Source organism: Rheinheimera riviphila (assembly GCF_004005945.1).
GTDB lineage: Bacteria > Pseudomonadota > Gammaproteobacteria > Enterobacterales > Alteromonadaceae > Pararheinheimera > Pararheinheimera riviphila.
The window spans coordinates 1-57,671 of the sequence record NZ_SACS01000002.1; the positions used below are offsets into that span (position 1 = coordinate 1).

Here is a 57,671-nt window from a genome sequence, read left to right on the forward strand (position 1 = left end):
TTTTTTAGCGGAATAAGCCAGTGACGGTTTTGGCCTTTAGCTTGCCATGCATTGAGCAGACCTAATGAATAAAAGCCACGGTCAAACAGTGTCAGGCTATTATCCGGCGTCGTTTCAATCAGTTGCTTAGCCAGTATCATTTCATTCGTACTGTATTTATCCATCGCGGCACCAATCAATAAATGACTGGTCAGTTCCATTTGGCAAACCATTCTGACCATCGGCCACGCTGATTCGCCTGCGGTAGTGATGGGTTTGGTAAAGGCTTTGGTATTTTCGGCTGTGTCAGGGGCGCGCCAGACAACACCATCAACCCCAAGCAGTTGCAGCCCACACCAGCGCGGATGTTCAGCATCCTGATGCCAGAGTCGTTGGGTTTGATGAAATACTTGCCGCATTGCTTCAGAGCCTAAGCGCTGCCTACCTTGTACGACGGCACTTGGTGCAACCAATTCCCGTCGTCCGGGTAACACAATTTGCATTTTATCGGCAATGCTCCAGACATCTTTGCCACGGTACAACGCCATTCCGAGTACCACCATCACAAGAGATTCTAAAGGCAAACGACGGCGCCGGACGGTTGCAACCCCTGCCTCCTGCAGACATTGGCTGATGAACTCTTCTGGCAACAATTGCTGAAGCGCACCGGCTTCGATGTTTGGGAAATAACGGTTAGCAAGGGTTAAAGCGGTAGCTAATTGCATAAAAAAGGCCTGCGACATTTCTGTTGCAGGCCTTTATACACCAGTCACTGGATCGGTCAACCGATCTGAAAAATGCTTATCTGATCGGCATTAGAGCATCAAGCTCCGTTTTTTATTTGTTAACTTCGGGGGCTGAGTCAATTGTTCACAGAATTCTGTTAACTACTAACTCAATTACCAATCAATCTTCGAAAAAAGTATCCCGCAGTGCAACAGTGCGGTTAAACACCAGTTTGTCGGCAGTAAAGTCCTGATTGTCAGCGCAATAATATCCTTCCCGTTCAAACTGATAAGCTTGCTCAGGCTTGGCTTGTGCCAGGCTTGGTTCGACAAAACCATGTTTGATGCTGAGTGAATTTGCGTTGATCACCGCAATAAAATCATCTTCCGCCGCCGGATTTGGCACCGTGAATAATTTATCGTAGACCCGGAATTCCGCAGCTTTCGCCTGTGTTGCTTCGACCCAGTGAATAACGCCCCGCACTTTACGGCCATCGGCTGGATTGACGCCTAAAGTGTCTGGATCGTAACTACAAATCAGCTCCACAATATTGCCGGCGTCATCTTTAATCACTTCATCGGCACGTACCACATAAGCGCCACGCAACCGCACTTCTCCGCCAGTCACCATCCGCTTGTACTTTTTGTTGGCTTCTTCACGGAAGTCAGCACGGTCGATATAAATCACTTTGCCAAAAGGCACCTGACGGCTACCCATGCTTTCTTCTTTTGGATGATTATGCACATCCAGCCATTCCACCGCATCGGCGGAGTAGTTACTGATAGTGATTTTAAGCGGGTCGATGACTGCCATCGCGCGTGGTGCATGGGCGTCTAAATCTTCGCGAATACACGAATCTAAAGCACTGGCTTCAATCACGTTGTCTTGTTTGGTAATACCAATCCGCTTGGCGAATTCACGCAAGGACGCCGGGGTATAACCACGACGGCGTAAACCGGCAATGGTTGGCATCCGTGGGTCGTCCCAACCAGACACATGACCACCTTCCACCAGCGTGTGCAGTTTACGTTTACTCATCACCTGAAATTCCAGGTTTAAGCGCGAAAACTCAATTTGCTGCGGATGACAAGCGATGGTGATATTGTCCAAAATCCAGTCATATAACCGGCGGTTATCCTGAAATTCCAAGGTACATAAAGAATGGGTAATGCCTTCTAACGCATCAGAAATACAGTGCGTAAAATCGTACATCGGGTAGATGCACCATTTGTCACCGGTCTGATGGTGATGGGCAAATTTCACCCGGTAAATCACCGGATCGCGCATACAGATAAAGGCTGATGTCATATCGATTTTCGCACGCAGCGAACACTCACCTTCTTTAAAACCACCGGCACGCATTTTTTCAAACAACGCCAGGTTTTCAGCAGGTGTGGTGTCGCGATACGGACTATTTTTACCAGGTTCGGTTAAGTTGCCACGGTACTGACGCATTTCTTCAGCATTTAAAAAACAAACATAGGCCAGGCCTTTGTTAATCAGTTCAACGGCATAACCATATAATGCGTCAAAATAATCAGATGAATAACGAACGGCGCCGTCCCATTCAAAACCCAGCCAGTTCACGTCTTTCTGGATTGAATTGACGAAGTCGATGTTTTCTTTTTCTGGATTGGTGTCATCAAACCGCAGGTTACATTTGCCTTGATAATCAACGGCGATACCGAAGTTCAGACAAATCGATTTGGCGTGACCGATATGCAGGTAGCCATTCGGCTCTGGCGGAAAACGGGTTTGCACGGCACTGTGTTTGCCGGAAGCTAAATCGGCATCAATGATCTGCCGGATAAAATTGGTTGGGCGTGTTTCGATGTCCGCCATAAAATTCTGATCCTTATGTGTATCGGCAAAAGTACCTGTCGACAGAAAGTGGGCGTCGACAACAGTAAAACGAAGAAAAACTCAGATGGCCGCATTATAACAGCAACCAAAGCGCTGACCAGTAGCGAATATGGCTTTGTTTGCCGCGACCAGAAAATGCAACAGGGCGACCACTGGCCGCCCTGTCGCAATCAAACTGAACCGAACGAAGCGAAACCGAAATTAGTATTTCGCCGGCTGATCTTCGGCCGGCAAGCTGGCCTTAATAAACTGGCGTAAATCGTCATTCGACTGTTTTAAATCTTCATAACGCAGATACATCATATGGCCGCTGCGGTAGCCTTTAAAGCTCAGGCGGTCTTTCATTTTGCCACTTGGATCCAGCTGCCACATACTGTATTTGGCATCAAAATAGTTGGTAGCGCCATCATAATAGCCGGATTGGATCATCACCTTCAGATAGGGGTTTTCCGCCATCGCCAAACGTAAATTTTCACCGGTGTTGTCGTCGCTGTTATCCCATGGCCGTACCGGGCCAAACATGTTGTATTTCACATCGGTTTTGTAATTCAGCTCAGTGCGTAAATAATGGTTAATCGCCGGAGTGAACGAATGTAACCAGGAAGTCAGCTCAGCATTAAAATCCGGGCTGTCTCCTGCTTCACGACGATCGATGCCAATGTAACGTGAGTCCAACCGACCAACAGTCTGACCCCGTTCACGCAGTAACTCTTTCCAAAAAAAGTCGTTTGGAATATCCATATTGTTCTGTAATACAGCTTTTACTGATAAACCAGAATATTGCGCGACCTGCTGCGCGATGCGGTCTTTTTCCTCGGCGCTAATAAAGGCACCTTTAGCCAAAGCCGGCAGATATTCGTTAATGGTGAACTGCTCTACTTTTGGCAGCAAATCATACAAATCAAGCTGTTGCAGCTCAGCTGGTAAAGCTTTGTGATACCAGGCAGTGGCCGCAAAATACGGCAGACGGTTCGCTACATCGACCGGGCCTTCACGTTTAATGCCAATTTCAGTCGGCGATACCAGCACTACACCGTTTAAATACATCCACTGCATATTTTGCAGCGCTAAAGCGAGGCCAGAAACCCTTGTAGTACCGTAGCTTTCGCCAATCAAAAACTTCGGTGACTGCCACCGCTCATTGCGGGTGACAAAGGTATTGATCCATTCGGCCAGATATTTCACATCAGCGTTGACGCCAAAAAACATCTTCGCCTGCTCATCACGGCTCATCATCTTGCCGTCTTTATCTGCTAATACCCGTGAATAAGCGGTGTTTACCGGATTTACAAACACAATATCGGCGGTATCCAACACTGAATATGGGTTTTGTTTGGTGCCATAAGGCTGTAGCGGATAACCTTCGCTATCAACTTTTAGTGCTTTTGGTCCGGTATAAGCGATTTGCATCCAAACCGAAGCTGAACCTGGGCCGCCGTTAAAGGAAATCAGTAATGGTCTTTTACTTTTATCTTTAATATCAGTGCGTTGGTAATATGTATAAAACACGGCTGCGACAGGCTTTCCGTCATCGTTCCATACTGGCTGCGTGCCGGTTGTTGCACTGTACGTAAAAGACTCGTCATTAACAGTGGTTTTATGTTGAGTGACAACCACCGAATCGGCTTCAATCTGACGTTCAGTCGCAACTGCGGCTGGCACGGACATCAAAGCCCCGGCACAGCATATGGTAGTTAGCAGGACTGCCCGGTGGAAAATGGCTTTTGTTTTCATAGTTTTAAGACCCGACTTCCGTAGTAATTATGGTTTATTATGGTTGAGTCGACATACCACTTGCAGCATGTCCTTTATAGTGAACATGGATTTTGTAACTTAATTTTCCGGCTGAGACAAAGACATTGCGATTAAAAGCATCAAAACAGGTTAGTTCGCAAAGCTTGCTGGCTAAGTCTTGTTTCAGCTTTCTAGAGCCAGGTACTTTATGCTCTGGTTTAGCCAACGACAGAGCCAACAACTAAGCGGACCGTGTTTGGCATGGATGCCAAACAACGAGCCTACAAGGACGTATTCACGGCGGGTCCGTGTGTTGTTTGCTTTGGCGTTGCTTGTTGACAATTTTCTTCATACAAATGGCGGACTAGCCTGCGGCTGAGTCGCGCCCTACTTCGGTCTATAGCGAAAATAGCTTAAAGTAGGAATACTTAGCAACAAACCACAGCCATAAAAAAACCCGCACCAGGCGGGTTTTTTACACACTCGAAACTAAGTAGCTATTACCAGCCAGTCAGTTCACGCAGTGCTTTACCGATGTCTGCCAGAGAACGGACGGTTTTCACGCCAGCGTCTTCCAGAGCACGGAATTTGTCATCAGCTGTACCTTTACCACCAGAGATGATGGCGCCAGCGTGGCCCATGCGCTTACCGGCAGGTGCAGTTACACCAGCGATATAAGACACAACAGGCTTAGTCACGTTTGCTTTGATATAAGCAGCTGCTTCTTCTTCAGCAGTACCACCGATTTCACCGATCATGATGATCGCTTCAGTCTGTGGATCTTCCTGGAATAATTTCAGGATGTCGATGAAGTTAGAACCTGGGATTGGGTCACCACCGATACCAACACAAGTTGATTGGCCGAAACCTTCATCTGTGGTTTGTTTCACAGCTTCATAGGTCAGAGTGCCTGAACGTGAAACGATACCCACTTTACCTGGCTTGTGGATATGGCCTGGCATGATACCGATTTTACATTCACCTGGCGTGATCACGCCTGGGCAGTTTGGACCAATCATCCGCACGCCTTTACGATCGATGTATTCTTTAACGAATAACATGTCGATCGTTGGGATACCTTCAGTGATACAAACAATCAGCTCTAAGCCAGCATCAGCAGCTTCGATGATCGCATCTTTACAGAAAGGTGCCGGTACGTAAATCACAGTCGCCGTTGCGCCAGTCGCAGCAACAGCTTCTTTGACGGTGTTGAACACTGGTAAACCAATGTGCGTCGTGCCGCCTTTACCTGGGCTTACGCCACCAACCATTTTAGTGCCGTATTCCAGCGCCTGAGTGGAGTGGAAAGTACCCTGGCTACCAGTGAAACCCTGACAGATGACCTTAGTGTCTTTGTTGATGATAATAGACATTATTTGCCCTCCGCGGCTTTCACAACAGCTTTTGCAGCTTCAGATAATGAGTTAGCAGCAATGATGTTCAGGCCAGAGTTTTGCAACTTCTGTGCGCCTAATTCAGCGTTGTTACCTTCTAAACGCACCACAACCGGTACGCTTACACCCACTTCTTCAACCGCACCAATGATACCTTCAGCGATCATGTCGCAACGAACGATACCACCGAAGATGTTGACGAATACTGCTTTCACAGCTGAGTCAGACAGGATGATTTTGAATGCTTCGGTCACGCGCTCTTTGGTCGCGCCGCCGCCAACGTCCAGGAAGTTTGCTGGTTGGCCACCGCTTAATTTCACGATGTCCATAGTACCCATCGCTAAACCGGCACCGTTCACCATACAACCGATGTTACCTTCTAAAGCAACATAGTTCAGTTCCCATTGAGCAGCACGGGCTTCACGCTCGTCTTCTTGTGATGGGTCATGGTAAGCGCGCAGTTTTGGCTGGCGGTATAATGCATTGCTATCAGCAACCAGTTTGGCGTCTAAGCAGTGCAGGTTACCAGCAGAAGTAATCACCAATGGGTTTACTTCGATCATCGCCAGGTCCAGGTCAACGAACATCTTGGCGAGGCCTAAGTAGATGTTAGTGAACTGCTTGATTTGCGTCGCATTTAAGCCAAGTTGGAACGCGATTTCACGGGCTTGGAACGCTTGCGCGCCAACCAGTGGATCGATAGCCATCTTGATGATTTTTTCCGGGCTTTCTTCGGCCACTTTCTCGATGTCAACGCCACCTTCAGTCGACGCCATGAAAATGATACGACGGCTTGAGCGATCGACCACGGCACCTAAGTACAGCTCTTTGTCGATATCGGTACAGGTTTCTACCAGGATCTTGGTGACAGGCTGACCTTTTTCGTCAGTTTGATACGTAACCAGATTTTTGCCCAGCCAATTTTGGGCAAAGTTACGGATCTCTTCTTTAGAAGTAACTAATTTCACACCGCCCGCTTTACCGCGACCACCAGCGTGAACCTGAGCTTTCACTACCCACTTGTTCCCACCAATGCGGTCTGCTGCTTCTGCTGCTGCTTGTGGAGTTTCTTCCGCATAGCCTTCAGATACAGGTAAACCGTATTCGCGAAACAGCTGTTTTGCCTGATACTCGTGCAAATTCATGGCTTATTTCCGTTTTTCTTTAGTTTGTGACCGGGTAACCGGCCTGACCCATTGAGCAAAGCCTTCGCAATACTCAGATGATTTGGAGGTTTCGGCAACAGCCTTCACCTCCGGTTTTTTTATCAGATATCCAACAGAATACGGGTTGGATCTTCTAACAATTCTTTGATCGTGACCAGGAAACCGACCGACTCTTTGCCGTCGATGATCCGGTGATCGTAAGACAGTGCCAGGTACATCATTGGCAGGATTTCCATCTTGCCATCAACCACCATCACCCGATCCTGGATCTTATGCATACCCAGAATAGCTGATTGTGGTGGGTTGATGATTGGCGTTGACATCAGAGAGCCAAACACACCACCGTTGGTGATAGTGAAGTTACCGCCGGTTAAATCATCCATTGATAATTTACCGTCACGGCCTTTCAGTGCTAACTCTTTGATGGCTTTTTCAATTTCAGCCAGATTCATTTTGTCGCAATCACGCAGTACCGGTGTGACCAGACCACGTGGCGTTGACACCGCAATGCTGACGTCAAAATAGTTGTGATACACGATATCATCGCCGTCAATCGCCGCATTCACTTCAGGGAAACGCTTCAGCGCTTCAGTGACAGCTTTGACATAAAACGACATAAAGCCTAACCGGATACCATGACGTTTTTCAAACACGTCTTGATATTGCTTACGCAGTTCCATAATTGGCTTCATGTTCACTTCGTTAAAAGTGGTCAGCATCGCTGTAGAATTTTTCGCTTCCAGCAGACGGTTAGCAATGGTTTTACGCAGACGTGTCATCGGTACACGTTTTTGTGAACGGTCGCCGACAACTGCCGCTGGCGCTGCAACTGCGGCCGGAGCTGCTTTTGCTGCTGGGGCTGCTGGTGCACCTGACAGGAATTTCTCCACGTCTTCTTTGGTCACGCGGCCATTTTTGCCAGAACCCTGGATTTTCGAAGCGTCCAGACCTTTTTCAGCAATCAAACGACGCACTGACGGTGTTAAAGCGTCATCGGCATCTGCGCTGGCAGCGGCTGGAGCTGCTGCGGCGGCAACTGGTGCAGCGGCAGCAGTAGCACCGGCATTCAGATGACCAATCACCTGCTCGGCGAGCACTGTAGCGCCTTCAGCGTGGACGATTTCGCCCATCACGCCATCAGCCTGAGCCACGACTTCTAACACAACTTTGTCAGTTTCGATGTCAACCAGAACCTGGTCACGGCTGACGGCTTCACCTGTTTTTACATGCCAGGTAGCAATAGTTGCATCAGCAACTGATTCGGGTAGTACTGGGACTTTAATTTCCACTTTGTCACCTTTTTACAGATTGGTCTGCGTTTGTGTTCAGTCTTACAAAGCCAAAGCCAGTATAGGAAAACCTATACTGACCAGAATTCATGCTGTGACCTGGCCACAGCGATAAAGTTTTAACCCAGCGTCAAGGCGGCATTCACCAGCGCTTGTTGCTGTTTATTGTGTACCGATAAATAACCTACCGCTGGGGATGACGATGCATCCCGTCCGGCATAACTTAAGCTTGCGCCTTTTGGAATGGCAGCCCAGAAGTTATGTTGACTGCAGTACCAGGCGCCCTGATTTTGCGGCTCTTCCTGACACCAGACAAAATCGGTCACTTGTGGGTATTGCGCCAGTACTGTGGTCATTTCGTCTTGCGGGAACGGGTACAGCTGTTCTACACGGACAATCACAACATTGGTCTGGTTACGTTTACGGCGCTCTTCCAGTAAGTCGAAATAGACTTTACCGCTACAGAACACCACACGTTTTACGTCGGCTGGTTTGATGTCATCAATCTCGCCAATCACGTTCTGGAACTGACCAGATGCGATCTCTTCCAGCGTTGATGTGGCCAGCGGATGACGTAATAAAGATTTTGGCGACATAACAATGAGCGGACGGCGCATTGGACGCACCATCTGCCGGCGGATCATCGCATACACCTGAGCAGGCGTGGTCGGAACCACCACTTGCATATTGTGATCAGCACAAAGTTGCAGGAACCGTTCTAACCGCGCAGAAGAGTGCTCCGGGCCCTGACCTTCGTAACCATGTGGCAATAACAACGTCAGACCACAGAGGCGGCCCCACTTTTGTTCGCCAGAACTTAAGAACTGGTCAATCACCACCTGGGCGCCGTTGGCGAAATCGCCAAATTGGCCTTCCCAAATCACTAACGCGCGTGGCTCAGCTGTGGCATAACCATATTCAAACGCCAGTACTGCTTCTTCCGATAAAGCTGAGTCATATACCTGGAACGGGCCTTGCGACTCGCTGATATGCTCAAGCGGCGTATAAGTAGAAGCATCACTTTGACTATGCAATACAGCGTGGCGGTGGAAGAAAGTACCACGACCTGAGTCCTGACCCACAATACGAATGCGTGAACCGTTACCAACGGTTGCGGCATAAGCCAGAATTTCGGCAAAACCCCAGTCGATTTTTTTCTCGCCTTTGAGCATCAAAGCGCGGTCTTCGTAAACCTTACCAACCTGACGCTGCAAGGTATGCTCGGCCGGAATGGCAATGGCTTTTTCACCCATAGCCACTAAATCGGCGACACTCATGCTGGCATCGTAAGTTGCAGTCCAGTCGTGACCTAAGAATGGCGTCCAATCGACTGCAACTTCAGTCATCGCTTTCCACTCATCAACCACGCAGTCGCCTTTATCCAGCGCGTTGCGGTAGTCATCAACCATCGCCTGTACTTCTTCTGCTGAGAACTGACCGGCTTTGATCAGCTTGTCCGCATACAGCTCACGTGGCGTTGGGTGTTTTTTGATTTTCTGATACATCAGCGGCTGCGTCGCATTCGGCTCGTCCGCTTCGTTGTGACCGTTACGACGGTAACAAACCAAGTCAATCACCACATCCCGTTTAAAGGTGTTGCGATAATCAACGGCGAGCTGAGCCACAAACACCACGGCTTCCGGATCATCACCGTTGACGTGGAAAATTGGCGCCTGCACCATCTTGGCGATATCAGTACAGTATTCAGTTGAACGGGTATCTTCCGGATTGGACGTGGTAAAACCGACCTGGTTGTTGATGACCAGACGAATAGTACCGCCAACTTTAAAGGCGCGGGTTTGTGAAATGTTAAAGGTTTCAGCCACCACACCCTGGCCAGCAAAGGCCGAGTCACCGTGAATAGTAATTGGCAGTGCTAAAGAACCATCGGTACAACCACGACGATCCAGACGTGCGCGCACTGAACCGATCACCACCGGGTTAACGATTTCTAAGTGCGACGGGTTAAACGCCAGAGCTAAATGCACGTCGCCGCCTTTGGTGGCGAAATCTGATGAGAAACCCATATGGTATTTCACATCACCGGCACCAACCACTTCATATTTACCAGCAAACTCGTCAAACAGTTTGCCTGGATTTTTACCCAAAACGTTGACTAAGGTATTCAAACGACCACGGTGCGCCATACCAATGACACAGTCTTTGGCACCTTGTTCGCCGGCACGGTGGATCATCGCTTTGAGCATCGGGATCATGGCATCGCCACCTTCCAGACCAAAGCGTTTAGCACCAGGGAATTTGTTCGACAAATAGCGCTCAAGACCGTCAGCAGCAACTAAACCTTTGAGGATGCCGGCTTTGGTGGCTTTGTCATAATTTGGGGTCGAACGGACTGATTCTAACCGTTGTTGGATCCAGCGTTTTTCATCCGTGGATACGATGTGCATATATTCTGCACCAATCGAACCGCAGTAGGTGGTTTCCAGTGCTGCAACCAGTTCACCCAGTTTCATCGTCTCGGTACCGGCGACAAAAGATCCGACGTTATATTCATCGTCAAAATCAGCAGGACCTAAGTCATGGAAAGATAATTCTAAATCACGGACTCGTTGGCGTTTCCACAGATCCAATGGATCGAGTTTCGCATGTTGGTGCCCCCGGAAACGGAAAGCATTAATGAGTTGCAGTACCTTCACCTGCCGACCATCACCACCACCAGAGGGTGCAACAATCACTTCGCGGTGTTTGTTTTTGGCAAGATCGATAAATTGCTGGCGAATATCAGAATGCCGGGATTCTAATTCTACACCTTCGATTTTTGGCAATTTGGCGAAGAATTCGCGCCATTCATCACCAACACTGGTAGGTTCAGCTAAGTAGGATTCATAGAGTTCATCTACATAGGCCATGTTGCCACCGCCAAGATGAGAAGACTCCAACCACGCCTTCATTACACCTTCGTGCATTTACTTTCCCTTATCTCGAAGCACCTGGAAAAAAGTAGCAAAAAAATAGCCATGGTACAGGTTTTGTGGCTATTTTTTCCTGGTTGAAACCCAACAAAATATGCTGGGTTCCGTCATGTGAAGCTGTTGTCTGTTATGAAAGGGGCGCTTTACAGCGCCCGGTTTAATAACATGGATTTGATCTGGCCAATGGCTTTGGTCGGGTTTAAACCCTTCGGACACACATTGACGCAGTTCATGATGCCGTGGCAGCGGAATACGCTGAACGCATCATCTAAATCGTTTAATCGTTGTTCAGTCGCGGTATCACGGCTATCCGCCAGGAAACGGTAAGCATGTAATAAACCAGCTGGACCAATAAATTTATCCGGGTTCCACCAGAACGACGGGCAAGAGGTTGAGCAACAAGCGCATAAAATACACTCGTACAGACCATCCAGCTTAGCGCGTTCTTCCGGCGATTGCAGATATTCACCTGCCGGCGGTAAGTCGTTATTGATTAAGTACGGTTTTACCTTCTCGTATTGAGTGTAAAACTGTGACATATCAACCACTAAATCACGTACAACCGGTAAACCTGGTAATGGACGAATGACAATTTTGCCGCCCTTGCCTTTACCCACGGCTGACAACGGCGTGATACAAGCCAAACCGTTTTTACCATTCATGTTGACGCCGTCTGAACCACAGACGCCTTCACGGCAACTGCGACGGAAGGATAAGGTTGGGTCTTGTTCTTTCAATTTCAACAGTGCATCAAGCACCATCATGTCCCGACCTTCCGGATTGTCCAGCGTATAGTCTTGCATCCGTGGCGCATTATCGACGTCAGGGTTGTAACGATAAACAGAGAATTCAAGCTTCTTCATCGTCTGTCCCTCTTAATAAGTACGAGCTTTAGGTTGGAAGGCTTCACGGAACTTCGGTTCCAGATTCACTTTACGCTTGAACATCGATTCAGTGTCCGGCGTATACACGCTGTGACATAACCAGTTCTCATCGTCGCGATCCGGGAAGTCAAACCGGGCGTGCGCGCCGCGGCTTTCAGTACGGAAGTTCGCGGCAACAGCGGTTGAAAATGCCGTTTCCATCAGGTTGTCCAGTTCCAGACATTCAATCCGTGCGGTATTAAAGTCTGAACTCTTGTCATCCAGACGGGCATATTTCAGCCGCTCACGAATGACTTTTAATTCAGCTAAACCTTCAGCCATGGCTGCGCCTTCACGGAACACCGAGAAGTTCAGTTGCATACAGGTTTGTAAATCTTTTTTGATTTGCGCCGGATCTTCACCCTGGCCAATTTTGGTATCTTCCCAGCGCTGGGTACGGGCAAGTGCGGCCTGAATATCAGAATCAGTAGCGCCGCGGCCTTCAGAAGTCGCCGCTAAAGCTTCACCTAAATGCAGACCGGTCGCACGGCCGAATACCACTAAGTCCAGCAACGAGTTACCACCTAAGCGGTTGGCACCGTGCACTGACACACAAGCGATTTCGCCACAAGCAAATAAACCGGCCACGATGGTTTCAGACCCATCAGCTTTTGGATGAATCACCTGACCATGCACGTTGGTTGGAATACCACCCATCATGTAATGGCAAGTTGGGATCACCGGAATTGGCTCTTTCACTGGATCGACGTGCGCGAAAGTTTTTGACAGTTCACAAACGCCAGGTAAGCGGCTTTCTAAAACTTCAGCACCTAAGTGGTCCAGTTTCAGTTTGATATGCGGGCCCCATGGACCATCACAACCACGGCCTTCACGGATTTCCGTCATCATTGAACGGGCAACCACGTCACGACCAGCTAAGTCTTTGGCGTTTGGCGCATAACGTTCCATGAAACGCTCGCCATTTTTATTCAGTAAATAACCACCTTCACCACGGCAACCTTCAGTTACCAGGGTACCGGCACCGGCGATGCCCGTTGGGTGAAATTGCCACATTTCCATGTCTTGCAGTGGTACACCAGCACGCAATGCCATACCAACACCGTCACCGGTATTGATGTGAGCGTTGGTGGTTGAGGCGAAAATACGACCGGCGCCGCCAGTCGCCAGCACAGTCGCGCGGGCTTTGAAATAAACGATTTCGCCACTTTCGATGTCAATGGCAGTACAACCGACCACAGCACCGTCCTGGTTTTTCACCAGATCAAGGGCATACCACTCAGAGAAAACCTGAGTTTTGTTCTTCACGTTTTGCTGGTACAGCAGGTGCAATAAGGCATGACCGGTCCGGTCAGCTGCAGCTGCGGTACGGGCGGCTTGTTCGCCACCAAAATTCTTCGACTGACCACCAAACGGACGTTGGTAAACACGGCCATTCTCAAAACGTGAGAATGGTAAGCCCATGTTTTCTAACTCAGTAATAGCTTCCGGGCCAGTTTTACACATGTATTCAATCGCGTCCTGGTCACCGATATAATCGGAACCTTTGACGGTATCAAACATGTGCCATTCCCAGTTATCCGGATGTGAGTTACCGAGCGCAACGGTAATACCGCCTTGCGCAGAAACAGTGTGAGAACGGGTTGGGAATACTTTGGATAATAAGGCACAGGTTAAACCTGATTCAGTGATTTGCAGTGCGGCACGCATACCGGCACCACCGGCGCCGATCACAACGGCGTCAAACTCGCGAACTGGAATATTCAATTAAGCACCCCACAACTGCGGTTGTAATAATACAAACAGGCCTACAGCCACATAGCCAAAAGCAATGGCATACAACACAAATTGCAGTACCGCGCGGGTCGCTGCAGATTTGACGTAGTCAGTCAGTACTTGCCACAGACCAATTTTGGTGTGAACGGCAATACAAACCAGCGCCAATAAAGTGAAAGCTTTGACCAGAATGTTAGAAAACAACGCTTTCCAACCTTCGTAGGTAATTTCAGGAGTACAAAGGAAATAACCGAGGATAAACAGGGTATACAGCGTTAAAATAATCGCTGTGGTGCGTAATGAAACGTAATCTTGTACGCCATCACGTTTTAAAGATGCTTGATTCAGAACCATAACCAGACTCCAGCTAATACGGCCAGAACAATCCAGAGTGCGATGGTGATTTTAGCGCTCAGTTTGCCCGACTCTAACTCTTCCCAATGGCCCATATCCATGATCAGGTGGCGAATGCCGCCCAACAGATGATACAGCAACATGGTGATGGTGCCCCAGGCGATGAACTTGGCAACAAAAGAAGTCATCACTTCTTTGACCAGTGCAAAACCTTCAGCAGAAGACAGGGACACTGCCCAGGCCCAGATCACGAAAATCAGCGCGAAAAACATTGCGACGCCGGTCACACGATGCAGGATTGAAGCAGTTGCCGTTACCGGCATGGATATAGTGGTAAGGTCTAGATTTACAGGTCTTTGCTTTTTCACAGTTTCTTGCCTATCGACGCCCTATTCTGAGCTTTGTTGTCATTATACGTTGCTGCATAAACAGTCAACACCCAATGGATATACAGGCTACAGCGTGGTGTGGTTCAGCCCAATTTTTTTATCTATCGGTCGGTGAACTGATTTCGAACCCGCAACAGTATATATTTCACCAGTCTGGAATACAATTTATGTTTAATTTTGTTGAAGAAAATCCATAGCTGACACGGTAACTGATTTACTCCGAGTGGCAATACGACTAGAGTCGAATACTTATTATCCAGCTATTATCCGACAATTATCTATCTGAGCATTAAAATTGACTTTTAGGTCCCAGTTGCGGGTAGAATAAGAATTTCTACCGGTTAAACCAATAACAACACAGGAGAAATCCAATGGCTGATAAAAAAGCTGTCGTGCATATCGATGGCCTGGCGCCAATCGAGTTGCCAATTTATTCGGGCACGGCAGGCACAGATGTCATCGATGTACGCGCCTTGGGTCAACATGGCTACTTCACCTTCGATCCGGGCTTTATGTCGACAGGCTCTTGTGAATCAAAAATCACTTACATCGACGGCGACAACGGTATTTTATTACACCGTGGCTATCCGATTGAGCAGTTAGCCGTTGAGTCGGATTATCTGGAAACCTGTTATCTGTTACTGGAAGGTGAGCTGCCAACCAAAGCGCAATACGACAATTTCACCCACGTCATTACCCGTCACACCATGGTGCATGAGAAACTGGCGTCGTTTTTCCAGGGTTTCCGCGTTGATGCCCACCCAATGGCGATGCTTTGTGGTGTGGTTGGCGCGATGTCTTCGTTCTACCATTCTGACTTAAACGTCAACGATCCTGAGCAACGCAAACGCTCAGCACATCGCTTAATCGCTAAGCTGCCAACCATTGCGGCGATGGCGTATAAATACACTGTGGGTCAGCCATTTGTGTATCCGCGCAACGAATTAAGCTACGCCGAAAACTTCATGCATATGATGTTTTCGGTACCAGCCGAGCACTACGATGTGAGTCCGATTGTGGCCAAAGCCATGGACCGGATTTTCATGTTGCATGCCGATCACGAACAAAATGCTTCGACTTCAACCGTACGTTTAGCCGGTTCTTCTGGCGCCAATCCATACGCTTGTATCGCAGCCGGTATTGCCTCGTTATGGGGCCCGGCGCACGGCGGTGCTAACGAAGCTTGTTTAGTGATGTTGCAGGAAATCGGCACTGTTGATCGCATTCCGGAATTTGTCCGTCGTGCCAAAGATAAAAACGATTCTTTCCGCTTAATGGGCTTTGGTCACCGCGTGTATAAAAACTTTGACCCACGGGCCAAAGTGATGCGCGATACCTGTCATGAAGTGTTAAAAGAGCTGAATATCAAAGATCCACTGCTGGATGTGGCGATGGAGCTTGAGCGTATTGCGCTGGAAGACCCGTACTTCATCGAGAAAAAACTGTACCCGAACGTCGATTTCTACTCAGGAATTATCCTCAAAGCCATCGGCATTCCAACCAGCATGTTCACAGTAATTTTCGCGATGAGCCGTACTGTCGGCTGGATCTCGCACTGGGACGAAATGCTGTCGGACAAAGGCCACAAAATCGGCCGTCCACGTCAGCTGTACACGGGCTACAACACCCGCGACTTTATCAAAGTCGAAAACCGTTAATTCCGGTTTTATTTAAAAAGCGACTTCGGTCGCTTTTTTTACGTCCATGTTTTACGTCTATGGATTAGGCGCTTGCTGCGCCTGTTAAAAAAAGGCAAAATCGCGCCTTTATCGCTGCCCGGCAGGACCTTCTTTGAACTTTGATCTCGCGGCTTTTCGCGCCGAATTTGCTTTTTTTAACCAGCAGCCGGATTGGGTTTATCTGGATAACGCCGCGACGATGCACAAACCAGCAGCGGTTATTGCCGCTGAAACTGAGTTCTATCAGACATTTAACGCCAATGTTCATCGCGGAGCCCATCAACTTAGTCAACAAGCCACCCAATTGTTTGAACAAGCACGTGATACGGTCGCGGTATACCTGAACGCCAGCGGCAGAGAAGAAATTATCTGGTGTAGCGGCGCAACTAGCGCCTTGAATCAGCTGGCCTTTGGCTTGATGGGCACGGTGCTGCACCCTGGCGACAGAATACTGATTAGCGCACTAGAGCATCACGCCAATATCGTGCCCTGGCAGTTCCATTGTCAGCAACATGGTGTGCTGCTGGACGTGATCCCACTCGATGCCAATCAGCAACTGGATCAAGCCGAATATCAGCGTTTGCTGGCGCTGAAACCGAAAGTTGTGAGTATGGCGCAGGTATCTAACGTGCTGGGGCATATCCAGCCGGTGGCTGCCATGGTGCAACAAGCCAAAGCCGTTGGCGCTATCACCATCATTGACGGCGCCCAGGGCATTTTGTTGCAACAGCCTGATGTACAACAATTAGATTGCGATTTTTATGTGTTCTCCGGCCATAAAATTTATGGGCCGACCGGCATTGGCGTGCTTTTTGGGAAATGTTCAACACTCGAATTGCTGCGGCCTTTGCTTTATGGCGGCGAAATGATCCAGCAGGTCAGCTTTAGCGGCACCACTTTGAATCAGTTGCCCTACCGGCTGGAAGCTGGCACGCCGAATATTGCATCTGCCATTGGGCTTGCTGCGGCGCTTCGTTGGTTACAACAATGGGATCAAGGAGCTATCGCAGCACACAAACAGCAACTTTTGCAGCAGCTGTTTGATGGTTTGCAGCAATTTTCTGGAATCGAGTTGATATCACAGGTTCAAAACAACGCTGGCATTATCGCTTTTAATATCAAAGGCGAGCATCACAGCGATGTGGCGGCGCTGCTCGATCAACAACAAATTGCCGTGCGCGCGGGCACCCACTGCGCTATGCCGTTATTTACGGCGATCGGCAAAGCTGGCGCCGTCAGAATATCGTTGGCTGGGTATAATTCGCCGCAGGAGATTGACCGGACTTTAGTCGCAGTAAGCCAGGTGCTGGAGATTTTAAGCTGATGAGTGGTTTAACTTTATTGATGACTGAGACTGAGCAAGGCCTGCAGCAGATCAAACAGCAGCAGTTACCAACGCTCACCCAAACCACGGATTGGCAAAACAAATACCGGATGCTAATGCAGCTCGGCAAAGGTGTACCGGCTTTTGCTGCAGAATTGCAGCGGGAAGAATTTTTGATTACCGGTTGCGACAGTAAAGCCTGGTTACTGCACGAATATCACCAGCCAAGTGGTCGCCATTATTGGGCGTTTGACAGCGAAGCCCGCATTATCAAAGGCTTGGTACTGCTGGCTTTGTGTCAGCTCAATGGCTTAACCAATGTCGAACTTTCGCAAATCAACTTTTCACAGTTATTTGCACTGTCCGGTGTGCAGCAGAATTTAAGCCCATCAAGGCAAAATGGCTTGCATGCGGTGCTGAAAAAGCTGAGTCAGCAGGCAGGTTTAGCGCATTAGTTCGCAAGAATGGCAGCCGCTATCTAACCGGCAACTGCCACTTGCTGCGCTTTTTCCGCCAATTTTTTCAGCACCCGCGATACTGCGACAAAAGCAAAACTCGCCGTCACCACAGTCACAGCACCAAAACCACCGCTACAATCCAGTCGCATCGAGCCGCCCTCTTCCGGCCTTTGCATCTCTGGTTTTGCCTGACACACGCCGCCATCGGCCTTGGGGTAACTCAGCTGTTCAGTTGAGTACACCGCATCAATGCCAAACCGCCGCTTGACGTTGCGGCTGTAATTGTAATCCCGGCGCAGGTTATTGCGTACTTTGGCAAGCAGCGGATCGTTGATAGTCTGGGTTAAATCAGCCAGTTGAATTTGCGTAGGATCGGTTTGCCCGCCAGCACCACCGATGGTCACCAGTGGAATTTTATTGCGTTTACAATGCGCAATCAGCGAAGTTTTGGCTTTGATCGCGTCAATGGCATCAATCACGTAGCTAAATTCCGGTTTCATCAGCTCAAATAAATTATCGGCAGCGACAAAATCGGTCACCTGATGTACTTTGCAGGCCGGATTAATTTGTAAAATCCGCGCCGCCATCACCGCCACTTTATCCTGACCAATGCTGTCAGTCAGTGCATGAATTTGTCGGTTGACGTTCGAAATACAAACATCATCCAAGTCAATCAGCGTGATTTCACCAATTCCGGAACGCGCCAACGCCTCTGCCGCCCAGCTGCCAACACCGCCAATCCCAACGACACAAACATGAGCTTGCTGGAAAAATTCAAGCGCGCGAACGCCGTACAAACGGCCAATTCCGGCAAAACGTAATTGATAATCGGACATCAGTTTTTCCATTTAATAACAACAAGTTGCTGAGAGAGGGGGCGGAGCTAATTTATAGCTTTGGCCACGCCAACGACCAGGGCTCCAGCCAAGCACCCTGCAACTGTTGCTGTACGGCCTGACTTTGAAACAACAGGCCTGCCATAGGCGCCTGCCGGTATTGATAGAGCTGGCCTTGATAGTGAAAATTCAAAGCGTAAGCATGTAAATAAACCCGATCTGCCACTTCTGCCTGATACAGCTCATCACCCAAAATCGGTGCTGACACCGACTTAAGCGCAACCCGGATCTGATGGGTTTTACCGGTAAAAGGCTTAATCAGGTACAGACGACAACGTGGCGGTAATTCCGCAGCCTCATTAAAACCAAACGACAGAAAATAACTAATCGCCGGATTTTGCATGCTGCTTAATAACTTATAGGCACCACGACGGGCCGGTGCCATATCACCTTTGACCCAACCTTGTTTTTTCGCGACTTTGCCAGTACTGAGCGCCAGATAATATTTCTGAATTTGCTGTGTCGCAAAAAGCTCTGCAAGCGCGGCAGCAGCAGCCGAACTTTTGGCAAATAAAATTAACCCTGAAGTGACTTTATCCAGCCGGTGCACCGAAAAAAGCGGATAACCCAATTCAGCCGCAGCTTGCACCACTAAACCGGCGCCATCTTCAGAGTGAAAACTGATCCCGGGCGCTTTATCCAGCACCACAAAATCTGCAGTTTCGGCGAAAAGCTTAAAGACCGCAGCTTCCGGCATTTCCGAAGCTTGCAACACCAGAGGCTGCATCAAGCCTGAACCAAGGTTTTACCATGCAATACGGCATGGGCTAAATCGGCCGGTGTATCGACCCCCACCGGAGGTATTTCTAACGCATCAGCCACATGAATAGCTTCGCCTTGCCACAGAACCCGCAGCTGCTCCAGACACTCAATCTGCTCTAATGTGGAGACCGGCCAGCTGATGTAATCCTGAATAAAACCAGCACGATAGGCGTAAATGCCGATATGGCGGCGATAGTGCTGTGCTAAAGACGCGCTAAAGGCCTGATCCCGGTCAAACGGAATGGCGCTGCGACTAAAATACAGCGCGTAACCCTGATGATCGGTGACCACTTTCACCACATTCGGGTTGGCAATTTCGGCAATCGACGACAGTGGCACCGCCAACGTCGCCATCCGGGCTTTTTGCTGCGCGGCTAAATTGGCGGCGACCTGCCCAATAATCGAAGGTGGAATAAAGGGCTCGTCACCCTGCACGTTCACCACCACAGTATCTGAGGCCAATTGCAGCTTTTTCACGACTTCCGCTAAACGCTCGGTACCGGAATTATGACTTTCGCTGGTCATGATGACGTTCGCACCAAACTCCAGCGCGGCTTGTTCGACCCGGCTGTCGTCGGTGGCAATCACCACCTGACTGGCCCCACTTTGCATCGCCTGTTGCCACACCCATTGGATCATCGGTTTACCGGCAATATCTGCCAGCGGCTTGCCGGGCAATCGGGTACTGGCAAACCGGGCCGGAATAACAACTACGAAAGCCATGGTTCAATCTCTTGCAAAGACAATTCACGACTTTCTGAACTGAGCAGTACCGGAATATCCTGTTTTACCGGATAAGCTAAGCGGTCAAAAGTACAAATCAGTTGCTGATTTGGTTTATCCAGCTTCAGCCGGCCTTTACATAAAGGACACGCAATAATGTCCAGTAACGCAATATTAAACGCCATAACGACTCCTGATTTGTTGCAATTTATCGGCTATCTCATCGATAGCCGGTTGCGGTAAACGGGCGGTAACCGGCAAATAAAACCAGTCAGGACCAGCAAAAGCGCGGCATTTCACCGCGTCTTTTTCGGTCATTAAAATGGGGCCGGGCAAATCGGCAAAATCATCGGTGCTAAAAGCATAGTGATCGGCAAAAAAGTGCGCGCTGCTGCTGTGATAGCCCAATTGTGCCGCACTACGGGTAAATCTTCTTGGATTACCGATACCGCTGACCAGCGTCACTTGCGAGCCAGCCGCTAATTCTATAGTTTCGCTGCGTAAACTACGGGCGGGCTCCGCCTTTAAATCAAATGTCCAGTGCGCTAAGGCATTGGCGCTGCTATTGGCCAGCACTAAATCCGCTTGCCGTAAGCGCCATATATCTTCCCGCAGCGGCCCGGCAGGCAGTAACAAACCATTCCCCACACCACGACTGCCATCAAGCAGAATAATTTCCATATCGCGCACCAGCGCATAATGTTGCAGGCCATCGTCAGAAATAATGATATTGCAGCCAGAGCTGGCAAACAGCAGTTTTGCTGCGGCCACCCGGTCCGGGCACACGACCACCGGGCAACCGCTGCGACTGGCCAGTAAAAATGGCTCATCGCCGACCGTTGCCGGCGTATCGGTGTCCAGATTGATCAGCTTGGGAGCCGTTAACTTCACGCCATAACCGCGGCTGACGATGCCGGGTTTCAGCCCTTGCGCCTGCAGATATTCACAAAGCCATAGGGTAATGGGCGTTTTGCCGGTGCCACCAACAGTGATATTGCCCACCACAATCACTGGCACCGGCATCCGGTGGGATGCTTTAAAGCCGGCTTTAAATAACCAGCGCCGGGTTGCACTCAGGCCCGCAAAGATCAGACTAAAGGGTAATAATAGCCAACTCCAGCCCAATGGCTGATACCAGCTGCGTTCCAGCGAATTCATGCTGACTCGCCCGCAGATCCACTAAATGATTCACCAATCCCTTCACCAATCCCTTCGCCAAATTGCAGCCGGTACAAATTGGCGTAAGCGCCATTTTGCGCCAGCAACTCTTGATGATTGCCGCGCTCGATGATCCGTCCTTGCTCCATCACCAGGATCAGATCAGCTTGTTCAATCGTCGACAACCGATGCGCTATCACTAAGTTGGTGCGGTTTTTCAGTAGTTCATCCAGCGCCGCCTGAATTTTACGCTCCGATTCGGTATCCAGCGCTGAGGTCGCTTCATCCAACACTAAAATTGGCGATTGGCGTAACAAGGCGCGCGCGATGGCGATGCGCTGGCGCTGACCACCGGATAAAGTGACACCGTTTTCACCAATTTGAGTATCAAGCCCCAGCGGCATTTGCGCGGCGAATTCCATCACATGGGCTTTTTCCGCCACATCCAACAAGCGCTCGGCTGATAATTCGCCTTCAAAACCATAACTAATATTGTTGGCAATGCTGTCGTTAAACAGCACCACCTGCTGTGACACCACTGCAATCTGTTTGCGAAGTGAAGCCAGAGTGCAGTCTTTGGTGTTGATGCCATCAAGCAGAATTTCGCCCTGCTCAATTTCATAAAAACGGGGTAACAAACTGGAAATGGTGGTTTTGCCGCTGCCGGACTTGCCGACCAAAGCCACGGTTTGCCCGGCTTTGACGCTAAAATTGATGTCGGTTAGCACCTGCTTGTCATGGCCAGGGTAAGTGAAAGTAAGCTGTTTAAATTCGATATCACCCTGAATGCGAGGTAATTCGATAGTGCCATGATCCTGCTCAGTGTTTTCATCAAGTACACTAAACACTGTTGCTGCAGCAGCCATACCTTTTTGGAAATCGCTATTGACCGTGGTCAGTTGTTTTAACGGTTTGAGCAGTAACATCATTGAAGTGATAATTTCGGTAAATTTGCCCGGGGTCAGTGAATCAAGCATTTCCGGAAAACTGGCCAGATAAATCACAAAAGCCAGCGCAAAAGAAGCAATAAACTGGATCAAGGACACGCTCATCGCTCGGGTGGATTCAAGCTTGACATCCAAGCGGCGGTTTTTGTTGTTGATTGCCATAAAGCGCTGATTTTCAATCTCTTTGCCGCCAAAGGCTAAAATCACTTTATGACCATTGAGCATCTGCTCAGCACTGCCCGTCACTTCACCCATCGCACCTTGCATGTTGTTGCTGATCTGGCGAAAACGCTTCGATACCGCCGATACGATCACTGCAATAATCGGCGCAATCAGCAAAAAGATCGCTGCCAATTGCCAACTGTTATAAAACATGAGCCCGAGTAAACCGATGACAAAAGCACCTTCGTGGATCAACACCACCAGAGCTTTACTGGATGCTTGTTTAATTTGTTCGGCATCATAGGTAATGCGCGAAATCATTTCGCCGGTGGAATGTTTGTCGTGATAACTGACCGGCAACGCAATCATGTGGCTGAACAATTGTTGGCGTAAGTCTTTGACGATATGAGTACCCGCCCAGTTCAGACAATAACTGGCGGTAAAATGAAACACACCACGCAGTAAAAATAGCAACACCACAAAAAACGGCGCCATCGCCAGATAACTCATATCGCGCTGGGTGATGCCGCGGTCAATAAACTGATCAAATTCCGACAGGAAAAATACGTCCACTGACGCATAACCAATCATTCCGAGCACGGCGACAATAAAGCCGGTTCGATATGGCTTCAGATAGCTAAATAATCGTTTAAAAGTCGAAGTTGAACTCTGGATAAGTGCTGTCAAAATAGCGTCCTGACAATTGAAAACCCTGGCATTCTACCTTGTTGTGGTACGAGTTTCAGCATGCGTCGGCAGATTTTCGAGCCATTTCACCAACCTGCCATGCCGGACACTTTGTAAAATCAGCTGTTGATCAGAAAAAGTCAGGGTGATCGCGCCATATTCAGCGGTATTCCACAGTGGGATTTGTAACAAACCCAAGGTCGCCACCACGTCAGTTGCCGGATGCCGATACGGGTTTTGCCAACCGGCACTGTTCAGCGCCAGTGAAGGTTGTAGCTGCTGCAAAAATCGCAATGATGATGACGTCTGACTGCCGTGGTGCCCCAATAACAGTACATCAACGTTGAGCACCGGATAAAGCTTGAGCAGCTGTTGCTCAACTTCTTTGCTGGCATCGCCGGTCAGCAATATCTGCATCGTGCCGGTGCTAACCAACAATACACAAGAACCGTCATTTTTACTGCGTGCCACGCCATCGTTAGCTGGCCATAGTTGCTGCAGGCGAAACTGTTGCCACTGCCCCGGCAACTGGCGGCAATTTAACGCTGGATGCAACCGCGCAACATCAGAAACCCACTGCGCCTGAGGATAAGCTGCTTTCAATACCGACGGATCACCGGTGTGATCGCTGTCATCATGGCTCACCACGACATAATCGAGTTGCCGGATCCCGGCGTACCGTAAAAATGGTAACAATTGCTGTTTGGTGGCGCTGTAACTGCCGTAACGCGGCCCTAAATCATAAACAAAACCATGCTGACCCTGCTGCAACACCACAGCTGTGCCTTGCCCAACATCGATCAGATGCAGTTTTGGCGATATCGGCAACCAAAGTACAAGCACCAGTGGCACACTGCCGATGGCGGCCAGCGTCCAACCAAGCCTGCGCTTTGGCAACAAACAACAACTGGCAGTTACGACCAGCAATATCGCTATATATGGCGTTTGTTGCGGCAACGACCACCAGGCATCATGGGTCGCCGCATATTGCAGCCACCACCACAGGGGTTGATAGATCCAATCAATCCCCTGCCACAGCCACACCAGCGGCACAGTGCTGAGTTGTTGCAGTAAAAAAACTATCAGCAACAGCGGTATCGCCACCAAGCTACACCAGGGGACAAATAATAAGTTAGAAATCAGTGCCAGCGGTGCCACACCGTCGAAAATCAGCAGCCCGAGCGGCAGCATCAACAAACTAAACAGCAACTGATAACGCAAAAACGGCCAGATCAAGCTTTGCCACCAGCCAACCGTCGTGTGATTGCCAGGTAATAGCGGCGGATAACGCCAAGCCAGCAAAAATACCAAAGCTAAAGCACTGACCGATAACCAAAAACTCAGACTTAACAGCCAAAACGGCTGCCACAACAACAACCCTGCTGTCAGCACCAGACTAAAACGCCAGCCGCTGCAGCGCCGATGCCATAGTTTGAGCGCCACCAGGATCACCAGCGCCAGCATGGCGCGTAAAGTAGGAATAGCCCAACCCGCCAGCAGACAATACAACCATGCTGCCAATAAAGCGGTCAGCCAGCCCAGCACCTGCCGCTGTTTCGCCGAGAGCGGTAGTTGTCGCCACAGCGGCATTAACAACATCAGCCAGCCAAATACCAGCGCGATATGCATGCCGGAAATTGAAATTAAATGCGCCAGGCCCGTCGCCTGCAGCCCGTCCCAGGTGTCATCGCTAAATGGTCGTTCGCCCACTGTCAATGCGATCAGCAAAGGCATCGTTGGCAAATCCGCCAGCTGTTGTTGCAGTGTGTCATATACCTGCTGTCGCCACACGGCCGTGCCACCGAGATATTCAGCCGAGCCAACCTCACCCGCGCCAACGACTGCTCCTTGCAATAACACGCCTTGTACCAGCGCATTGGCTTCGCTGATCCCGCGCCCAGGGTTAGCCAATCCACGCACTGGACGCAACTTGAGCTGGAACTGCCAACGCTGGCCTTGCTTGGGTGAAATGGCCGTCTGCGGCCAGCGGATCTGCAGCAAACGCCCGGCAGCCAGTTGCGGTTTATGCTTTACAGTTTCATGGAGCTGTAATATAAACCTGCTGCCAATGTCATAGGATTGCGGGATGCTGACGATGGTGCCAGCCACGAATGTGGTATGCTCAACCAGCAATTGCTGACGGGCTTGGGCGTCAAGCTGATAATTCAGACTAAGACTTAACAAAAATGCGCTGATCCCGACCAGGTAAAATCGGCGCAGCAAAACGCCAGACAACAGCAGAAGCAGTGGCCAGAGTGGGTTTGGCACAGCAGGCAGCCATAATGATGCCAGCGCAGCCGTCAGAATGCCCAAACAAAAACGTTCCATGTTTAATTTTGGTTAATGAGTTGTAATGCCTAAGAACTTTATAAAAAAATACCTGCCAGATCCAGACTCGATTAAAAATCATCAGTCGATGAAAATTTTCGGCAAGTTTATTCATGACGGGAATTTGTGGCATTTACATCGTCGATCAGCGCGCGGCGCCTTTGCGGCCGGGCTGTTCGCGGCTTTAATGCCGATGCCGGGTCAAACGGTGTTGGCGGTCGCCCTTGCCATTTTATTTCGGGTCAATATTCCGGTTTCAGTCGCGTTATGCTGGGTCACCAACCCTTTTACCATGGCGCCGATTTTTTATATTTGTTACAACATAGGTATTATTGTGCTGGGGCATCCAGCGCAAGATGTTGAATTTCATGCAACTTTTGAATGGTTGATGGCCAGCATCAACACGGTTGGCAAACCGTTTTTAGTCGGCAGCCTGATTTTTGCCAGTGCCGTTTCAGCCTTGTCCTGGATGATTATTGATGGCTTGTGGCGGCTGAATATCAGCCGCGCCTGGAAAAAACGCCAACTGAAGCGCCAACGCCTGGACGAGTGATTAACACTGGCTTAGCTATTTGATTATCGTTGTTTGAATATAGTTGTTTGAATATAGTTGTTTGATTTATATGAGTAATATCCCCTATGTTCAGCGCCTGGTTACAGCGATTTAAACCCGACACTGAAAAGCTACGTGCACACAAATCTTTACAGATGCTGGGGCCGGCGCTGCATGATGCCAATTTATGGCACTTTAATCGCCGCTCTGCCCGCAATGCGGTCGCGGTTGGAATATTCTGCGCCTTCCTACCGATCCCGTTTCAAATGCTGGTTGCCGCCTTTCTGGCAATCAGCTGCCGCGCCTATTTACCCTTATCCATTGCATTGGTCTGGCTCAACAACCCACTGACCATCCCGGTGATCTTTTACTTATGTTATGTGCTTGGCAATGCTTTGCTGAATTTACCGGCGCAGGAATTTGTATTTGAACTCAGCTGGAGTTGGCTGGTAAAAAGTTTGCAGACGGTCGGCGTACCATTATTAACCGGCTGTCTGGTTGCTGGAGTGCTAAGCGCCATCGCTGGCGCCGTGTTGATGCATTTTGGCTGGCGTTTCCAAGTAGCCAGACGCTGGAAGCGCCGTCGGCTCAGTCGTGGACAGAGTTAACTCAGCGATATGCCGCAATTAACGTTGCCCCAGCACCAACGCCGGTTGCACTTTGGCCGCTTTAAATGCCGGATATAAAGTTGCTAGCAAACTCAGTGTTAATGCGACGCCTACGGTCAGCAGCACATCTGAAAAGTGAATTTCTGAAGGCAGGTAGTCGATAAAATAGATAGTTGGATCCAGCAGTTGCACGCCAAACACTTGATGCGCAAACTGGTACAAGGTCTCGATTTGCCAGGCCAGCAGCACGCCAACCACAGCCCCTACCACCGTACCTTTAATCCCATTGAGCCAACCCAGCCACATAAAAGCCTGGATCACCACCGCAGGTTTGGTGCCCATGGTGAGTAAGATGGCGATATCGCCTTCTTTTTCCCGCACCGCCATCACCAGCGTTGCCACAATATTAAAACAAGCCACCGCAATCACCAGCGCCAGTACCAGATACATGATGCTGCGCACCATTTGAATATCCTGATATAAATGGCCTTGGGTGCGAAACCAGTCCAGCATATACACCACATCCTGGGTTTGATTCCCCAGTTCGCGGGCGATATTGCCGGCGGCAAAAATATCGGCAATTTTAAACGCCAGTCCTTCGACATGCCCGGGCGCGATGGCCAACCATTCGCCAAGCGCCGTCATATCGACCCACACTTGTTGATAATCGAGCTGCCCGCCAATGCCGACAATAGCGACCACTTCTAAACTGACGTTTTTCTGGCTCGCGAGCTCACCTTGCTCTGACATCATCGGCAGCATCAACTGCACCGAATCGCCGACTTTGGCCTTTAACTCTTCAGCAATACCCTGCCCCAGCACGATCTGGTGGCTGGTAAGCGCGGATAAATCACCGGCACGGACAAAATTCTGCAGCTGGCTGATTTGATTCTCATAAGCCAGCTCAATCCCGCGCACAGCGGCGGCTTTGACCGAACTGCCCAGTCGCAACATACCTTCTGATTGAATAAAAGGGGCACCTGCCACCACGCCAGGTTGCTGACTGAGCTTTTGTAATTTTGGCTGCCAGTTGGCAATCGGCGCGTCATAAGCCTGCAACTCCACATGCGGGATCACTGACAGTAATTTGTTTTTTAGCGCCGCTTCAAAGCCATTCATCACCGACAACGCCAGCAATAAAATCGCCACACCAAGGCCAATGCCCCAGGTCGATGATGCCGAAATAAAGCGAATAAAAGCGCTGCTATTTTGGGTGTGGCGATAACGCCGCGCCAGTTGCCAGGATAAACTAGCCATGCAGGTCCCCTAAGCGTCCATCCTGCATCCACAGTTGTCGGTCAAGGCGTTTGGCCAGCATTCGATCATGCGTCACCACAATAAAACTGGTGCCAAGTTCTTGATTTAACTCACGCATCAGCTGATAAATGCTTTCCGCAGTTTGATGATCGAGGTTACCGGTAGGCTCGTCCGCCAGCACTAGTCCTGGCCGACCAACCATCGCCCGCGCTATCGCCACGCGCTGCCGCTCGCCACCACTGAGTTCACTCGGCCGGTGCGAAATACGATGGCCAAGGCCAACTCTTTGTAAAATATCAGTCGCTTGTTGATTGGCCTGTGCTTTGGCCTGACCGCGAATAAGTAGCGGCATCGCCACGTTTTCCAAAGCGGTAAAATCCATCAGCAAATGGTGGAACTGGTAGATAAACCCCAGCTGTTGATTGCGTAATGCTGCTTTTTCGACACCACTCAACAACGCCACATTTTGTCCGGCAAGCCAAAGTTCACCACTATCCTGCTGATCCAAAGTGCCCAGAATATGCAACAAGGTACTTTTACCCGAGCCGGAGCTGCCGACAATCGCCAACATTTGATGGCTTGGCACGTCCAGATTCACGTTATGCAATACCGGCGTCACATGACTGCCATCGCGGTAACTTTTACAAATATTGATTGCTCGCAACATTCAGTTGTTCATCCAGTAGTTCATGTAGTTTTTCACTCGTCACGTAAAATTTCAGCCGGCTCAATCTGCACCGCGCGCCAGGCTGGATACACGACAGCCGCAGCAGTAAGCGCCAAAGCCGCCAGCACTATCGACAGCACTTGCAAAGGCCGCACTTCGACCGGTAATTCGATACCCGGCAGCAGTTGTAAACCCAACATCGCTAATAGGGCATTGAGCTGATAACACAAGATCAAACCGACAATACCGCCGCTGACTGCACCAACTACACCATGGCTCATGCCTTGTACCGCAAACACCAGAAATAGCTGTCGGTTGGTCATGCCCTGAGTTTTTAAAATCGCTACTTCACGTTGTTTTTCGGTGACCATCATCACCAGCGCAGAAACGATATTAAAAGCTGCCACCGCGACAATCAGCATTAACATCAGCCACATCATGGCTTTTTCCATCGCCACCGCAGAAAACAACTTGCCATGAGTCTGCCGCCAATCAACAACTTTGGTCACACCGGCTACGCTTTCCAGCAATGGCGTCAACCTTGGTGAATCAAAGGGTTCGGCTAAACTGACCCGCCAGCTTTGCTGTGGCGCCGGGCTTAACCGTTGTAAATCTTCAAGGCGCAGCACGGCCACCACTTTGTCGACTTCGGAGCCACTTTGAAAAATTCCAGCGACCGTGAAGACCCGTTGTCTCGGCATCCAGCCCATCGGCGTGTAACTGCCGCCGGAGGGCAGCAATAATCGCACTTTCTGGCCAACTTCTACCCGCAATTTATCCGCCAGCGCCGAACCTAACATCACCTGATAACGGGCTGCGCCAAATTCCTGCCAATCGCCGATTTGCAATGAAGATTGTAAAAACTGCGGTAATTGGTTGACGTCAACACCTTGTAATAAGGTGCCGGACAGTTGTTTGCTGGATTGGATCAGGGCTTCGGTTTGTAAAAACGGACTGACCTGCAAAATGGTTGGATCTTGCTGTTGCAGCACTGCCGGCCAGTCTTGGCTGGTCTCGCCAGCAGCGACATTCTCGGTCGACACCACCAAATGCGGCAACACCCCGAGAATACGGCGTTTTAGATCGGCTTCAAAGCCGTTCATCACCGAACTGACCAAGGTTAATGCCATCACGCCAAGAAAGATCCCGGTGACGGAAAACAGCGTAATAAAGGATAAAAAGGCATGACCTTTACGACTTTGGCTATAACGTAAGCCGATGTACAGCGGAATGGGTAGTTGCATCCTTTTCTCAGGACTTCAGTGAATGATAATGATAAAGTATTGTGATCATAGAGATAAACCGTGGCGCTTACAAGCCACGAGCCGAGGATAAACATGGATCAGCACCAATTGGATCTACTGCGCGAGCAGTACCATGACTACTTTGCCATTGAGCAGGCAGTTTTGGTAAATATCAAAGCATTATCGACAGCATTACCCGACGAAGAACGTTTTCAGGTCATGATCCCGGAGCCATTCCGGATGGCCAGCGAACAAGCAACCTTAGATCGCTCGGCGTTAAAAGCCTTGTCGCAGCTTGGTGATCTGGCCGAAGAACTGGCGATTTATCTGCGCTCACAAGCCAAAAAACTCGATATGCTGATGCGCTATTTATTGATCCAGCAAGACGACCCGACCTATCGTCGCCATACCCATAGTTTTGGTGGCTCGGCGCTGAACTTTCTGAGTGATCAACCCATCGCCAGCGGTACCTCACTGGAAGTAAAAATGTTTTTTAATGGCACCGATGGCGCCGTGTACTTTTTAACCACGGTGATAGATTCCGTGTTACAGGAAACGCAGCTACCAGAAACACAGGTACAGGAAACACAGTTGCAAGAATCCGCACCAGTAGATCCAGGGAGCGGCGAGCAAGCATCACAACCGGCAGCACAGTACTTAATCCAAAGCGTGGTCAGCCGCATTCGGGACGAAGACCGCGAAGTGCTGGTGCGCGCTAGTTTGCATGAACAATCCAGACAATTAAAAGCCAAAGCTCGCTTACGGCAGTCGCAAGGAAATGCATAAGTGTCATCGGACAAGTTACCCGGCGTGAAAAGGCAGTTAGCACGAGGCCTGTTATGAGTACCCAAACCCACAAAGCAAACAGCGCGGCCAATTTACTGGCCAGCCTGCCGCAGCTTTCCAACACCCGCGATTTATTAAGCTGGGGCAATCTGCAAGGTGCCGCCCTGCCGTTGGTGCTGAGTGAACTGTTACGTCAGCAACAGGCGTTGTATTTACTGGTGGTACCCGATACCCCAACGGCACTGCGGATTGAACAGGAACTCACGGTATTTCTCGGTGACGCCAGCCTTATTCATAGCTTCCCGGACTGGGAAACTTTGCCATACGACATCTTCTCGCCGCATCAGGATATTATTTCGCAGCGCCTGCGCACGCTGTATCAGCTGCCGCATTTAACCCAAGGCCTGGTCATCGTACCGGTCAGTACCTTGATGCTCAGGCTTTGTGAGCACAACCATTTGCAAACCCAAAGTCTGGTGCTTAACAAGGGCCAGCGACTGGATTTAACCACGTTAAAACGTCAACTGACCCAAGTCGGTTATCGCGCTGTAGACCAAGTGATGGAGCACGGCGAGTTTTCGGTGCGTGGTTCGTTACTGGACTTGTATCCGATGGGCAGTTCGTTACCCTATCGCATCGACTTTTTTGACGATGAAATTGACGGCCTGCGCACCTTTGATCCGGACAATCAACGCACGGTAGCGCAGGTCAGCAGCATCGAACTGTTACCAGCACATGAGTTTCCGCTGGATAAAGCTGCGATCGAGCGTTTTCGTAGCCGTTACCGCGAGTTATTTCCGGCGCGCAATGAAAAAGAGTCGTTGTATCAGCAAGTTAGCCAGGGCGTATTACCTGCTGGTATCGAATATTATTTGCCGTTATTTGCCGAAAAAACCGAGTCGTTATTAAGCTTTTTCCAGCATCAGACGGTGGTGCTGGCGCTGGGTGATCTTGAAGCCGCAGCGCAGCGGTTCTGGCAGGACGTTGATAAACGGTATCAGGATCGCGCTATCGATTTGTTAAGGCCAATTTTAAAACCGCAGCAGCTGTATTTTAGCGTTGATGAATTGTTTGCAGAGCTCAAGCCAAGACCACGAATTCGCTTATCGCGTGCGGTGTTACCGGAAAAAACCGGTCAGGCGAATTTGCCTTGTCAGCTGCTGCCAGATCTCACGGTTAATCATCAACAAACCGAACCGCTGGCCAGTTTAAAAGCCTTTGTACTGGCGCAAAAACAGCAGCGTGGCCGGGTGTTATTTTTGGTGGAATCGCAGGGGCGGCGCGAAAGTTTGCTGCAACTGGTGCAAAAAGCCGGGATCCGCCTACCACAAATTGACAGCTGGCTGGATTTTGCTACCTCCGATCACGATATCGCCATCGGCATCGGTGCGCTGGAACAAGGTGTTTGGCTAAAAGATTGCGGCAATATTGCGCTCATTAGCGAAAACGAATTGTTTGGGCTGAAAATCAGCCAGCGCCGTCGGCGCAAACACAGCCAACAAGTGTCCAGCGATACTATTATCCGCAATCTGGCCGAACTGTCTGAAGGCCAGCCGGTGGTGCATTTACAACACGGTATTGGTCGTTATCAGGGTTTGCAGGTGCTGGATGCCGCTGGCATTACCGCCGAATTTGTCACCATTGAATACGCCGGTGGCAGCAAACTGTATGTGCCGGTGTCGAATTTACATCTGCTCAGTCGTTACTCTGGCGCTGATCAAGATCACGCGCCGCTGCATAAACTCGGCAACGACAGCTGGGAAAAAGCCCGGCGTAAAGCCGCCGAAAAAGTCCGTGATGTCGCCGCCGAATTGCTGGATGTGTACGCCATGCGCGCGGCGCAAAAAGGCTATGGTTTTAAAGTCGATCAGGACAATTATTTAAAGTTCGCTGATGGTTTTCCGTTTGAAGAAACCGCCGATCAGCAAGATGCCATCACTGCGGTGCTGAACGATATGCAAACGCCACAAGCGATGGATCGGCTGGTGTGTGGTGATGTTGGTTTTGGTAAAACTGAAGTCGCGATGCGGGCGGCATTTGTCGCGGTGGACGATGGTCATCAAGTGGCTATTCTGGTACCGACCACCTTATTGGCGCAGCAACATTTTGAAAACTTCCGTGACCGCTTCGCCAATTGGGCGGTCAGAGTGGAAGTGTTGTCGCGCTTTATCAGCCCAAAAGAGCAAAAAGCAATTTTGGCCGATGTCGAAGCCGGTAAAGTCGATATTCTGATCGGCACCCATAAATTGCTGCAGGACGATATAAAATTCCAGGAATTGGGGTTGCTCATTGTCGACGAAGAGCACCGCTTTGGCGTGCGGCAAAAAGAGAAAATTAAAGCACTCAGAGCCAATATCGATATTCTGACGCTGACCGCGACCCCTATTCCACGCACCTTAAATATGTCGTTGTCCGGTATGCGGGATTTATCGATTATCGCCACGCCACCGGCCAAACGCTTAGCGGTAAAAACCTTTGTCCGCGAATACGAAACCGGCCTTATTCGCGAAGCGGTGCTGCGGGAAATTATGCGTGGTGGTCAGGTCTATTACCTGCACAATGACGTGGCCAGTATTGAAAAAACCGCCGCCGATTTGGCCGTATTATTGCCCGAAGCGATGATAGGTATCGCCCACGGCCAGATGCCGGAGCGTGAGCTGGAACGGGTAATGGCCGATTTTTATCATCAGCGCTTTAACGTGTTGTTATGCTCAACCATTATCGAAACCGGCATCGACGTCCCGACCGCCAATACCATTATCATTCAGCGGGCAGATAATTTCGGTCTGGCACAGTTGCACCAACTTAGGGGCCGGGTTGGCCGTTCGCACCATCAGGCTTATGCCTATTTGCTGACGCCGCCACCGAAACGTTTAACCAGCGATGCGCAAAAACGCTTGGAAGCCATTTCGGCGCTGGAAGATTTAGGTGCTGGGTTTGCACTGGCCAGTCACGATTTGGAAATTCGTGGCGCCGGTGAGTTACTCGGCGATGACCAAAGTGGTCAGATTGAATCGGTTGGCTTTACCCTATACATGGAAATGCTGGAAGAAGCGGTCAAAGCGCTGAAAGACGGCCGTGAGCCAAGCCTCGATGCGATGCTCAGCCAGCAAACTGAACTGGATTTAAAAATACCGGCGCTGCTACCGGACAGCTATATTCCAGATGTCAGCCTGCGGTTGTCGTTCTATAAACGCCTCGCCAGCAGCCAGGACAGCCACGATTTAGATGAAATTCAGGTTGAACTGATTGACCGCTTTGGCTTGTTGCCGGATGCGGCAAAAAATCTGGTGGCCATTACCGGCTTTAAACATCAGGCGCAGCATTTGGGGATCCGCCGGTTGGAAGCCAATAGCAAAGGCGGCAGCATCGAGTTTGCCGAACGCACCTTGGTACAACCGGGTTATATTATTAAACTCATTCAGACCCAATCGCGGATTTACAAATTAGAAGGTGGCAATAAACTGAAGTTTACCATTGCCTCTAACAGCACCGCCGAACGCTTGGAACTAGTCAAAGCGATGCTGGCAGATATGCTGGGCAATACGCAGATCAGTGGTGCACAGGGTCCAAAACGATGAGGAGAAACGTTATTAAAGTCCATCCATTAAAGCCAGTGCCAGGTTGTTTAAACGCCCGTGCTGGCCGCAATTTTATTGCGGCGCTGCTGCTGGCACCGACACTGTTGTTGCACAATGCAATGGCACAAAGTAATTCACAAGGTAATTCACAAAGTATAGAAACTTCGTGGTTTGAAATTGAAATTCTGGCTTTTAGCCGCGACAACAGTCAGCGCTTGCTGGAACAGTTTCCGCCGAAGGTCACCGAAGTAGCGACCCGTGGTAGCGTCGATTTATTAAGTCCGCTTTATCAGCCGGATTTAACCGCCATTTTGCTGGCAGCGCCGGCTTGTCCAAAACCGGAAGTTGCGTTAAGTACAGATCCAGAGTTGTCGCTGGCCACCGCCGATGTCACAGCGCCGCTATTTGCCACTGATGAAGCCAGCTTGGCGGCTTATCAATTTCAACAATCGGCATTTAAGTTACCGCACTCTGATGGTTACCAGCCATTACCAGAGCTTTGTGCAATTGATCACAAGTTCAACAAGGCACTCAATGCCCCACTCAATGCAAGTCTGCCTGGCGCAGTGCTCATTCGGCAACAACCACCGGCGCAACTGCCACTGACGCCAGCAGGTCAGGAGCAACATCAGCCACAGCCTTATCTGGCGCCAGAAAGTGCGTTGCAACTGAAAGACTTAGCTTATCAGCTGCAACACCGTGGCAATCATCAGTTGCTGTTACACACCGCCTGGCGGCAACCGCTTTCAGGCAAACGTGCGGCACGGCCTTATCGCTGGTTCGCCGGCAGTAATTTTGGCCAGCAGTTTGATTATTTTGGCCGCGCCAAAGCCAGTGCTATCCAACCTGCCACCGACAGCAATGGTCAGTTATTGCAGCAAATCACCGCCTTAGAGCAGGCATTGGCGAAAAATCCGGCAACGCCGCTGGCCGAATTACAGCCGGCGTTTAACCAGCAAAGTAACGACCCGGTGTGGCAACTGGACGGTCTGGTGAAAGTGTATAGCGAGCGGATGTTATTTGCCGAAACCGACTTTAATTTGCGCCGGTTAAGCGCCGATGGCAGCACACTCAGCACATATCACAGCAACGATCAAACCAGGTTACTGATTGGCGAAGTGCATTATCTGGATCACCCACATTTGGGTCTGGTGCTGCAAATTCGTCGATTTGCGCCGCCGCTGTTGCCGACTATAGAGAATGCCGCAGCACCGGGCACGCAGCCTTAGAACTTGAACGATGCATTTGATGAAATTTAGAACAACTGACAAACCCAAAACAACATACCAAGGATCTCGTATGAAAAAACTTACTGCGTTTATCATGCTGATAGCCCTGACCGGCTGCAGTAAATTATCGATGGATAACTATCAACTGCTGAAAACCGGCATGTCCTACGACGAAGTCACCGCTATCATCGGCAAACCAGATAGCTGCGAAGAAGCCCTCGGCACCCGATCCTGCGTTTGGGGCGATGAGCAAAAGCAAATTAAAGCAGCATTTTTAGCTGAAAAAGCCATGTTATTCAGCCATCAGGGCTTAAAATAACAACGTTGGTACTCATGAAGTGTTGTAAATGTACAAGCTAAGAGACTACCAACAACAAACGGTACAAGCGGTATTGCATTACTTTCGACGGCAGGCCGATCCTGCCGTGGTGGTGTTGCCGACTGGTGCTGGTAAAAGTCTGGTGATTGCTGAATTGGCGCGTCTGGCGAAAGGCCGGGTGCTGGTGTTGGCGCATGTCAAAGAGTTGGTTGAGCAAAACCACAGCAAATATCAGCAGTATGGCCTAACTGCCAGTATTTATGCCGCCGGGCTTGGCCGCAAAGAAACCAGTGACCAGGTGGTATTTGCGTCGATCCAGTCGGTAGCACTTAATCTGGATGCTTTTAGCGCCAGCTTTAGTTTATTGGTGATCGACGAATGCCATCGGGTGCCGCAGGACGAAGACAGCAGTTACCGGCAAGTCATTAGCCATCTGCAACAGCAAAACCCGGGCATTAAAATTCTTGGTTTAACCGCCACGCCATTCCGGCTGGGGCTGGGTTTTATTTACCAGTATCACAGCCGTGGCCTGGTGCGTAGTGAAGATCCACGTTTTTTCCGCTTTTGTATTTTTGAATTACCCATTCGCTATTTATTGGATCAGGGTTTTCTGACACCAGCCAAAGTGTTGGATGCGCCGCTGCTGAGCTACGATTTTTCCGGACTCAAACCGACAGCGGCCGGTTATTTTCGCGAAGACGAACTGGCGCAGGTGATTAATAGCGCGAAAAGAGTCACGCCACAAATTATCCAGCAAGTACAGCACTACGCCAAAGCCCGTCGTGGCGTGATGATTTTCGCCGCCACCAGCGCCCACGCCCGTGAAGTACTCAGTTATTTACCCCAACACGAATCGGCACTTATTCTGGCGACCACAGCATCCGCTGAGCGCCATCAGCTATTGACCGCATTTAAAGCGCAGCAGCTGAAATATCTGGTGAATGTGGCCGTGCTGACCACCGGTTTTGATGCGCCGCATGTAGATTTAATTGCTATTTTACGACCCACGGAGTCGGTCAGCCTGTATCAGCAAATTGTCGGTCGTGGCCTGCGTCTGGCGCCGGGTAAAACCGATTGCCTGGTGCTGGATTACGCCGGCAATATGTATGATTTGTACTCGCCGGAAGTTGGCTCACCGCCACCGGCTTCCGACAGCGAATTAGTGACCGTGCCTTGTCCGGTGTGCCATTTTGCCAATACCTTCTGGGGCAAAACCGATATCAATGGTCTGGTGCTGGAACATTATGGCCGGCGTTGTCAGGGTTTTGATCGCAGCGATCCAACAAATATTCACGAATGTGGTTATCGCTTCCGGGCGAAATTTTGCCTGGAATGTGGTGCTGAGCACGACATTGCCGCCAAATTTTGCCAGCAATGCCAGACAGTGCTGGTCGATCCGGACAAAAAGCTACAAGAAGCACTGAAACTCAAAGATGCGCTGATCCTGTATCCACTGCGGATGGAACTATCGGTAATGACGGACGTCAAGGGCACACAAAAGCTGAAAATCAGTTATTCCAACGACGATGATCAGCAAATTCATGAATTCTGGCCCATTCAGACCAAGACCCAAAAACAACGATTTGCCACCGTTTTTCTACCGCCACATTTGCCGGATCGGCATCGGCCCTTTGACATTAAAACTGTGGCGCAAATTCTGGCGCAAAGCCACAGGTTAAAACCACCGGATGCCATCGTCGCACGCAAAGATGGTCGATTCTGGCGGATACGCGATAAATTGTTTGAGCTGACAAAAACAGCGGAAGATCCGGCGACAACTGAAGCCACTGCTGAATGATCTAAAGCCCAAAGTGTTGTTTTGCCGAATAAATCAACCAGCGTCTGCTTTACATTAAGCGGCAGTTAGGCAAAAATGAAAAAAATCATTGGTGAAAGGACGCGCTATGTACCAGTTATATTATTCACCCGGCTCAGCCAGCCTGGTCGTCCATTGGTTACTGCTGGAACTGCAACTACCTTTTACCCTGCATAAACTAGACTTTTCCAAAAATGAACAAAAATCTGCTGCATATTTAGCCATTAATCCAAGTGGTCAGGTGCCGGTGTTGTTTGATGGCTCGCGTTATCTCTGTGAATCCGCAGCCATTGTGTTATATCTGACAGAACAACATCCGAAAGCGGGACTGGTACCAGAGCAAGGTTCAGCGCAGCGTGCTGAATTTATTCAGTGGCTGATGTTTTTAACCAACCAACTGGCGCCAACGTTCCGGTTATGGTTTTATCCGCCGGATCTTGGTATGACCGACTATCCGCCAGCGACCAAACTGGCGCTGCAGCATAAAATTGAAAGCTGCTGGGATCGGCTGGAACAACATTTAACCCAGCGAGGCCCTTGGTTAACCGGCGATAAACCAACCGCCGCCGACTTTTTACTGACGATGTATATGCGCTGGTCGCGTAATATGCCAAACACCGCGTTAGCCTGGCCAAGGTTAAAATGGATTGCTGATCAATTAAGGCAGCGCCCATCCTGGCAACAGCTCAACCAGACGGAAGGTTTAACTGAATGGCAATATTAATCAACGGCTTCGCAGTACAGGGTTTCTTATGCAGTTAACAGACATTAATAAAGATACCTATCGCAGTCATTTAAACGTCATTATTGTCTCGGCCATTGCTTTTTTTGCGACGGTCGGTGTTGGCATTTCCAGTTTGCTGGTGTTCTATTTTGGCTCTGCCGCCGGGGACAATTTCTTTTTGAATTTACTCGGCGTCAGCATTGGCGGTGCTATTGCGGCTGTTTGTCTGCATCGGTTAAAAAGCTCAGAGTATTTTTATGAAGTGGCTTATGTCTGGGACTTAAAACACGAGCTGAATCTGATCAACCGCCGCTTATCAACCCTCAAACGTGCTGCCAACGACAATAATATCGATGCCATTATCATTTTGTTGTATAACTATCATGGTTCCCGCCAATTGTGGCAACTGGATGATAACGTTCTGAATTTACAAGAACTCGAGTTGGAGCTGATTCAGCTCGAAGACAAAATCCGCCAACTTGGTTTAAAGTTAGAACCCAATCAGTATCAAAGAAATTTATTAATAAAATTTTAGCAAAATGTTGTGTTGACAGAGCAGTTGTAGACATCTGGCAACAGCAGGTTCTGACGACGACACAACACACCGTACAAGCCGCAAGCTGGTGAGATTTCAGTGCTATTTTTATTTTCCAGCTCTGCTGTGAAAGTTGTGCTGAATAGATAATAATCAAGCCAGAAGCTAAATCCAACAATGACAAATTAAGCTGTTACAAGGTTCTCATATGACTGCGCAAAATGCCTTACTGACTATTCTGATTGAAAAAATTCGTACCGATACTTTAGTTTTACCAAGCCTTCCGGAAATCGCGCTGAAAATCCGTAAAATGGCGGATGACCCAAATGTAAACCTCGCCAAAATGTCTGACATGATTTCTCATGATCCGGCGTTATCGGCCCGTATTATGAAAATCGCCAACAGCGCCTTTGTCGGCCGTGGCGTGCATGTCCATTCGTTACAACAAGCCACCACCCGCATCGGTCTGCGTTATATCAAAAACGTGGTGACCGCGATGGCAATGGAACAGTTATTTGTGTCGAAGACAGCTTTTGTCAAAACGCAGATGGAAAAAGTCTGGTCTGAAACCTTAGAACTGACCGCATTTGCGCTGGCGGCGATGCAGCAATATAACTCGTCGTTTAAACACACGGCAGTCAACTTCGACACCATGACACTGGCCGGTTTAGTGCACAATATCGGCGCGTTACCGATCCTGACCGAAGCTGAGCGTCAACTGGAAATTTTCGGTGACGAAGCTTTTATCAAACAATCAATTACCGACATCTCAGGCAAAATTGGCGCCAATATTCTGACCTCATGGGGTTTTCCAAAGGAACTGATTGAAGTGGCCGAACAATGGGACGTCGACAGCTACACGCCTGCCCACCCGTCTTATGTGGACTTTATCCGGATTGCCGCCATCAAACAGGGTCGTTACCACGCTGAAGGTGACATCGGTACTTTGCTGAAACCTTATGCTGATCTGGGTTTAATCCCTTCGACTGAATTTTACCGTTCTCCGGAATTTGTGGTGCAGTTTAATGAATTTAAACAGCTGTTTGTGTAAGCGTCAGTAAACGCAATCTTCGATAAAAAAACCGCCAGCTGGCGGTTTTTTTATCGGTTATTCACTGCGGTCGTTCTGCTTAAAACAACGCCTGGTGCAACTCTTTCACCACACCGGCCGCTTCGCCATCCTGCACCAGAAAACACAGATTATGGCGGCTGGCACCATGGCAAATCAGCCGCATATTAATTTTCTCCAGCGCCTGAAATAACGAGCCTGTGACACCGCGGGTGCTGTGCAAATGGTTGCCAATCACCGCAATTAAACTCAGATTTTGCTCTACCGTCACTTCAGAAAATGCTTTCAGTTCAGCCAGTGCTGGTTCAATTGACTGGGTAAAAGCGCTGCCTGGCGCATCATCCAGCGTTAACGCCACGCTGATTTCCGACGTAGTAACTAAATCCACCGAAATCTGATGACGGCTTAAAATATCAAACACCCGCGCTAAAAAGCCTGCTGCATGCAGCATGGCCGGACTTTTTACGGTAATTAAGGTTTGGGCTTTTCGAAGCGCAATAGCTCGGTACGATGGTTTGGTGTCGACCTGTTTCGAAATCCAGGTGCCCCCGGCATTCGGTTCACGGCTCGAACCAACAAACACCGGAATATTCTGCCGCATCGCCGGAATAAGCGTTGCCGGGTGCAACACTTTGGCACCAAAAGTGGCCATTTCTGCCGCTTCATCAAAACTGATTTCCGGGATACAACGCGCTTGGTCGGTAAGCCTCGGATCGGTGGTGAAAATGCCGACCACATCGGTCCAGATTTGTACGACTTTGGCGCCAACAGCTTCGCCTAAAATAGCCGCGCTGTAATCAGAGCCGCCTCGGCCTAACGTGGTGGTCTGGCCCTGACTATCGGCCCCGATAAAGCCTTGAGTCACAATCAACTGCTGATTTAGCAGCGGTTGCAGATATTGCGCCGTTAAAGCGGCAATGGTGTCAATTTGTGGTTCACCTTTGCCAAAGCGTGAATCGGTCCGCATCACCCGCCGTACGTCAAAACTGCTGACCGGCGCACCACGCTCGGCTAACACCTGGGCGAACAACACTGAACTTAACCGCTCGCCAAAGGATTGCACCAGATCTTTTTCAATGTCGGAGTAACTGCGGTTCAGATCAACCAGCGTTTTGAGTTCCAGCAGTAGCTGTTCAATCGCAGCGCCGACCAAAGCTTGTTGCTGTAATTGTTGCAGCACGGCGTAGGTGATCCGCTCAACACCAGCATAAGCATTCAAACGCGCTGCCGCTTCGCTTTGTTTGGTCATTTCGACCAGCATATTGGTGACGCCAGAGCTGGCGCTGACCACAATTAACCGGATATTTGGATCAGCCAGCACAATATCGGCACAACGCGACATAGCGGTAAAATCGGCGACGCTGGTACCGCCAAATTTGGCAACGATGATTTGATAAGCATGGCTGTTTAACAGGTGCTCTCGGGAAGCCGAAGCAGCAATAGAAATTTGATTAGACAAGGTTTCTCTCCTTATAAAAAACATAAGCAGAGCGTGGCATTTGCAGCGCAACAATCAGACACAGCACCCAGACGCGAGCCGGCATGCTGTCTACTTGCAGACGAACAAAGGCCAGAAGCTCTCCACCGGGTTTCAGGTGACAGTCGCAGGGATTCAGCCCTTTTGACCGGATAATGTGCTGCTACGGCACATTGCCCTCGGCGTTCATCCCCCTCATTCAGTATCCGGTTTATAGCAACCTGCGCTGAACTACCTGGTGAACGCTCCTCTTCTGGTCTATCAGATATGATTGACGCCGTCACGATACTGTAGTTTTTTACCTAAGGCAACAGACTTTTAGATGTCTATCATGATTGAAGCAAATAAATATCCCAAACTTTTAAATGTAATTCAACGATTTACATGCAAAAAAAAACGGCACCGCAGTGCCGTTTTTATCAACTCTTTAGCCCACCAGCATTAGCTGGCAAACTGGCCGAAATAATAAACACCGGCATAACCCAACGTGTATGCAAACAGCAAATAACCAGCCATCCGGAAATAAGTCAGGAAAGTCAGTTCTTTTACTTTACTCATAGCAATGATACCGGCTGCCGAACCAATCACCAGAATTGATCCACCAACACCGGTTGCATAAGTTAACATCAGCCATTCGTTTGGCGGCATTACCAAATCAGCTTTTAACAGAGCCGCAGTTAACGGTACGTTGTCGATTAATGCTGAAGTTAAGCCAATCAGGTAGTTTGCAACCACAGGTTCCAGATTCATATATAACTTCGTGATATGGGTCAGCACACCAATCTCTTTCATGATGCCGACTAACAACAATACACCGAGGAAGAACAACAAAGTTTCAAATTCCACTTCACGCACGTAGTTCAGAATGCTCTTACTGGTGGTTTTACGCAGCAGGAACTGATACGTCAGGAACATCACACCTAAACCAAACAGGAAAGTTAACACCGGCGGGATATCAAATAAGATATTCATTAACAAAGTACTGCCAATGGTAGCGACAAAAATACCGGCAATCACCGCATCAGCAAAGGCGATAGGTTTTCGTACTTTTTCAATTTTGAAATGTTCGTTCATACCGCGTGATAACAACAGCGCCAGTACCGACACTGCGAAAAATGCCGGGATCACCAACAATAACAGATTCGCGATCGTGACTTTACCTGCCAGGAAGAACATTAACGTGGTGACATCACCGGTAATTAACGACACACCACCGCTGTTGACGGCGAAAATAATTAATGTGGCGTACTTTACCCGCTTGGCCGCTTCCATCTTGATACCGGAAATGACGGCGATGGATACCAAAGTTGCCGTGACGTTATCGGCAAAAGACGAGAACACAAACGAAAAGCCGGCGATGATAAACATCAACTTTCGCTCGGAAAACTCGGCGGGCAATAACCTACCCACCAACTCAGAAATAAAACCTTTGCTGTTAAGATAAGCGACAAAAGTCATAGTTGACATCAAAAATAGCCACAAAGTCGCTATTTCTAATAGGTTATGGTTCAGCTGTTCACTGACATCGGCACTTGTAGCGCCGTTCATAGGAAAAATAAAGGCCAAGATCCAACACAGAGTACCGAAAAAAAGTGTCGTTTTTGCCTTGTTTACGTGGATAATATCCTCTATAACGATCAGCACAAATGCTAGGGCTACCAAGCCCAGTATTACCGTACTTAACATATAATTTCACCAGCTTAATTTTGAGTGGAAGTGCATTATTGGCGGGACGGTATTCTAGCACTGCCAACCACTTCGCACTACCTGCAACTGGTCATACTTTGGTCGATACCGATTAATTTTTTAACAAAAAGTTACGAGTTCATGCTATCAGCAAAAAAAATCATCAAATGCCTGGATGACCACTGGCCGGTTTTAGAAACACTGGTCGGTCGTAGTACGCTGGGCAGTTTCAGTTTTCAGGACGTACAAGCACTTATTCAACGCCATTCGCCTGGCTTCAGTAGTGAGCAGGTGTTCCGGGAAGCACAACGTTTGTTGCACCATGAAGTGTTGATCCCGCTGGCGAAATCCAGTCAGCTGGAACTGAACCGGGCGGTGCTGGAATTTATTCAATTCCTGACCCAGGAACATCAGCTTGGTACCGTTGGCGATATTCAAAGCCGGATTGAAGATTTAGACCGGCTACGCGGTAAGTTAAAAGCAGCTGCTGACACCAAAGACGTCAGCGAAATGCGCCGTTTTATCCGCTTAATGGATGAACGGGTGCGTGAAGTGGTGAAACATTTTCGCAAAAACGAAAGTGCCATTATGCATTTGGTGGAAAAGGCCAAAGCCGACGATACCAAGCTGAGTCTCGCCAAACGTTATAGCGCGGTGATGGAAGCCTTTGACGAATATATCGAACCGGTGTTGCAGATGATCGATATCAATGCGCCCTTTCAGCACAGCATGCAGGCACTGGAACATCAGCTGAGCGAGCTTATTCTGAATATCGAACAAACCGGCTTTTTACAAAGTGAAAAAGAGCCGTTGGTGCAGCTGCGTACCCGCTTGCTCGATATGAACCAGATTGGCCGTGAAGCACTGATCCGAAGCACTGATGTGCTAATGCCACTGCGCGAAGAACTGCGTAAAAACACCCTGATTTCGCGTAACGCCAGTGCGTTATTGGCGCATCTTCGTAAAAAAGGTCTGGAACCAACGCTCGAGCAGCTGGTGCCAAAATTTAGCTCCGATCATCAAAAATTCAGCCTGGGCTCGGCCAATCAGATCACCAGTTATATGGCGGAACTGGTTGATTTTCAGGACGAAGCTTATCAAATGCCAGAGCAGGTGGATCCGGGTGACAACGCCAATATCCGGGTACCGGATTTGGCTGAAGTGCTCAAATCAGCCCGTGTCCAAAAAGCCAATACCGACTTATCGAAATGGCTGGCCAAGAGCTACCCGCAATTGCCGGTCGACGAATTGTTATTTTTATATCAGGAGCTTAGCCGCGCCCCGACCCTAAAACTTCAGCACCTTGAGCAGTACTCAACGCTTGAAGTGAACGGCTATCGCCTGACGCTCCACCCTTTTGTGCCCACTGCAACTTCCGGAACTTAATGCATGCAGATTGAATTGGAACAATTAACCCAACTGGCTGAAATTCATAAGAAACTCAGCACCGGTTATCATGTCAGCGAGCAGGATTTTGCCCTCTGGCAAGAGCTCGATACCAACGAAGAAGCCTACAGCGCGCTGTTTACTGCGCTTGGCAATCAACTCAAACGCGACAGCCGTGGTTATTTTCATTTTGATGTGGATGACGCCACCGTCAATATGGGTAAAATTTCACGGTTATTTGCGCTGACCACTTATGCGTTGGTCGAGTTTTTCGCCGATCAAGGCCAGGATCCACTACGTGCGTTATTTGAAGTGGAAATCAGCCACGAGATCCTCGCTAGCATTTTGCAGCAGCAATACCATTTGTTTGAGCAATTGGAAGTGTTTTCCGCTACTGACTTAAAACGCGAGGTGATGAACCGGATGTTGCGTTACGGTTTTGCCAAAGCGCAGGGCGAGCATTTTAAATTGTTGTCGCCGGTGTATCGTTACCTCGATGCATTAATGGCCGTGGATCAACTTGCTGAATTCCCGGGTGAATCTTCAACATCATCATTTACCTCAAACCAGGAGCAAGCCGATGTCTGAGTTATACGGCTTAACCAAGCTGGCCCTTTTAAACACCGCCGGCTACGCCAAATGTGTCATTCCGCTGGATAACTCCGCCTCCATTTGTGCGCCCAACAATACCGGTAAAAGCTCGGTGATTAACGCGCTGCAGTTTCCGCTGATCAACGATTTACGGCTGACCGAATGGGATGGCCACGACCTGGACGAAACCCGTAAATTTTATTTTGGCACCGACCAAAGTTACATTCTGCTAGAAGCGAATCTACCAAACGGCCCGGTGGTGATTGGCGTGGCTGGCCTGGGTAAAATTGCCGGTTATCAGTACCAGTATTTTTGCTACAACGGCAAACTGAACCTTGATCATTACTTAGTTAATCACGGCCTGGTCAATAACAGCATTATCAAATACAACAAGCTGGATCATCATTTACGCCAACTCGGCTTTGATCCGCTGGAACTGAAACCTTCTGAGCTCAACTCAATGCTGACCGGCGGCGCTACGCCTTATGACAGCAAAATTAACCTGCGGATGATCCCGCTGACGAACGTCAGCGATGCGCCGGTCTACAAAGACATTTTCCGCCGTATTCTAAACCTGCACCGACTGACGGCGCAGGACGTCAAACGTTTGTTGCTGCCGGTATTTGCCCGGCATCTCAGCGACCCGAAAGTCGATTTTTATACCGTCTGGCACAATGCGTTTGAAAAAGTAAACCGCGATCGGCGTGAACTAAAAGCGCTGGAAAATCAACAACAAGCGGTGGAAGCCTTAGAAAATTTAATCGACAACCGCTCGGTACTCAAAGGTCGTTTGGCTGCGTACGCGCCAAAACTCGACCGCGCTTTAGTCGAATTTCAAAGTTACCTGGACGATCAACAAGCAGAACTGGCTGGTAATTTAGAAGAGCTGCACCGCGAAAAAAGTCAGCTCGAAGATAAACAACGTTTGTACGTTGGCCAAATCAAAGAATTGTCCGGACGTAAACTGGAACTACAACAGTGGTTTACTGAGCACGATACGCTGGCGCAGCGGTTTGGCCTGACCAATTTGGCGACTTTGCAGTCGAATCTGGCCAACATCCGCCAGAGTTATGAATCACTCAGCCACAGCCTGCAAGGTGCGGCCAACCTCAATCCGGTGACGCTGGCGCATCAACAGGCGCAGACGCAAAAACAGCTGAAAAGCTTAAAGTTGCAGCTGAAAAACCTCGAGTACAACCTTTATTCGCGCTTACGTGAAGATTTGTCGTTGCCGGAAGTGCAGCAGCTGATTAAAGCGCTGAACCCGGATTTATTGTCGTTATCAACAGCGACCGGCGGCGATGTGCACATTACCGATGACGACGCTTTTGGCGAACAGTTGTCAGCCCTTGCCGATTGTTTCCGCCAGGGCAAATTGCACCTCAAAGGCGCAGTGATTGACTTAGCGCATTTGTCTGCACCGGATATGACCGGCGTTGAAGGCAAAATTCAGTTAAAAGAGCAAATCGAAGCGCTGCAACTGACCCTGGCAACTTTAGAACAACAAGAAGAAGTGGCGCAGGACTTAGCGGGTAAAACCCGCGAAAAAGAGCGGTTATACGCCGATATGCTGCAAGCGGAAGAAGATTTAAAACGGTTTGCCCGTTATGAACAAATGCGGGAACTGCGTGATCAGCAACAAGAGCTGGTCGACGAGCTGGACCGGGAAGAAGAAATTCTGCACGAGCAGCTTTCAGAAGTGCAGCACAAAGCCAGCAGTTTGTCGGATCGGCGCAACCTGGTCACCAACAAACAAGATCAGCTAAAACGCCAACTTGAGCGCATCGAACACGAGAAAAAAGAACGGATTGATTTCCAGCTCGATTTCTACAGCGGCCGCGTGACGCCCTACCCGATTGAAATTACACTGGAATATGACAATCTGGCTGACGAGTTACGCTCCTACAATAAACATTGTCAGGAACTGAAACTGTTAGAAATCAACGTTAAAAATACCTATTTGTTTATTTTTAACGCTGGCATCAGCAAGTTTGAAGCTGAAACTGACGAAGACGCCAAGTATCAGAAGCTTATTCAGGCGTTCCACCACCTGGATAAAGAACGGGAAGCCATTGAACGCCGTGCCCGCGTTGCTTTAACCGAAGTCGCGTCTACGCTCAAAGGCCTGCGCTCGGATTTAGACCGGCTACATCGCGAGCTCAACAGCTTTAACCGCGGCATTTGGCGCCATCAGATTTCTAATCTGCAAGATTTTAAAATCGAAATTGTTGATCGCAAACTGCTGGTCGGCCATATCGATACCATCCTGACTACTTCTGACGCGTATCAGCAAGGTGACACCTTAGATTTATTAGCGCCTGGGGTCACCACCGACGAGCGCGAAATTAACGCCGCCAAAGATTATTTAATTCAGGCGGCCAGCGACAAAGCCGGTCTGACCTTATCCGATTTATTCGATATCCGGTTTAAAGTGGTCAATCGTGCCGGTGATGTCGAGTATTTTGATAAAATTGACTCCGCGGGTTCGAACGGTACCCGGATCACCATTAAGTTATTGTGCGGTATGTTATTTATCCGCCAGCTGCTGGCAGAGCGGGAACGCGGCAAATACCGGATCCCGATTTATATCGACGAAGCCGCCGACATCGACCCGCATAACCAGCAGGCGTTGATTGAAACGGCGCTGAATTTTGGTTTTGTGCCAATTTTCGCCTCGGTGAAACCGCAAACCAGCTGTCGTTATATCGTCCCTATCCGCACGGTAAAAAACGGCGCCCAGAACTGGGTTGATGAAAAAGACTGGATCATCTGTGAACAAATTAGTCAGCTGGATCAAATTCTGCAGGCTGAAGTGGCAGCGGTTGATGCCAAATCGACTGAAGCAGCAGCTGCTGAAGCCACAAACGACGAAACACCTGTTGTATAAGGTGTTAAATCGGGTTGGATGATTGCAGTACCGGAACTTTCAGGCTCATACTCGTTCTGAGTTGAGCCTGATTTTATATCTGCAGCCACAGCTGCCCCCTTTTCTGCAGTCACAGGGAGTGATTATTATTTTTTCTGCTTTATCAAAGCGCTGGTACGGGTTGTTATTGCTGCTTTTATCACTGGTAGCGTTATTGCCCGCAGCGGCCCATGCCGCCAATCGCATCGAACTTTCCGGTGTTACCGGCGAGCGTAAGCAAAATATCGAACTTTATTTGTTGTCGATTGCTGCCAGCGAAATTAATCCGTCGGCACGCTTTAAAAACCGGGTCAATCGCGATATCAAACTGGCGCTGCGTGGCCTTGGTTATTATCAGGTGGTGGTTGATTTTGAAGACCAGCACAAGGGCAAAGACTATATCTTACACGCCAAAATTACCGCCAATAAATATGTTTACATTGATATCAACGACATCCGCATTCTCGGTGGTGCCGCCAACGATACCCAATTTCTGCAACTGCTGAAAAACGCCGCGCCGAAAAAAGGCGAACGGCTGCATCACGGCAAATACGAAAACTATAAAAGCGAGCTGTTAAGCCTGGCCAACCGCAAAGGCTTTTTTGACGCCAAATTTGAACGCACTGAGCTCGTCGTCACCCCAGGTGATCGTCGTGGTACGGTGAAATTGTTTTTTAATAGTGGCGTGCGCTACAAATTTGGCGATATCACCTTTCACGGCAGCCAAATTAATAGTGCCCGCTTACGCTCGTTATTGACCTTTCGTAAAGGTGACCATTATTCCGCGCGCTTGCTGGGCGAGCTCAGTCAGGCGCTCAGCACTACGAACTGGTTTAGTAGCATTAACCTTGAAGCCGATGTCGAAAACCGCAAAGACGGGGTGTTGCCACTACGGGTGGAACTGGCGCCTTCAATGCGCAATATTGTTGAAGCCGGTATTGGTTATGCCAGTTACACCACCGATAAAGGCGCGCGCATTAAAGGCAAGTGGGACAAACCCTGGCTCAATGATCGCGGCCATAGTTTATCCAGCGAATTGGCGTTGTCGAACCCGGAGCAGAAGCTGGAAACCCGCTACAAAATGCCACTTCGTAATGTCAGCAATGATTATTATCAGTTTACCTTTCGCTACACCAAGCTGGACGATCTGGATACCGACAGTCAGGAAATTAACCTGGTCGCCGAGCGCAATTGGCTACTGAAAAGTGGCTGGAACCGCACGGCATCGGTCCGCGCTTTATACGAAAACTATGTGCAGGGCAGTCAGGATGATCAGTCGACGTTGCTGTTGCCGGGTTTAAGTTTCAGCCGCGGGACTAACAGTGGCGGTAATATGCCGGAAACAGCCGACTTCTACTCTTTGTCGATGGAAGTGGCCAACAAAGCGCTGGCGTCCGATACCGACTTTGTCCGGTTACGGGGCCGTGTTGGCTGGATTGGCAGCTGGTCTGTAGACCAACGCTGGTTGGTACGGCTGGATGGCGGGGTCATTCTGCAAGAGCAAGTATTGAATATTCCACCGTCTTTACGTTTTTTTGCCGGTGGCGATAATAGCTTACGGGGCTTTGCCTATCAGGAAGTGTCGCCAGTTGACGCGGATGATTTATTGATCGGCGGTACTCGTCTGGCGACAGCCAATCTGGAGTATCAATATCGGATCAAAGGCGACTGGTGGCTGGCACTGTTCACCGATCACGGCAGTGCCTGGAATGTCCGCCCGGATTGGCAACACAGCGTTGGCATTGGCGCGCGCTGGGCTTCACCGATTGGCCCGTTACGCATCGATTTGGCTTATCCGGTCAACAGCGATCAACACAGTGGCTTGCGGCTGCATTTTACTTTAGGGCCCGAATTATGAGTGTGCGCTGGTATTGGCTGAAAAGCACCCTGTTAACGCTGCTGATGTTGATTTTGGTGGTGCTGGCGATTGCCGGTACTAATTTAAGTTTGCAACTGGCTCGCTTGATATTGCCGCAATTTGTCAGCGGTTTGCATTTTGCAGCGGTCAGCGGCGATCTTTGGCGTGGCGCGGTGTTTGAACAGCTGGAGTACAAAAACGACACCGCTAAAATCAGCATTCAGCGGCTGGAAACCCGACTGGATTGGCGATGTTTCAGCGGCCGTATGTTGTGCTTGGATTATCTGACTTTAACCAGTACTAACTTGGAAATATTGGCAGCGGCTGAACCATCGACCGCCACTCCTGATGCAACTGATGTAGCCGCACAAACCAGCCCACTCTGGTCGCTGCGGGTGGATGCGCTGACCAGCAACGATTTCAGTTTTAACCTACCCTCACTGCAAGGCCAGATCACCAGTTTACAAAGTGGCGGACGTTTTGCCGACCAGCACCTGACGTTGGCCGCAACGCAGATTCAAGGGGTGCAGCTGGTCAGCAGCGCCGAAGCTCCGACCGACGACGCGCCATTTCGGCTGCCAGATTTAACCACGTTGAAATTGCCAATTGCTATCGACCTTAGCACGTTGCAGCTTGATGATGTCAGCCTGCAACAAACTGGCGCAGAGCCCGAACAGCCAGCATTGCAGCTTAAAACGCTGAAAATGTCAGCGATTTTGCAACAACAGCGTTGGCAATTACAGCTGAGCGAATTGATCGCCACCGCACCAGCAGTGAAAGCCAATGCCAAACTGGACTGGCAGCAAGATGCTACAGGTTCACTGAGCGGCGACTTTAGCGCAGAACTGCCAGAGTTGGTGCCAAACCAAAACTTCAACGGAACCCTCAGCGGTCCGCTAGACAAACTGCTGTTGCATTTACAGCTAGCAGGCCAGCAGCAAGCCAGCGTCAATGCGACGCTTAACCTCACCCAGCCACAATTGCCATTTAGCCTGCAGCTCAAAGCAGATGCCCTGCACTGGCCATTGGTCGAGGACGGCAGTGCCACTTATCACGCCAGCAGTGTGTTACTGGACGTAGAAGGCAGCTTGGATCACCAACAATTTAGCGGCGGCTTAAAAGCCACACTGCCAGATTTACCCAATAGCACCCTGCAATTACGCGGCGTTTATCAACCCCCGGCAAAACAATTATTGCTGGATGAACTGCAAATTCAGACCCTCAATGGCAGTGCGATCGTCAAAGGGCTTTATGATCTGCAGCAACAACAGCTCAACAGTCAATGGCAGCTAAAAACCATTCAACCCGGCCTGTATTGGACCGATTATGCCGGTGAATTTAGCGGCAGTTTTTATCTGGCAGTTGGTTTGCAGCCAGAGCTGGCGCTGGACATCGGTGGTTTAGATATCACCGGCAACATTCGCGACTTACCGTTGCAGCTAACAGGTGGCTTCAAGGCCAGCCAGCAGACCGACCATTGGCGGCTCAATACTGAACAACTGCTGTTAAGCCATGGCCCAAACCAACTGAGTGTCAGCGGCGGCCTGGAACAACAATGGCAGTTAGCGGTAAAGGTGAATATCAACGATCTCGCAGCTTCAGTATCCCAAAGTGAAGGTAAAATTGTGGGTGAAATTAATGTCAGTGGCCCGGCGGCGGAGCCGGATCTGGCCTTGCTCCTTACCGGTAGCAATTTGAATTATCAGGATGATTACGCACTCAGTAGCATTGAACTGAAAGCAAAAATTGTCGATTGGGGCAAAAAAGCCAGCAGTATGTCGCTCGTCGCCAAACAAGGTCAGGCGCCAGGCTTGCAATTGCAGCAACTGGATTGGCAGCTTAGTGGCAACCGGCTGCAGCATGACAGCCATCTGCTGCTCGATAGCCATCAACTGCACGCCGCGCTGGCGATGACCGGCCAACTAAAAGCCGACAGCTGGCAGGCGCAGTGGCAGGAATTACGATTAAAATCAGATTTAGGTGACTGGCAGCTCAATCAGCCAACCCAAAGTAGTTGGTCACTGGCCAAACAGCAGTTGTCGCTCAGCGCATTTTGCCTGGAAGACCAAGCCGCAGGGCTTTGTATGCAGCCGTTGCAAGACGTGTCACTGAAAAAAGGTCAGTTACAGCTGGCACTGAGTAACTTTGAACTGGCATCAGTCAATCCGCTGTTGGCCGACGAACAAAGCCTCAGCGGCGCCATCGATGGTGATATCAAGGTCAACTGGCAACAAGGCCAGTTACCCACGGCGCAGCTGCAATTACAAGGCGGTGCCGGTAAGATAGAATATCAAAGCACGTCTTTGCTGCAGATCCCCTGGCAGCAATTGCTGATTGAGGCGAGTCTGAATCCGCAGCAGCTGAGTGCCAAGCTGCAATTTAAGTTTGTCGATGACCAGGCCGCCAGCCTACAATTTGGCCTGACTGCGCTTGATACGCCGGATAAACAACTAGATGCCAGACTGCAGTTAAAACAATTTGATTTAGCCTTTTTACAGCCAATTTTCAGTGAATTCAGTCAGTTCAGTGCAGTACTAAACGGCGATGTCCGCGCCAGCGGTGCTCTTGCTAATCCATTATTGCAAGGCCAAATTCAGCTGGAAAACCTCAGCTTAAATGGCCGCCAGGCACCGATGGAAATTAGTGAATCGAGCTTAACGCTGGCCTTTGCTGATCGCAAAGCCTTGTTATCCGGCGCCCTGCGCACCCCGGACGGGCCGTTAAATATCAGCGGCGACGCCGACTGGCAGGTCGCGAACGGCTGGTTTGGCAGCGTGCAACTGTCCGGGCAAAAACTGAAATTGCATCTACCCAACGCCAGTTTTAGCTTCAGCCCCGATTTATTATTCAGCGCCGAGCAACAAGGTGGCCTTTTGAGTGGCGAAGTGTTACTGGAAAACGGCAACATGGAAGTCGATGCTTTGCCGGAAAACGCCATTCGGGTCTCGGACGATGAAGTGATCCGCACCGCCGCCATCATCGACAGCTCTGGGTTACCGCCGTGGAAACTGAGCTCCGACGTGCGGTTAACGCTCGGCGAAAACGTACGACTGGCCGCTTTTGGCCTTAAAACCAAATTAGAAGGTGTGCTACGTATTCGCCAACAAGGTTTGGTGCCAACCATTCATGGCCAAGTCGCGCTACGCGACGGTACTTTCCGCGCTTATGGCCAGGATCTGCAACTGCGCAAAGGCAAACTCACCTTTAACGGCCCCGCCGATCAACCACTGATGGCGATTGAAGCCATTCGCAACCCAGAAAAAACCGAAGATGGCGTGATTGCCGGTATTCAGGTCGACGGTCTCACCGATAATCCGGTGATTAAAGTGTTCTCCACCCCAGCCAAACCACAAGCCAACGCCCTGGCTTATTTACTGTTAGGCCGCGATTTAACCAGCAGCAGCTCTGATAAATCCGTCACCACTAGCCTCATCGGCATCGGCATCGCCAGCAGCGGCAAATTAGTCGGCCAGCTCGGCGAAGTGTTCGGCCTGCGCGAACTCAGCCTTGACACCGCCGGCAGCGGCGACAGCTCCAAAGTGATGGTCAGCGGTTATTTGTCACCCAAACTACAACTCAAATATGGCGTCGGTATTTTTAACCAGGTCGGCGAATTCACCCTGCGCTATCGGCTGGCGCGCAAGTTGTTTTTAGAAGCGGTGAGTGGTTTGAATGATTCGGTGGATTTGTTGTATCAGGTGGAGTTTGATTGAGGTTGGTATGCCGCCAACCGTTCATATAAAAGCATGTGCGTTGGCGCTTCGCTTATCCACCCTACCGTGAAAGTAACACTTTGTTTTAAATATAAAAACGTAGGTCGGATAAACGCGAAGCGTGCCATCCGACAGGTGTTCGGCTTGCATTGTCGTTACAGCGGTGGATGGCGCAGCACGTATCCCCTACATTTGGAATAACCGGCTTGAATAAGCCAGCGGCCCCTTAACTTCCCACAGCTAAAAGTCACTTCAACGGCTCTTTCTGCGGTCCACGTCGACGATTTGACAATGTTTCACGCAATGTAGCGGGCAACGCATCAAAAGTAGAGGACTGCTGCACATCTGTCGGCGTCCACTGCGGGTTGTCAGTATCGGGTAGCGGTTGATTGTTCATATTCAATTACCTCTCGGTTGTTCGCTTTGCGAAAACTGATGATGCGAATGCGAGTTAACCTTTAATCTCGTCAAACAGTAAATCCAGCTCACTTTGTCCGCTAATCGCACAACAATATCGTTCATTTCGCAATAGTGCCAGCGGCCGGGTGGCAGCATAAGCAGACCGTCTGCGGCATGGAGCCGCAGCCGAGCCTACAGGGACGTATTCACGGCGGGTCTGTGTTGCTGTGACCCGTGCCGCTGGTAACGGCTGACAACCAACGCATAGCAAAACACCAGCATCACAACGGCTTCAATAACAACAAATGTTGATACCGCCCCAATGACGCATAAGGTTCGGTGCGGTTGTACTTCAGTTCAACTTCCAGTAACTTATCAAACTCCGATTCCTGCTCGGAACGGTCACGCAGGTAATCGTGAAAACAGCGCACGCCGGTTTTACTGTGCAAGGTAAAGCCTTGCTGCTGGCACCAAGCCACCACGTCAAGCGGGTTCAGGGGTTGTTGCGGGCTTAAACTGACTTTCTTTTTGTAGGCTAAATCGCGCAGCACGTAGTTAAAATTGCCATACACAATATTGGAAAAACGCTTGGCGTCGACGTTATAGAACATCAGCGATAACGCGCCGCCTGGCGCCACCAGCTGGTATAAATCGGCAATAGCGGCCTTTGGATCGGCCAGCCATTCCAGCACCGCATGGCAAAGCACTACCGGATATTGTTGTTGCTCCGGCACGAGCTGCTGCAAACCCAGATTGGCGAAACTAACTTGTGCCGAAAGCCCTTGTTCGGCGGCCTGAGCTTGCGCCATTTGCAGCATTTCCAGCGACAAATCAGTCAGCCGCACCTGATGGCCACGCGCCGCCAGCCACAAAGCAAGTTGGCCTTGCCCTGCCCCTACATCCAGAATTTGCGTTGGCGTCGCTAATGGCGCAAATTCAGCAAGATCACGTTGCAGCACCAACTGGCGCAAGCGGCCTTTGGTGGTCTGATAAATATTCTGCTGGAATTTGGCGGCGATGCTGTCAAAATTGCGGTCAGTCTGCTTTTTAGTCATAGGTTTTAGTCATAAAGTTATGGAATTTCCTGTCAAACTGTTATTGACGCCGGTGATGATCATCTGGGCGTTGCTGCTATTTACCGTGCTACAGCAGTGGCGAGCGCAGCGACGGCTTCCACGCGCAGCAACTGTCACTTTCCTATTATTTTGGCTATTTTGCACCAAGCCTGTCGTAGACCAATTGGCCAAACCGCTGGAACTGGCCTACCCGGCTTTTGCTGCCGCTTCATCAACAACATCGGCAGCAACAACATCAGCCAAGCCAGCGCTGGCACATATTCTGGTACTCGGCTGCAATCATCAGGACAGCAGCTTTTTACCCCTGACCAGCAAAGCTGAACCTTGTACTTTGGCCAGGTTAAGCGAAGGCATCCGGCTTTGGCATCTGTATCCAGAAGCGGTGCTGCATGTCAGTGGTCATATCGCGGAACGCAGCCAATCCCATACCGAATTTGCCCGGCAATATGCCATTGCCATGGGCGTTGCACCAGCGAAAATTGTCAGTCACAGCGAGGCCAGTAATACAAAGGGCGAAGTGCAGTCTTTTATTGCCGCCATCGATCAACAGCCAGCGGTGGTAGTCACTTCAGCCATGCATATGCCGCGGACCTGCAATTGGTTTGCGCATTATGGCGGCCGGGTGATTGCGGCCCCCACTGACTTTTATGTGCGACGTCTGACCGGCGATATCGGCTGGCAAGGCTGGCTGCCATCGGCGCAAAGTCTACATGCGCTCAGTTATGTCTTTTACGAATATATGGGGCTGGTGCAACAATATATTCAGCGAATGACTGATCACAATACTGCACCAACAACGGCAGTCGGCTGCATGTCAGCGCGTTCATAAGAATCAAGCTCACGCCGGATTGGGTACATCAATAAAACAAACTTCAATCCCGGTTTGTGCCGCCAGCCACTGCCCCAGCGCCTGAATACCATACCGTTCAGTCGCATGATGACCGGCTGCGATAAAATGGATGCCCAGCTCGTCGGCACAGTGAATGGTTTGCTCGGACACTTCACCGCTGAAGAATAAATCAGCACCGGCATCGGCAGCAGCCTGAATATAACCCTGACCGCCACCACTGCACCAGGCCAGCGTTTTCACTTTGGCTGCCCCCGCAGCATGTAACAAGGGTTCCCGCCCCAGCAACTGCTTTAGTTGCGCGGCAATTTCCGCAGCATTCACTGGCGCCGCCACATCGCCCAACATCACCACGCCACGTGGCTCCACCGTCATAAGCGCCCGAATATTGCCTAAACCCAACAATTTACCCAGCTGCGCGTTATTGCCAAGAGTTGCATGCACATCCAGCGGCAAATGATAGGCCAGCAAGCTGATGTCATGACGCAGCAAGCTTTGCAGACGGCGTTTTTTCATGCAGGTAATTTCGCTGGCTTCGCCTTTCCAGAAATAACCGTGATGCACCAGAATCGCATCGGCATTCACGGCAATGGCCGCGTCCAGTAATTTTTGGCAGGCAGTCACGCCCGTCACCACTTTTTTGATTTGGGTTTTACCTTCAACCTGCAAACCATTTGGGCAATAATCTTTGATGGTCGCGCTGGCTAGTTCGGTATTCAGTAATTGCACCAGGGCGCTGAGGCTGATCTGTGCTTGGGTCATGTGGACTCCTTCGATACTGGATTGGCGATCTGCTGTCGCAGTGCCGCCAGTTTGGTTTTGGCTTCAATCCACTGCCCCATAAAACGGGTGCTGCGGTGATGATGAAATCTGAGCATGGCACCATAAAAATGCTGCGCCCGATGTGTATCCAGCTGCAAGCGCACGGTTTCCAGTTGCTGCCAGATCGCGGGTTCGAGCACTGAACGGGCAAAATTTTGCTGCAAAATCTGATAACCAAGCTGTTGCTTGGTAAGCCAAAGCTGCTCGTCCTGATACAACTGCACCGCCGCTGCTGCAATATCTTCCGGCTGTTCGGCCAATAGCCCGGCCCATTGATCAGAGCTGGCAGTAGCCAACGCAGAGCCTGCGGCCGTCAGCACGTAGCCAGAAGCGGTCTCGTCAGCACGCGCCTCTACCGCACACATCCCCTCAGCGCCAATAGCGGTGGTCACACTGGGCGTGCCGGTTTGCATCGCGTCGATGAATTTGCCTTTCAGGCCAGCACCAAACTGCAAAGGCGCCAGACAAACCCTGGCTTGTTGTAACACCTGATGGGCGTTTTCAGCCCAGCCTTTCATCAAAAAACCTTGTTTCGGTGCGTGGAGTGCCGTGGCTTTGGGTGGTGGATAAGCGCCGTAAATATGCAACTCGACACCAGGTAACTGAGCCCGAATGAGCGGCCAAATCTGTTGTTTTAACCACAACACACTTTGCCAGTTCGGTTCATGCCGGAAATTACCGATGCTGATAAAATGCCGGCGCTCGCTAAAGTCAGCACCAGGCGCCAGCAATGGCTCGTCGAGTAAAAACGGACAATACAACAGTTGGCTGACAGGTACCTGAAATTGCTCGGTTAACAACGCCATTTCAGCGCGCGAGATGGTAAAGGTTAAATCACAGCGCAAAATAGCCGCGATTTCACGCTGTGCCATTTCACTGAATAAATCAGCTTGCTGTAACGAACGTTTCGCCGCA

General features: G+C 49.9%; 45 protein-coding genes and 1 riboswitch (1 of these 46 running past the window's edge). Of the genes, 19 read left to right on the forward strand and 26 right to left on the reverse strand.

Annotated features, from left to right (window positions below; genetic code table 11):
• From EOE67_RS02435 to sdhC, 11 genes are all read right to left on the reverse strand, one after another.
• Positions 1-704: IS4 family transposase (locus tag EOE67_RS02435; protein WP_164852196.1), on the reverse strand; the 704-nt coding region annotated here is incomplete at its 3' end.
• Between the two features lie 181 nt (positions 705-885).
• A complete protein-coding gene (glnS, locus tag EOE67_RS02440; protein ID WP_127697477.1) occupies positions 886-2,547 on the reverse strand; it encodes a glutamine--tRNA ligase in 1,662 nt (553 codons plus the stop codon).
• 222 nt (positions 2,548-2,769) lie between these two features.
• Entirely contained in the window at positions 2,770-4,236 is a 1,467-nt protein-coding gene (locus tag EOE67_RS02445) for a S10 family peptidase (protein ID WP_206099410.1), read from the reverse strand.
• A gap of 566 nt (positions 4,237-4,802) precedes the next feature.
• On the reverse strand, positions 4,803-5,675 hold the full coding sequence (gene sucD, locus EOE67_RS02450; protein WP_127697479.1) for a succinate--CoA ligase subunit alpha: 873 nt from the start codon (positions 5,673-5,675) through the stop codon (positions 4,803-4,805).
• Positions 5,675-6,841 (reverse strand): ADP-forming succinate--CoA ligase subunit beta, encoded by a 1,167-nt coding sequence (sucC, locus tag EOE67_RS02455; RefSeq protein ID WP_127697480.1) that lies wholly within the window; start codon positions 6,839-6,841, stop codon positions 5,675-5,677. Before sucC ends, sucD begins: the two co-directional genes overlap by 1 nt.
• Before the next feature lie 122 nt (positions 6,842-6,963).
• Positions 6,964-8,151 (reverse strand): 2-oxoglutarate dehydrogenase complex dihydrolipoyllysine-residue succinyltransferase, encoded by a 1,188-nt coding sequence (gene odhB, locus EOE67_RS02460; protein ID WP_068063424.1) that lies wholly within the window; start codon positions 8,149-8,151, stop codon positions 6,964-6,966.
• A gap of 119 nt (positions 8,152-8,270) precedes the next feature.
• Complete coding sequence (locus EOE67_RS02465) at positions 8,271-11,078, reverse strand: 2-oxoglutarate dehydrogenase E1 component (RefSeq protein ID WP_127697481.1); 2,808 nt, start codon at positions 11,076-11,078, stop codon at positions 8,271-8,273.
• Positions 11,079-11,227: 149 nt separating this feature from the next.
• Positions 11,228-11,947: a succinate dehydrogenase iron-sulfur subunit gene (locus EOE67_RS02470; protein ID WP_127697482.1), complete on the reverse strand. Its 720-nt coding sequence runs from the start codon at positions 11,945-11,947 to the stop codon at positions 11,228-11,230.
• Positions 11,948-11,959: 12 nt separating this feature from the next.
• Complete coding sequence (gene sdhA / locus EOE67_RS02475) at positions 11,960-13,732, reverse strand: succinate dehydrogenase flavoprotein subunit (RefSeq protein WP_127697483.1); 1,773 nt, start codon at positions 13,730-13,732, stop codon at positions 11,960-11,962.
• Positions 13,733-14,095 (reverse strand): succinate dehydrogenase, hydrophobic membrane anchor protein, encoded by a 363-nt coding sequence (sdhD, locus tag EOE67_RS02480; RefSeq protein WP_127697484.1) that lies wholly within the window; start codon positions 14,093-14,095, stop codon positions 13,733-13,735. It abuts the gene before it with no gap.
• Positions 14,086-14,463 (reverse strand): succinate dehydrogenase, cytochrome b556 subunit, encoded by a 378-nt coding sequence (gene sdhC, locus EOE67_RS02485; protein WP_127697485.1) that lies wholly within the window; start codon positions 14,461-14,463, stop codon positions 14,086-14,088. The genes sdhD and sdhC overlap by 10 nt, the downstream gene beginning before the upstream one ends.
• 392 nt (positions 14,464-14,855) lie before the next feature.
• Between sdhC and EOE67_RS02490 the strand changes: the two genes are divergently transcribed.
• The 3 genes from EOE67_RS02490 (at position 14,856) to EOE67_RS02500 (ending at position 17,942) form a co-directional block, all read left to right on the forward strand.
• The gene (locus EOE67_RS02490) at positions 14,856-16,142 is read left to right on the forward strand and encodes a citrate synthase (RefSeq protein ID WP_127697486.1); all 1,287 of its coding nucleotides are present in this window, start codon (positions 14,856-14,858) and stop codon (positions 16,140-16,142) included.
• Between the two features lie 133 nt (positions 16,143-16,275).
• Positions 16,276-17,487 (forward strand): aminotransferase class V-fold PLP-dependent enzyme, encoded by a 1,212-nt coding sequence (locus EOE67_RS02495; RefSeq protein ID WP_127697487.1) that lies wholly within the window; start codon positions 16,276-16,278, stop codon positions 17,485-17,487.
• Positions 17,487-17,942 (forward strand): SufE family protein, encoded by a 456-nt coding sequence (locus tag EOE67_RS02500; protein ID WP_127697488.1) that lies wholly within the window; start codon positions 17,487-17,489, stop codon positions 17,940-17,942. The genes EOE67_RS02495 and EOE67_RS02500 overlap by 1 nt, the downstream gene beginning before the upstream one ends.
• 23 nt (positions 17,943-17,965) lie before the next feature.
• On the opposite strand, the gene tcdA is transcribed toward EOE67_RS02500, so the two are convergent.
• From tcdA to EOE67_RS02535, 7 genes are read right to left on the reverse strand one after another with little or no spacing between them, the layout of a single operon-like run.
• Complete coding sequence (gene tcdA / locus EOE67_RS02505) at positions 17,966-18,781, reverse strand: tRNA cyclic N6-threonylcarbamoyladenosine(37) synthase TcdA (protein WP_127697489.1); 816 nt, start codon at positions 18,779-18,781, stop codon at positions 17,966-17,968.
• A gap of 52 nt (positions 18,782-18,833) precedes the next feature.
• Positions 18,834-19,556, reverse strand: coding sequence for a pseudouridine synthase (locus EOE67_RS02510; RefSeq protein ID WP_240652685.1), 723 nt, complete (start codon positions 19,554-19,556; stop codon positions 18,834-18,836).
• An 11-nt stretch (positions 19,557-19,567) separates the two neighbouring features.
• Positions 19,568-20,326, reverse strand: coding sequence for a 3-deoxy-manno-octulosonate cytidylyltransferase (gene kdsB, locus EOE67_RS02515; protein ID WP_127697490.1), 759 nt, complete (start codon positions 20,324-20,326; stop codon positions 19,568-19,570).
• The gene (locus EOE67_RS02520) at positions 20,314-20,511 is read right to left on the reverse strand and encodes a Trm112 family protein (protein WP_068063442.1); all 198 of its coding nucleotides are present in this window, start codon (positions 20,509-20,511) and stop codon (positions 20,314-20,316) included. Before EOE67_RS02520 ends, kdsB begins: the two co-directional genes overlap by 13 nt.
• Positions 20,501-21,484 (reverse strand): tetraacyldisaccharide 4'-kinase, encoded by a 984-nt coding sequence (gene lpxK, locus EOE67_RS02525; protein ID WP_127697491.1) that lies wholly within the window; start codon positions 21,482-21,484, stop codon positions 20,501-20,503. The genes EOE67_RS02520 and lpxK overlap by 11 nt, the downstream gene beginning before the upstream one ends.
• Positions 21,481-23,280 (reverse strand): lipid A export permease/ATP-binding protein MsbA, encoded by a 1,800-nt coding sequence (msbA, locus tag EOE67_RS02530; protein WP_127697492.1) that lies wholly within the window; start codon positions 23,278-23,280, stop codon positions 21,481-21,483. Before msbA ends, lpxK begins: the two co-directional genes overlap by 4 nt.
• Positions 23,281-23,313: 33 nt before the next feature.
• On the reverse strand, positions 23,314-25,608 hold the full coding sequence (locus EOE67_RS02535; RefSeq protein WP_127697493.1) for a DNA internalization-related competence protein ComEC/Rec2: 2,295 nt from the start codon (positions 25,606-25,608) through the stop codon (positions 23,314-23,316).
• A 25-nt stretch (positions 25,609-25,633) separates the two neighbouring features.
• On the opposite strand from EOE67_RS02535, the gene EOE67_RS02540 reads away from it, so the two are divergent.
• Positions 25,634-26,161, forward strand: coding sequence for a DUF2062 domain-containing protein (locus EOE67_RS02540; RefSeq protein WP_127697494.1), 528 nt, complete (start codon positions 25,634-25,636; stop codon positions 26,159-26,161).
• A gap of 86 nt (positions 26,162-26,247) precedes the next feature.
• Entirely contained in the window at positions 26,248-26,769 is a 522-nt protein-coding gene (locus EOE67_RS02545; protein WP_127697495.1) for a DUF2062 domain-containing protein, read from the forward strand.
• A gap of 18 nt (positions 26,770-26,787) precedes the next feature.
• On the opposite strand, the gene EOE67_RS02550 is transcribed toward EOE67_RS02545, so the two are convergent.
• Genes EOE67_RS02550 through EOE67_RS02560 form a run of 3 tightly spaced genes read right to left on the reverse strand, consistent with a single transcriptional unit; the run spans position 26,788 to position 29,937 of the window.
• The gene (locus tag EOE67_RS02550; RefSeq protein ID WP_127697496.1) at positions 26,788-28,026 is read right to left on the reverse strand and encodes a lipoprotein-releasing ABC transporter permease subunit; all 1,239 of its coding nucleotides are present in this window, start codon (positions 28,024-28,026) and stop codon (positions 26,788-26,790) included.
• Positions 28,019-28,693 carry a lipoprotein-releasing ABC transporter ATP-binding protein LolD gene (gene lolD / locus EOE67_RS02555; protein WP_206099411.1) on the reverse strand — a complete coding sequence of 225 codons (675 nt, stop codon included), beginning with the start codon at positions 28,691-28,693 and terminating at the stop codon, positions 28,019-28,021. Before lolD ends, EOE67_RS02550 begins: the two co-directional genes overlap by 8 nt.
• Positions 28,694-28,725: 32 nt before the next feature.
• Entirely contained in the window at positions 28,726-29,937 is a 1,212-nt protein-coding gene (locus tag EOE67_RS02560; protein WP_127697497.1) for a lipoprotein-releasing ABC transporter permease subunit, read from the reverse strand.
• A gap of 93 nt (positions 29,938-30,030) precedes the next feature.
• Here EOE67_RS02560 and EOE67_RS02565 point away from each other — a divergent pair, with 93 nt between their 5' ends.
• The 8 genes from EOE67_RS02565 to EOE67_RS02600 all read left to right on the forward strand — a co-directional run bounded on the left by EOE67_RS02565 (position 30,031) and on the right by EOE67_RS02600 (position 39,978).
• Positions 30,031-30,723 carry a PilZ domain-containing protein gene (locus EOE67_RS02565; RefSeq protein ID WP_127697498.1) on the forward strand — a complete coding sequence of 231 codons (693 nt, stop codon included), beginning with the start codon at positions 30,031-30,033 and terminating at the stop codon, positions 30,721-30,723.
• Positions 30,724-30,776: 53 nt separating this feature from the next.
• Positions 30,777-34,304 (forward strand): transcription-repair coupling factor, encoded by a 3,528-nt coding sequence (gene mfd / locus EOE67_RS02570; protein ID WP_127697499.1) that lies wholly within the window; start codon positions 30,777-30,779, stop codon positions 34,302-34,304.
• Complete coding sequence (locus EOE67_RS02575; RefSeq protein ID WP_127697500.1) at positions 34,301-35,533, forward strand: CsiV family protein; 1,233 nt, start codon at positions 34,301-34,303, stop codon at positions 35,531-35,533. Before mfd ends, EOE67_RS02575 begins: the two co-directional genes overlap by 4 nt.
• A gap of 70 nt (positions 35,534-35,603) precedes the next feature.
• Complete coding sequence (locus EOE67_RS02580) at positions 35,604-35,852, forward strand: DUF3862 domain-containing protein (protein WP_127697501.1); 249 nt, start codon at positions 35,604-35,606, stop codon at positions 35,850-35,852.
• Between the two features lie 28 nt (positions 35,853-35,880).
• The gene (gene radD / locus EOE67_RS02585; protein ID WP_127697502.1) at positions 35,881-37,650 is read left to right on the forward strand and encodes a DNA repair helicase RadD; all 1,770 of its coding nucleotides are present in this window, start codon (positions 35,881-35,883) and stop codon (positions 37,648-37,650) included.
• 106 nt (positions 37,651-37,756) lie between these two features.
• Complete coding sequence (locus tag EOE67_RS02590; protein ID WP_127697503.1) at positions 37,757-38,392, forward strand: glutathione S-transferase family protein; 636 nt, start codon at positions 37,757-37,759, stop codon at positions 38,390-38,392.
• Between the two features lie 28 nt (positions 38,393-38,420).
• Positions 38,421-38,927 carry a DUF3087 family protein gene (locus tag EOE67_RS02595; protein WP_127697504.1) on the forward strand — a complete coding sequence of 169 codons (507 nt, stop codon included), beginning with the start codon at positions 38,421-38,423 and terminating at the stop codon, positions 38,925-38,927.
• A gap of 208 nt (positions 38,928-39,135) precedes the next feature.
• The gene (locus EOE67_RS02600; protein WP_127697505.1) at positions 39,136-39,978 is read left to right on the forward strand and encodes an HDOD domain-containing protein; all 843 of its coding nucleotides are present in this window, start codon (positions 39,136-39,138) and stop codon (positions 39,976-39,978) included.
• A gap of 79 nt (positions 39,979-40,057) precedes the next feature.
• On the opposite strand, the gene lysC is transcribed toward EOE67_RS02600, so the two are convergent.
• Both lysC and nhaD read right to left on the reverse strand, forming a co-directional pair.
• Entirely contained in the window at positions 40,058-41,455 is a 1,398-nt protein-coding gene (lysC, locus tag EOE67_RS02605) for a lysine-sensitive aspartokinase 3 (RefSeq protein ID WP_240652686.1), read from the reverse strand.
• A gap of 107 nt (positions 41,456-41,562) precedes the next feature.
• Positions 41,563-41,734: riboswitch (Lysine riboswitch) on the reverse strand.
• Between the two features lie 180 nt (positions 41,735-41,914).
• Positions 41,915-43,159 (reverse strand): sodium:proton antiporter NhaD, encoded by a 1,245-nt coding sequence (gene nhaD / locus EOE67_RS02610; RefSeq protein ID WP_127697507.1) that lies wholly within the window; start codon positions 43,157-43,159, stop codon positions 41,915-41,917.
• 141 nt (positions 43,160-43,300) lie between these two features.
• Between nhaD and EOE67_RS02615 the strand changes: the two genes are divergently transcribed.
• From EOE67_RS02615 to tamB, 5 genes are all read left to right on the forward strand, one after another.
• On the forward strand, positions 43,301-44,545 hold the full coding sequence (locus EOE67_RS02615) for a hypothetical protein (RefSeq protein WP_127697508.1): 1,245 nt from the start codon (positions 43,301-43,303) through the stop codon (positions 44,543-44,545).
• A gap of 3 nt (positions 44,546-44,548) precedes the next feature.
• Positions 44,549-45,133 (forward strand): condensin complex protein MksE, encoded by a 585-nt coding sequence (locus tag EOE67_RS02620; protein WP_240652687.1) that lies wholly within the window; start codon positions 44,549-44,551, stop codon positions 45,131-45,133.
• Positions 45,126-48,023 (forward strand): coiled-coil domain-containing protein, encoded by a 2,898-nt coding sequence (locus tag EOE67_RS02625; protein WP_240652688.1) that lies wholly within the window; start codon positions 45,126-45,128, stop codon positions 48,021-48,023. The genes EOE67_RS02620 and EOE67_RS02625 overlap by 8 nt, the downstream gene beginning before the upstream one ends.
• A gap of 166 nt (positions 48,024-48,189) precedes the next feature.
• A complete protein-coding gene (gene tamA / locus EOE67_RS02630; protein WP_240652689.1) occupies positions 48,190-49,899 on the forward strand; it encodes an autotransporter assembly complex protein TamA in 1,710 nt (569 codons plus the stop codon).
• On the forward strand, positions 49,896-53,612 hold the full coding sequence (gene tamB / locus EOE67_RS02635) for an autotransporter assembly complex protein TamB (RefSeq protein ID WP_127697509.1): 3,717 nt from the start codon (positions 49,896-49,898) through the stop codon (positions 53,610-53,612). Before tamA ends, tamB begins: the two co-directional genes overlap by 4 nt.
• 680 nt (positions 53,613-54,292) lie before the next feature.
• Here the strand turns inward: tamB and EOE67_RS02640 are convergent.
• A complete protein-coding gene (locus EOE67_RS02640) occupies positions 54,293-55,066 on the reverse strand; it encodes a methyltransferase domain-containing protein (protein WP_127697510.1) in 774 nt (257 codons plus the stop codon).
• Positions 55,067-55,085: 19 nt separating this feature from the next.
• Between EOE67_RS02640 and EOE67_RS02645 the strand changes: the two genes are divergently transcribed.
• On the forward strand, positions 55,086-55,916 hold the full coding sequence (locus tag EOE67_RS02645) for a YdcF family protein (RefSeq protein WP_164852197.1): 831 nt from the start codon (positions 55,086-55,088) through the stop codon (positions 55,914-55,916).
• Between the two features lie 9 nt (positions 55,917-55,925).
• On the opposite strand, the gene EOE67_RS02650 is transcribed toward EOE67_RS02645, so the two are convergent.
• Together EOE67_RS02650 and EOE67_RS02655 are read right to left on the reverse strand one after the other, a co-directional pair.
• Positions 55,926-56,696: a Nif3-like dinuclear metal center hexameric protein gene (locus tag EOE67_RS02650; RefSeq protein ID WP_127697512.1), complete on the reverse strand. Its 771-nt coding sequence runs from the start codon at positions 56,694-56,696 to the stop codon at positions 55,926-55,928.
• Positions 56,693-57,671: the 3' portion of a glycosyltransferase gene (locus EOE67_RS02655; protein WP_206099412.1), read on the reverse strand. The gene runs 365 nt beyond the window's last position; the window shows 979 of its 1,344 coding nt (coding positions 366-1,344); its start codon lies beyond the right edge, outside the window — the gene reads right to left on this strand; the stop codon is at positions 56,693-56,695. Before EOE67_RS02655 ends, EOE67_RS02650 begins: the two co-directional genes overlap by 4 nt.

What these genes read in the sequence shown, in the direction of transcription:
- EOE67_RS02620 (WP_240652687.1), top strand. Translation starts at nt 44,549, where the DNA reads ATGCAGATTGAATTGGAACAATTAACCCAACTGGCTGAAATTCATAAG.
- EOE67_RS02470 (WP_127697482.1), bottom strand. Translation starts at nt 11,947, where the DNA reads ATGAAGAAGCTTGAATTCTCTGTTTATCGTTACAACCCTGACGTCGAT.
- EOE67_RS02580 (WP_127697501.1), top strand. Translation starts at nt 35,604, where the DNA reads ATGAAAAAACTTACTGCGTTTATCATGCTGATAGCCCTGACCGGCTGC.
- tamB (WP_127697509.1), top strand. Translation starts at nt 49,896, where the DNA reads ATGAGTGTGCGCTGGTATTGGCTGAAAAGCACCCTGTTAACGCTGCTG.
- EOE67_RS02565 (WP_127697498.1), top strand. Translation starts at nt 30,031, where the DNA reads ATGGATCAGCACCAATTGGATCTACTGCGCGAGCAGTACCATGACTAC.
- nhaD (WP_127697507.1), bottom strand. Translation starts at nt 43,159, where the DNA reads ATGTTAAGTACGGTAATACTGGGCTTGGTAGCCCTAGCATTTGTGCTG.
- EOE67_RS02645 (WP_164852197.1), top strand. Translation starts at nt 55,086, where the DNA reads ATGGAATTTCCTGTCAAACTGTTATTGACGCCGGTGATGATCATCTGG.
- EOE67_RS02650 (WP_127697512.1), bottom strand. Translation starts at nt 56,696, where the DNA reads ATGACCCAAGCACAGATCAGCCTCAGCGCCCTGGTGCAATTACTGAAT.
- lolD (WP_206099411.1), bottom strand. Translation starts at nt 28,693, where the DNA reads ATGTTGCGAGCAATCAATATTTGTAAAAGTTACCGCGATGGCAGTCAT.
- EOE67_RS02615 (WP_127697508.1), top strand. Translation starts at nt 43,301, where the DNA reads ATGCTATCAGCAAAAAAAATCATCAAATGCCTGGATGACCACTGGCCG.
- EOE67_RS02500 (WP_127697488.1), top strand. Translation starts at nt 17,487, where the DNA reads ATGAGTGGTTTAACTTTATTGATGACTGAGACTGAGCAAGGCCTGCAG.
- EOE67_RS02465 (WP_127697481.1), bottom strand. Translation starts at nt 11,078, where the DNA reads ATGCACGAAGGTGTAATGAAGGCGTGGTTGGAGTCTTCTCATCTTGGC.
- radD (WP_127697502.1), top strand. Translation starts at nt 35,881, where the DNA reads ATGTACAAGCTAAGAGACTACCAACAACAAACGGTACAAGCGGTATTG.
- sdhD (WP_127697484.1), bottom strand. Translation starts at nt 14,095, where the DNA reads ATGGTTCTGAATCAAGCATCTTTAAAACGTGATGGCGTACAAGATTAC.
- EOE67_RS02595 (WP_127697504.1), top strand. Translation starts at nt 38,421, where the DNA reads ATGCAGTTAACAGACATTAATAAAGATACCTATCGCAGTCATTTAAAC.
- EOE67_RS02625 (WP_240652688.1), top strand. Translation starts at nt 45,126, where the DNA reads ATGTCTGAGTTATACGGCTTAACCAAGCTGGCCCTTTTAAACACCGCC.
- sucC (WP_127697480.1), bottom strand. Translation starts at nt 6,841, where the DNA reads ATGAATTTGCACGAGTATCAGGCAAAACAGCTGTTTCGCGAATACGGT.
- sucD (WP_127697479.1), bottom strand. Translation starts at nt 5,675, where the DNA reads ATGTCTATTATCATCAACAAAGACACTAAGGTCATCTGTCAGGGTTTC.
- tcdA (WP_127697489.1), bottom strand. Translation starts at nt 18,781, where the DNA reads ATGTCCGATTATCAATTACGTTTTGCCGGAATTGGCCGTTTGTACGGC.
- EOE67_RS02590 (WP_127697503.1), top strand. Translation starts at nt 37,757, where the DNA reads ATGTACCAGTTATATTATTCACCCGGCTCAGCCAGCCTGGTCGTCCAT.
- lpxK (WP_127697491.1), bottom strand. Translation starts at nt 21,484, where the DNA reads ATGAATTCGCTGGAACGCAGCTGGTATCAGCCATTGGGCTGGAGTTGG.
- EOE67_RS02490 (WP_127697486.1), top strand. Translation starts at nt 14,856, where the DNA reads ATGGCTGATAAAAAAGCTGTCGTGCATATCGATGGCCTGGCGCCAATC.
- EOE67_RS02550 (WP_127697496.1), bottom strand. Translation starts at nt 28,026, where the DNA reads ATGGCTAGTTTATCCTGGCAACTGGCGCGGCGTTATCGCCACACCCAA.
- EOE67_RS02540 (WP_127697494.1), top strand. Translation starts at nt 25,634, where the DNA reads ATGCCTAAGAACTTTATAAAAAAATACCTGCCAGATCCAGACTCGATT.
- EOE67_RS02520 (WP_068063442.1), bottom strand. Translation starts at nt 20,511, where the DNA reads ATGGCGTTTAATATTGCGTTACTGGACATTATTGCGTGTCCTTTATGT.
- glnS (WP_127697477.1), bottom strand. Translation starts at nt 2,547, where the DNA reads ATGGCGGACATCGAAACACGCCCAACCAATTTTATCCGGCAGATCATT.
- EOE67_RS02545 (WP_127697495.1), top strand. Translation starts at nt 26,248, where the DNA reads ATGTTCAGCGCCTGGTTACAGCGATTTAAACCCGACACTGAAAAGCTA.
- EOE67_RS02600 (WP_127697505.1), top strand. Translation starts at nt 39,136, where the DNA reads ATGACTGCGCAAAATGCCTTACTGACTATTCTGATTGAAAAAATTCGT.
- EOE67_RS02535 (WP_127697493.1), bottom strand. Translation starts at nt 25,608, where the DNA reads ATGGAACGTTTTTGTTTGGGCATTCTGACGGCTGCGCTGGCATCATTA.
- EOE67_RS02640 (WP_127697510.1), bottom strand. Translation starts at nt 55,066, where the DNA reads ATGACTAAAAAGCAGACTGACCGCAATTTTGACAGCATCGCCGCCAAA.
- EOE67_RS02560 (WP_127697497.1), bottom strand. Translation starts at nt 29,937, where the DNA reads ATGCAACTACCCATTCCGCTGTACATCGGCTTACGTTATAGCCAAAGT.
- EOE67_RS02445 (WP_206099410.1), bottom strand. Translation starts at nt 4,236, where the DNA reads ATGTCCGTGCCAGCCGCAGTTGCGACTGAACGTCAGATTGAAGCCGAT.
- EOE67_RS02575 (WP_127697500.1), top strand. Translation starts at nt 34,301, where the DNA reads ATGAGGAGAAACGTTATTAAAGTCCATCCATTAAAGCCAGTGCCAGGT.
- kdsB (WP_127697490.1), bottom strand. Translation starts at nt 20,326, where the DNA reads ATGGCTTTCGTAGTTGTTATTCCGGCCCGGTTTGCCAGTACCCGATTG.
- mfd (WP_127697499.1), top strand. Translation starts at nt 30,777, where the DNA reads ATGAGTACCCAAACCCACAAAGCAAACAGCGCGGCCAATTTACTGGCC.